At 69.6% G+C, this 57,671-nt stretch carries 46 protein-coding genes and 1 tRNA gene (1 of these 47 running past the window's edge); 26 read left to right on the top strand and 21 right to left on the bottom strand.

All coding sequences use genetic code 11. The features are described from left to right. On the top strand, nucleotides 1-245 hold the end of the coding sequence (locus tag Q0Q47_RS18375) for an invasion associated locus B family protein (RefSeq protein ID WP_293862999.1). 529 nt of this gene lie to the left of the window's left edge; only the last 245 of its 774 coding nucleotides appear in the window; the start codon falls outside the window, past its left edge; it ends in the stop codon at nucleotides 243-245. 210 nt (nucleotides 246-455) lie between these two features. Here the strand turns inward: Q0Q47_RS18375 and hspQ are convergent, their stop codons facing one another. The 3 genes from hspQ to Q0Q47_RS18360 form a co-directional block, all read right to left on the bottom strand. Then, nucleotides 456-785 carry a heat shock protein HspQ gene (gene hspQ / locus Q0Q47_RS18370; RefSeq protein WP_293862997.1) on the bottom strand — a complete coding sequence of 110 codons (330 nt, stop codon included), beginning with the start codon at nucleotides 783-785 and terminating at the stop codon, nucleotides 456-458. Between the two features lie 85 nt (nucleotides 786-870). Continuing rightward, nucleotides 871-1,911, bottom strand: coding sequence for a CoA ester lyase (locus Q0Q47_RS18365; protein ID WP_293863060.1), 1,041 nt, complete (start codon nucleotides 1,909-1,911; stop codon nucleotides 871-873). 90 nt (nucleotides 1,912-2,001) lie between these two features. Next, complete coding sequence (locus tag Q0Q47_RS18360; protein ID WP_293862995.1) at nucleotides 2,002-2,919, bottom strand: lysophospholipid acyltransferase family protein; 918 nt, start codon at nucleotides 2,917-2,919, stop codon at nucleotides 2,002-2,004. A 138-nt stretch (nucleotides 2,920-3,057) separates the two neighbouring features. Here Q0Q47_RS18360 and Q0Q47_RS18355 point away from each other — a divergent pair, with 138 nt between their 5' ends. Further along, nucleotides 3,058-4,020, top strand: a complete 963-nt coding sequence (locus Q0Q47_RS18355; protein WP_293862993.1) for an AEC family transporter — start codon at nucleotides 3,058-3,060, stop codon at nucleotides 4,018-4,020. Nucleotides 4,021-4,027: 7 nt separating this feature from the next. Here Q0Q47_RS18355 and Q0Q47_RS18350 read toward each other — a convergent pair whose 3' ends face one another. Then, complete coding sequence (locus Q0Q47_RS18350) at nucleotides 4,028-5,185, bottom strand: UbiH/UbiF family hydroxylase (RefSeq protein ID WP_293862991.1); 1,158 nt, start codon at nucleotides 5,183-5,185, stop codon at nucleotides 4,028-4,030. A gap of 179 nt (nucleotides 5,186-5,364) precedes the next feature. Between Q0Q47_RS18350 and Q0Q47_RS18345 the strand changes: the two genes are divergently transcribed. Further along, nucleotides 5,365-6,207, top strand: coding sequence for a DUF2182 domain-containing protein (locus Q0Q47_RS18345; protein ID WP_293862989.1), 843 nt, complete (start codon nucleotides 5,365-5,367; stop codon nucleotides 6,205-6,207). Between the two features lie 102 nt (nucleotides 6,208-6,309). Continuing rightward, complete coding sequence (locus Q0Q47_RS18340; protein ID WP_293862987.1) at nucleotides 6,310-7,041, top strand: CDP-alcohol phosphatidyltransferase family protein; 732 nt, start codon at nucleotides 6,310-6,312, stop codon at nucleotides 7,039-7,041. Between the two features lie 155 nt (nucleotides 7,042-7,196). Here Q0Q47_RS18340 and Q0Q47_RS18335 read toward each other — a convergent pair whose 3' ends face one another. Then, entirely contained in the window at nucleotides 7,197-8,915 is a 1,719-nt protein-coding gene (locus Q0Q47_RS18335; RefSeq protein ID WP_293862985.1) for a SulP family inorganic anion transporter, read from the bottom strand. Between the two features lie 146 nt (nucleotides 8,916-9,061). On the opposite strand from Q0Q47_RS18335, the gene Q0Q47_RS18330 reads away from it, so the two are divergent. From Q0Q47_RS18330 to Q0Q47_RS18310, 5 genes are all read left to right on the top strand, one after another. After that, on the top strand, nucleotides 9,062-10,030 hold the full coding sequence (locus tag Q0Q47_RS18330; RefSeq protein ID WP_293862983.1) for a quinone oxidoreductase: 969 nt from the start codon (nucleotides 9,062-9,064) through the stop codon (nucleotides 10,028-10,030). Next, on the top strand, nucleotides 10,027-11,538 hold the full coding sequence (locus Q0Q47_RS18325; protein WP_293862981.1) for an ABC transporter ATP-binding protein: 1,512 nt from the start codon (nucleotides 10,027-10,029) through the stop codon (nucleotides 11,536-11,538). Before Q0Q47_RS18330 ends, Q0Q47_RS18325 begins: the two co-directional genes overlap by 4 nt. Beyond that, nucleotides 11,528-12,592 (top strand): ABC transporter permease, encoded by a 1,065-nt coding sequence (locus Q0Q47_RS18320; RefSeq protein WP_293862979.1) that lies wholly within the window; start codon nucleotides 11,528-11,530, stop codon nucleotides 12,590-12,592. Before Q0Q47_RS18325 ends, Q0Q47_RS18320 begins: the two co-directional genes overlap by 11 nt. A 1-nt stretch (nucleotide 12,593) precedes the next feature. After that, complete coding sequence (locus Q0Q47_RS18315) at nucleotides 12,594-13,505, top strand: ABC transporter permease (RefSeq protein WP_293862977.1); 912 nt, start codon at nucleotides 12,594-12,596, stop codon at nucleotides 13,503-13,505. A 77-nt stretch (nucleotides 13,506-13,582) separates the two neighbouring features. Next, the gene (locus tag Q0Q47_RS18310; protein WP_293862975.1) at nucleotides 13,583-14,665 is read left to right on the top strand and encodes a BMP family ABC transporter substrate-binding protein; all 1,083 of its coding nucleotides are present in this window, start codon (nucleotides 13,583-13,585) and stop codon (nucleotides 14,663-14,665) included. 49 nt (nucleotides 14,666-14,714) lie between these two features. On the opposite strand, the gene Q0Q47_RS18305 is transcribed toward Q0Q47_RS18310, so the two are convergent. Together Q0Q47_RS18305 and rimO are read right to left on the bottom strand one after the other, a co-directional pair. Then, the gene (locus tag Q0Q47_RS18305; RefSeq protein WP_293862973.1) at nucleotides 14,715-16,085 is read right to left on the bottom strand and encodes a cytochrome P450; all 1,371 of its coding nucleotides are present in this window, start codon (nucleotides 16,083-16,085) and stop codon (nucleotides 14,715-14,717) included. A gap of 194 nt (nucleotides 16,086-16,279) precedes the next feature. Next, a complete protein-coding gene (gene rimO, locus Q0Q47_RS18300) occupies nucleotides 16,280-17,629 on the bottom strand; it encodes a 30S ribosomal protein S12 methylthiotransferase RimO (protein WP_293862971.1) in 1,350 nt (449 codons plus the stop codon). A gap of 103 nt (nucleotides 17,630-17,732) precedes the next feature. Between rimO and Q0Q47_RS18295 the strand changes: the two genes are divergently transcribed. From Q0Q47_RS18295 to Q0Q47_RS18285, 3 genes are all read left to right on the top strand, one after another. Continuing rightward, a complete protein-coding gene (locus Q0Q47_RS18295) occupies nucleotides 17,733-19,301 on the top strand; it encodes a glucan biosynthesis protein (RefSeq protein ID WP_293862969.1) in 1,569 nt (522 codons plus the stop codon). Between the two features lie 197 nt (nucleotides 19,302-19,498). Continuing rightward, nucleotides 19,499-21,031 carry an ABC transporter substrate-binding protein gene (locus tag Q0Q47_RS18290; RefSeq protein WP_293862967.1) on the top strand — a complete coding sequence of 511 codons (1,533 nt, stop codon included), beginning with the start codon at nucleotides 19,499-19,501 and terminating at the stop codon, nucleotides 21,029-21,031. Nucleotides 21,032-21,082: 51 nt separating this feature from the next. Next, nucleotides 21,083-22,057: a hypothetical protein gene (locus Q0Q47_RS18285; protein WP_293862965.1), complete on the top strand. Its 975-nt coding sequence runs from the start codon at nucleotides 21,083-21,085 to the stop codon at nucleotides 22,055-22,057. Nucleotides 22,058-22,060: 3 nt separating this feature from the next. Here Q0Q47_RS18285 and Q0Q47_RS18280 read toward each other — a convergent pair whose 3' ends face one another. Further along, nucleotides 22,061-23,380: an LLM class flavin-dependent oxidoreductase gene (locus Q0Q47_RS18280; RefSeq protein WP_293862963.1), complete on the bottom strand. Its 1,320-nt coding sequence runs from the start codon at nucleotides 23,378-23,380 to the stop codon at nucleotides 22,061-22,063. A 244-nt stretch (nucleotides 23,381-23,624) separates the two neighbouring features. Beyond that, a complete protein-coding gene (locus Q0Q47_RS18275; RefSeq protein WP_293862961.1) occupies nucleotides 23,625-24,518 on the bottom strand; it encodes a LysR family transcriptional regulator in 894 nt (297 codons plus the stop codon). Nucleotides 24,519-24,661: 143 nt separating this feature from the next. On the opposite strand from Q0Q47_RS18275, the gene Q0Q47_RS18270 reads away from it, so the two are divergent. The 9 genes from Q0Q47_RS18270 to Q0Q47_RS18230 are packed head-to-tail and all read left to right on the top strand — an operon-like array spanning nucleotide 24,662 to nucleotide 35,427. After that, on the top strand, nucleotides 24,662-26,119 hold the full coding sequence (locus tag Q0Q47_RS18270; protein WP_293862959.1) for an amidohydrolase family protein: 1,458 nt from the start codon (nucleotides 24,662-24,664) through the stop codon (nucleotides 26,117-26,119). Continuing rightward, a complete protein-coding gene (locus Q0Q47_RS18265; RefSeq protein WP_293862957.1) occupies nucleotides 26,116-28,179 on the top strand; it encodes an alpha-amylase family protein in 2,064 nt (687 codons plus the stop codon). The genes Q0Q47_RS18270 and Q0Q47_RS18265 overlap by 4 nt, the downstream gene beginning before the upstream one ends. Beyond that, a complete protein-coding gene (locus Q0Q47_RS18260; protein ID WP_293862955.1) occupies nucleotides 28,176-29,093 on the top strand; it encodes an ABC transporter permease in 918 nt (305 codons plus the stop codon). Before Q0Q47_RS18265 ends, Q0Q47_RS18260 begins: the two co-directional genes overlap by 4 nt. Beyond that, a complete protein-coding gene (locus Q0Q47_RS18255; protein ID WP_293862953.1) occupies nucleotides 29,093-29,947 on the top strand; it encodes an ABC transporter permease in 855 nt (284 codons plus the stop codon). The genes Q0Q47_RS18260 and Q0Q47_RS18255 overlap by 1 nt, the downstream gene beginning before the upstream one ends. Nucleotide 29,948: 1 nt before the next feature. Beyond that, entirely contained in the window at nucleotides 29,949-31,265 is a 1,317-nt protein-coding gene (locus Q0Q47_RS18250) for an FAD-dependent oxidoreductase (protein ID WP_293862951.1), read from the top strand. A gap of 8 nt (nucleotides 31,266-31,273) precedes the next feature. Next, complete coding sequence (locus Q0Q47_RS18245; protein ID WP_293862949.1) at nucleotides 31,274-32,251, top strand: ABC transporter ATP-binding protein; 978 nt, start codon at nucleotides 31,274-31,276, stop codon at nucleotides 32,249-32,251. After that, the gene (locus Q0Q47_RS18240; protein WP_293862947.1) at nucleotides 32,248-33,279 is read left to right on the top strand and encodes an ABC transporter ATP-binding protein; all 1,032 of its coding nucleotides are present in this window, start codon (nucleotides 32,248-32,250) and stop codon (nucleotides 33,277-33,279) included. Before Q0Q47_RS18245 ends, Q0Q47_RS18240 begins: the two co-directional genes overlap by 4 nt. A 3-nt stretch (nucleotides 33,280-33,282) precedes the next feature. Continuing rightward, nucleotides 33,283-34,581 (top strand): amidohydrolase, encoded by a 1,299-nt coding sequence (locus Q0Q47_RS18235; RefSeq protein ID WP_293862945.1) that lies wholly within the window; start codon nucleotides 33,283-33,285, stop codon nucleotides 34,579-34,581. Nucleotides 34,582-34,599: 18 nt separating this feature from the next. Next, complete coding sequence (locus Q0Q47_RS18230; protein ID WP_293862943.1) at nucleotides 34,600-35,427, top strand: MTAP family purine nucleoside phosphorylase; 828 nt, start codon at nucleotides 34,600-34,602, stop codon at nucleotides 35,425-35,427. 52 nt (nucleotides 35,428-35,479) lie between these two features. Here Q0Q47_RS18230 and Q0Q47_RS18225 read toward each other — a convergent pair whose 3' ends face one another. The 3 genes from Q0Q47_RS18225 to Q0Q47_RS18215 form a co-directional block, all read right to left on the bottom strand. Then, the gene (locus Q0Q47_RS18225) at nucleotides 35,480-37,672 is read right to left on the bottom strand and encodes a CHASE2 domain-containing protein (RefSeq protein ID WP_293862941.1); all 2,193 of its coding nucleotides are present in this window, start codon (nucleotides 37,670-37,672) and stop codon (nucleotides 35,480-35,482) included. A gap of 21 nt (nucleotides 37,673-37,693) precedes the next feature. Continuing rightward, nucleotides 37,694-39,412 carry a FecR domain-containing protein gene (locus Q0Q47_RS18220; protein ID WP_293862939.1) on the bottom strand — a complete coding sequence of 573 codons (1,719 nt, stop codon included), beginning with the start codon at nucleotides 39,410-39,412 and terminating at the stop codon, nucleotides 37,694-37,696. Nucleotides 39,413-39,716: 304 nt separating this feature from the next. Beyond that, nucleotides 39,717-40,352, bottom strand: a complete 636-nt coding sequence (locus Q0Q47_RS18215) for an SOS response-associated peptidase (RefSeq protein ID WP_293862937.1) — start codon at nucleotides 40,350-40,352, stop codon at nucleotides 39,717-39,719. A 471-nt stretch (nucleotides 40,353-40,823) separates the two neighbouring features. Between Q0Q47_RS18215 and Q0Q47_RS18210 the strand changes: the two genes are divergently transcribed. Further along, nucleotides 40,824-41,504, top strand: a complete 681-nt coding sequence (locus Q0Q47_RS18210) for a vWA domain-containing protein (RefSeq protein WP_293862935.1) — start codon at nucleotides 40,824-40,826, stop codon at nucleotides 41,502-41,504. A gap of 105 nt (nucleotides 41,505-41,609) precedes the next feature. Here the strand turns inward: Q0Q47_RS18210 and Q0Q47_RS18205 are convergent, their stop codons facing one another. The 9 genes from Q0Q47_RS18205 to Q0Q47_RS18165 form a co-directional block, all read right to left on the bottom strand. Next, nucleotides 41,610-42,422, bottom strand: a complete 813-nt coding sequence (locus Q0Q47_RS18205; protein ID WP_293862933.1) for an MBL fold metallo-hydrolase — start codon at nucleotides 42,420-42,422, stop codon at nucleotides 41,610-41,612. Then, nucleotides 42,419-43,240 carry a TatD family hydrolase gene (locus Q0Q47_RS18200; RefSeq protein WP_293862931.1) on the bottom strand — a complete coding sequence of 274 codons (822 nt, stop codon included), beginning with the start codon at nucleotides 43,238-43,240 and terminating at the stop codon, nucleotides 42,419-42,421. The genes Q0Q47_RS18205 and Q0Q47_RS18200 overlap by 4 nt, the downstream gene beginning before the upstream one ends. Before the next feature lie 14 nt (nucleotides 43,241-43,254). Next, entirely contained in the window at nucleotides 43,255-44,817 is a 1,563-nt protein-coding gene (metG, locus tag Q0Q47_RS18195; protein ID WP_293862929.1) for a methionine--tRNA ligase, read from the bottom strand. Between the two features lie 27 nt (nucleotides 44,818-44,844). Further along, the gene (locus Q0Q47_RS18190; RefSeq protein WP_293862927.1) at nucleotides 44,845-45,921 is read right to left on the bottom strand and encodes a DNA polymerase III subunit delta'; all 1,077 of its coding nucleotides are present in this window, start codon (nucleotides 45,919-45,921) and stop codon (nucleotides 44,845-44,847) included. After that, nucleotides 45,914-46,582: a dTMP kinase gene (gene tmk / locus Q0Q47_RS18185; protein ID WP_293862925.1), complete on the bottom strand. Its 669-nt coding sequence runs from the start codon at nucleotides 46,580-46,582 to the stop codon at nucleotides 45,914-45,916. The genes Q0Q47_RS18190 and tmk overlap by 8 nt, the downstream gene beginning before the upstream one ends. Further along, nucleotides 46,579-47,775, bottom strand: a complete 1,197-nt coding sequence (locus tag Q0Q47_RS18180) for a D-alanyl-D-alanine carboxypeptidase family protein (RefSeq protein WP_293862923.1) — start codon at nucleotides 47,773-47,775, stop codon at nucleotides 46,579-46,581. The genes tmk and Q0Q47_RS18180 overlap by 4 nt, the downstream gene beginning before the upstream one ends. A gap of 118 nt (nucleotides 47,776-47,893) precedes the next feature. Next, the gene (locus Q0Q47_RS31175; RefSeq protein ID WP_367278267.1) at nucleotides 47,894-48,898 is read right to left on the bottom strand and encodes a septal ring lytic transglycosylase RlpA family protein; all 1,005 of its coding nucleotides are present in this window, start codon (nucleotides 48,896-48,898) and stop codon (nucleotides 47,894-47,896) included. Nucleotides 48,899-49,300: 402 nt separating this feature from the next. Further along, entirely contained in the window at nucleotides 49,301-49,693 is a 393-nt protein-coding gene (locus Q0Q47_RS18170; RefSeq protein WP_293862921.1) for a hypothetical protein, read from the bottom strand. Nucleotides 49,694-49,810: 117 nt separating this feature from the next. After that, on the bottom strand, nucleotides 49,811-50,125 hold the full coding sequence (locus Q0Q47_RS18165; RefSeq protein WP_293862919.1) for a hypothetical protein: 315 nt from the start codon (nucleotides 50,123-50,125) through the stop codon (nucleotides 49,811-49,813). A gap of 289 nt (nucleotides 50,126-50,414) precedes the next feature. On the opposite strand from Q0Q47_RS18165, the gene Q0Q47_RS18160 reads away from it, so the two are divergent. The 4 genes from Q0Q47_RS18160 to Q0Q47_RS18145 all read left to right on the top strand — a co-directional run. After that, nucleotides 50,415-50,852, top strand: coding sequence for a hypothetical protein (locus Q0Q47_RS18160; RefSeq protein WP_293862917.1), 438 nt, complete (start codon nucleotides 50,415-50,417; stop codon nucleotides 50,850-50,852). 350 nt (nucleotides 50,853-51,202) lie between these two features. Further along, nucleotides 51,203-51,292: transfer RNA gene (locus tag Q0Q47_RS18155), tRNA-Ser, on the top strand. A 462-nt stretch (nucleotides 51,293-51,754) separates the two neighbouring features. Then, nucleotides 51,755-52,174: a hypothetical protein gene (locus tag Q0Q47_RS18150; protein WP_293862915.1), complete on the top strand. Its 420-nt coding sequence runs from the start codon at nucleotides 51,755-51,757 to the stop codon at nucleotides 52,172-52,174. Nucleotides 52,175-53,133: 959 nt separating this feature from the next. Then, on the top strand, nucleotides 53,134-57,671 hold a 4,538-nt coding region (locus tag Q0Q47_RS18145; RefSeq protein WP_293862913.1), incomplete at its 3' end, for an S-layer family protein.

Below are 57,671 nucleotides of genomic sequence, written 5' to 3'. Positions count from 1 at the left end.
TCAACATCAGCGTGCAGAACCAGTTCGCTCGCGAAGTCACCTTCCAGGTGCCGCTCGCCGGCTTCGGCAAGGCCTTCGACGGCCCGCCGATCGACCCGGCCGTCCTCGAGCAGCAGCAGAAGCAGCTCCAGGAGCAGATGCAGAAGCAGGCCGAGGAGATGCGCAAGAAGCTCGAGGCCGGCGGCGGCGCCCCCGGCGCGGCTCCCGCTCCCGGCGCAGCCCCGGCGCCCGCGCCGAAGCCCTGATCGGGCGACAGGATACGAATGCAAGACGGGCGCCTCGCGGCGCCCGTTTTCGTTTGAAGGACAGATCTTTCCGCAGTGCCCGACCACCCCTCCGCCGTCCTGCCCGGGCTTGGCCAGGACGCGGTGAGAGGGGGGCAGACCGGACCGGCCCACACTTCACAAGCTCTCCGGGCGAGGAGATTTGAGCGAATTGGACGATCCCGCGGCCGCTCAGTTGAGCAGGTCGCCGCGCGCCTTGTAGGCCCCGTCGGGAGTGCGCTTGAAGATTTCCTTCACCTGCGGATGGCGCACCGGCTCGCCGGACTCGTCGGGCAGCAGGTTCTGCTCGGAGACGTAGGCGATGTACTCGGTGTCCGCGTTCTCGGCGAGGAGATGATAGAAGGGCTGGTCCTTGGACGGCCGAACGTCCTCGGGAATGGAGTTGTACCACTCGTCGGTGTTCGAAAACGTCGGATCGACGTCGAACACCACGCCCCTGAACGGGTAGAAGCGGTGCTTGACGACCTGCCCGAGAGAGAATTTGGCGCGACGGTCCTTCATCGCTCCAATCGTTAAGTCCGAGCCCGCTGTGAAGTCAATGCGGGGATTGACGCATCGCTCAATCCCTTAGGCGCCCTCGTTGCTCCTACAGGCCATAGGCCGCCGCGAGATCGGGATCCCGCGCCGCCACCGTCCGGGCAAGGTCGACGATGACCTTGGCCTGCTTCCAGGTGGCGTCGTCCTGCATCTTTCCGTCGATCATGACCGCGCCGCTGCCGTCGGGCATGGCGTCCAGGATCCTCCTGGCGAAGGCCACCTCGGCGGCATCGGGGCTGAAGACCGCCTTGGCGATGCCGATCTGCGAGGGATGCAGGGTCCAGGCGCCGGCGCAGCCCAGGAGGAAGGCGTTGCGGAACTGGGCCTCGCAGGCCTGCGGGTCGGAGAAGTCTCCGAACGGGCCGTAGAAGGCCTTCAGGCCGTTGGCGGCGCAAGCGTCCACCATCTTGGCGATCGTGTAGTGCCACAGGTCCTGCTGCGCCACGGCGCGCGGCTGGCCCTCCAGCGGGTCCGAGAGCACCTTGTAGTCCGGATGCCCACCGCCGACGCGGGTCGTCTTCATGGCCCGCGACGCCGCGAGATCGGCCGGGCCCAGGCTCATGCCGTGCATGCGCGGCGACGACTCGGCGATGGCGTCGACGTTCTTCACGCCTTCGGCGGTCTCGAGGATCGCGTGGATCAGGATCGGCTTCTGGACCTTGTAGCGCGCTTCGAGCTGGGCGAGCAACTGGTCGAGGTAGTGGATGTCCCAGGGACCCTCGACCTTGGGCAGCATGACCACGTCGAGCTTGTGGCCCACTTCGGCCACGATGCGGGTGAGATCGTCGAGCACCCAGGGGCTGTTCAGCGCGTTGATGCGCGTCCACAGGCCCGTTCCGCCGAACTCGGTCGCCTTGGCCATGGCGATGAACCCCTCGCGGGCCGCCTCCTTGGCCTCCACCGGGATGGCGTCCTCGAGATTGCCGAGCACCACGTCGACCTGCCTGGCCAGTTCCGGCACCTTGGCGCGCACCTTCTCCAGGTGCGGCGGCACGAAGTGGATCATCCGCTCCAGCCGCACGGGCAGTTCGCGGTAGGGCGCGGGCGCCCCGATGGCGAGCGGCTTGAACACGTTGCGGGCGAGCTTCATGCGGTTCTCCAGATCCTCGTGCACGGCAGTCATGCTGCGCTGCACTATGCGGGCGGCGCCGCATCCGGCGCAATCGGCCATCCGGCGGGGTCAGCCCCAGCGCCGGTGACCCCACATCCACTGGCCCGGGTGCTGCCGGATCCAGCGCTCGAACAGCGCGTGGAGGTTCGCCGTGGCGGCCGCCACGTCCGCCTCGCGGTCGCCGGTCTGCGGCACCTCGACGATCTCGCCCCGCACCACGAAGTTGGCCCCCTGCGTGCGCAGCACGTAGCCGGCGACGAGCGGGACCTTCTGGCTGCGGGCGAGGATCGCGGGGAACGGGTTCGACGGCGCGGGCCGGCCGAAGAACGGCACGGAGATGCCCCGGTGCTCGCGCTGGTCGGCCAGGATCGCGACGGACTTGCCCGCGCGCACCACCCGCATCAGCTTGAACACCGTGTCATGGCCCTTGCTGAACAGCCCCGCCTTGTAGAGCGGGCCGCGCATGGCCGTCACGTAGTCGTCGACGATGGGGTTCTTGAGCGACTGGTACACGCCGGCCGCGTCGAGGCCATAGGGCGCGAGCGAGGTGACCGCGATCTCCCAGTTTCCCAGGTGGAGCGAGACCAGCACCACGCCGCCCTTGCGGAACAGCTGCTCGAGCTCGGGCGACAGGTCGATCGCCACCCGGTCGCGCGCCGCCGCGAGCTCCGGCAGGTGAAAGGCCTCGCCGAAGGTGCGCCCCAGATTCTCCCACATGTCGAGTAGGATGGCCTCACGGCGTTCCGGCGACAGTTCGGGGAGGGAGGCGGCGATGTTGGCCCGCGCACGGACGTGCCGGCGCAGCTTCGGCGCCACGAAACGCCAGATGCGCCCCGACACGGCCGAGGCGACGTCGAGCGGCAGGGCCGATGCCACCGCGGCGACGACGCGGAAACCGGCATACTCGATCCATTGCAGGATGCCCGCCTGCGCCCGGCGCGAGCCCGCCGGAGCTTGAGTGCCCCTGTCCGTACCGCGTTCGTCCAACCTGCTGCTCCGATCCTCGCGCCCCCGCTAACACGGCGCGCCCGCGACCGGAAGGCCCCCGCTTGTGGTTGACGCGGCGCAGCAAGGGCCTTAGGCCGCCGCCCAGCGCACGCTCCGTCCCGAAAGACATCCCGCACCTTGCTCGCCGTCGCCGCCCTCGCCATGCCGTTCTTCGGCCTGATCTTCCTGGGCTTCGCCTGCGGGAAGATCATGCGCTATCCGGAGGCCGGCCTGCAGTGGATGAACTTCTTCATCGTCTACCTCGCGCTGCCGGCCCTGTTCATCAAGCTGATCGCGCCGACCCCCCTCGAGGAGCTCGCCAACTGGGCGTTCGTTCTATCGACGACGGCGTGCACCTTCGTCGTGTTCGCGCTGTCCTTCGTGCTGGGCCGGATCATCACGGGCGAGGGCGTGCGCACGGCCACCATGCAGGCCGTGGCCGGCGCCTATTCCAACATCGGCTACATGGGGCCGGGCCTGACGCTCGCGGCGCTCGGCCAGAATGCGATCATCCCGACCGCGCTCATCTTCGTCTTCGACTCGATCCTGCTGTTCACGCTGGTGCCGCTGCTCATGGCCTTCGGCAGCCCGCAGAAGACGAGCCTGCCCTCGACGCTGCTGCAGATCGTCCGGCGCATCGTCACGCACCCGTTCAACATCGCCACCGCGGTCGCGGTGGTCATGGCCTATTTCCGCTTCGTGCCGCCGGGCCCGATCGACACCATGATCACGTTCCTGAAGAACGCCGCCGCCCCGTGCGCGCTGTTCACCATGGGCGTCACCGTGGCGCTCCGCCCGCTGCGCAGCATGCCTGCCGACCTGCCCGCGCTGCTGGCGGTGAAGATGGTCCTGCACCCGGTGCTGGTCTGGCTCGTCCTGTCGACCGTCGGCGGCTTCCAGCGCGAATGGATCTTCACCGCGGTGCTGATGGCGGCCCTGCCGCCGGCGCTGAACGTCTTCGTGCTCGCCAACCAGTACAAGGTGTTCGTCGAGCGCGCCTCCACGGCGATCCTCGCCGGCACGCTCATCTCGGTCTTCACCGTGACGGGCCTGCTTTACCTCATCGCCAACGACCTGATCCCGTTCGACCCGCTCCACTGAGCGGTCGTCAGGCGCCGAGCCCCTGCTTCATCACGGCCCGTCGCAGGGGCTTGATGGACGAAACCGCGATGAGCCCGGCGCCGCGCAGCGCATCGACGGGCAGCCAGCCCGCCAGCAGCGACCGGTTCATGGCGTCGACGACGAAGGTCCGCGAGCGCACGTCGGCGCGCCGGCTCCGGTCATAGGCGGCGAGGCGGTCGGCGGAGCCCGGATCGCCGCCGGGCGAGCCCAGGCAGTCGCCCAGCGCGGCGACGTCGCGTAGGCCGAGGTTGAGCCCCTGGGCCCCGATCGGCGGAAATACGTGGGCCGCCTCGCCGACGAGCGCGCAGCGTGCCGCCGCGAAGCTCTCCACGGAAAGGCCGCCCATGGGCACGCAGCCGCGCGGCCCGTCGAGCCGCATGGCGCCGAGCATGGAATGGGCCTGGCGCTCGACCGTCCGTGCGAACGCCTCGGGCGGCAGCGCCACCAGGCGCTCCGCCTCGCGCGGGGTGGTCAGCCACACCAGGCTCGAACGCCGCCCCGCCATGGGGACGAGCGTGAAAGGGCCGGTGCGCGTGTGGAACTCGGTCGACGTGTCCTTGTGCGGGCGGTCATGGGCCAGGATGGCCGTGACGGCGGACTGGTCGTAGCGCCAGTCGCGGGTGGCGATGCCGGCCGCCTCGCGCACCTTCGACGTCCTGCCGTCGGCACCGACCGCGAGCCTGCAGCGCAGCACGCCCCCGCCGGCGAGCCGCAGCGAGACGCCTTCGGCGTCGGGCTCGACCGCGGCGACGAGGTCGTGCACCCGGCGGATGGCGGGAAGCGTCGCCGCCACCTGCTCCAGGCCGGCGACGAGCTGGGCGCTCTCGACGTTCTCACCGAACGCGTCGAGGTCGAGTTCGGAGGCGTCGAAGGTCACCGGCGGAGCGCGGAACAGCCCGCCCGTGTCGTCGATGATCGCCAACCGGACGAGCGGCGACGCGACGGGCGCCAGCGCATCCCAGGCGCCGATCTCCTTGAGGAATGAGACGCTGCCATGCATCAGGGCCACGGTCCGGCCGTCCGGCCGCTGCCCGGAAGGCGCGACGAGGGTCGGCGCCCAGCCGGCGCGCGCCAGGGCGATCGCGGCCGCCAGGCCCGCGGCGCCTCCGCCGATGATCGCGATGTCCGTCGTCTTGTCCGTCATGGCCCGATCCGTCCCGTCTGCCGGCGTGTCGTGGATAGCCCAAGACGGCCGTCCGGGCGAGCGACAGGATGCCCCGGAGGCAGAATGACGCCGCGTCCGGCATGGAGCGTCCATCCGGGTTCTGCCGCATTGCGCCACCGCAAAGCCGATGGTTACGTGCCCGCCAGAGCAACGCATCCATGTCCTCGCCCCCGATTTCGGTTGCCGCTCCCGCGGCCCATGCCCGCCTGACCGCAGAACGCTCGGCCGTGGCGGCCGTCGCGATCCTGTGCCTGGCCGCCTGGGGCGGGCTCGTCGCGGAGGCGATCCGCAGCGCCCGCACCGACGACCTGTTCAACGTGCTCTGCGGTCCGTCGGCGCTGGGGGCCACCTCCACCGGCGTCCTGTCCCAGCTTCCCGCCGTCTTCGTGCTGTGGCTCGTCATGAACGTGGCGATGATGCTCCCCACGTCGGTCCCGATGGTGCTGGGTTTCGTCGACACGCTCGGCGAGCGGCGCCGGCCGGCGCCGGGCTGGTATCCGCTGGTGCTGATCGCCGGCTATGGTGCGGTCTGGACGGCGATGTCGGCCACGGCTGCTATGGTGCAGGCCGCCCTCACGTCGCTCGCCACGCTGGTGACCCTGCCGGCTCCCGCGGCGGCGGTGCTCACCGGCGCGGTCGTCGGCTTTGCCGGCCTCTACCAGTTCAGCGACGCGAAGGGACGGTTCCTCGGCGCCTGCCGCCACCCGGTCCAGGCATTGCCGGTGGGGCGCGACGGAGCGGCGGCCGTCTTCCGGCTCGGCATGGACCAGGCCGCGCGCTGTGTCGGCTGCTGTGCCGCGGTCATGGCCCTGATGCTCGTCGCGGGCATGATGAACCTCGCCTGGATGGGCCTGTTCGCCCTGGTCATGACCATCGAGCGCCTCTCGTCCGGGGCCCTCGCCAGCCGTCTCATCGGTATCGGGCTGATTGCAGCGGGCCTGCTCCTCGCCATCTCGGGCGTGGGCTTCGACCGCCTGGTGGCCGTGCTCCTGGCCCGCTGAGCGGTGGGCGAGCGCCGCCCGGGCGGCGAAAGCCTCTGGCTTTGGCGCCGCTGGTGATGTTTTATCCGACCGCATGAGACTTGAGCGATCGGCGGCGCCGCAGTGACAGATCCCGTAGAGCCGGGCCCGGCAAGGAGACCGTTCCTGGAACGGCTTCCGGCCTATCTGGTGCATTTCTTCACCGCGTCGGGCGGTGCGTTGGCGTTTCTGGCGCTGTTCGAGGCCATCGACCAGCGCCTGGCACCGGCCTTCGCCTGGCTGGGAATCGCGCTCATCGTGGACGGGATCGACGGCACCATCGCGCGCGCCCTGCACGTGCGCGACCGCGTGCCGAACCTGTCGGGCGACGTGCTCGACCTCGTCATCGACTTCACGACCTACGTGTTCGTGCCCGCGGCCATCCTGGTGTTCAGCGGCTTCTGGCCGCGCCCCCTGGCGATGGGCCTTGGCATCATCATCATCGTCTCGGCGGCGCTCTATTTCGCCGACCTGCGGATGAAGACGCCCGACAACTGGTTCGCCGGCTTCCCGGCGGTCTGGAACGTGATCGTGTTCTATCTGGTCGTGTTCAAGCCCTCGCCCTGGATCGCGACCGCGGTGATCGCCATCGCGGCGATTGGGCAGGCGACGCCCTTCGTGTTCGTGCACCCCTTCCGCGTCGCGCAGTTCAAGCCGGTCACGCTGGCCATGTGCGTGGTGTGGTCGGTGGCGGGCTTCGTGGCCATCGCCGAGAACCTCGAGCCCGGCATCGTGACGCAGGCCGTGCTGCTCGCCTGCGCCGTCTATTTCGGCGGCCTGGGCATCCTGCGCAAGCGGCCCGTCGCCAAGGGCTGAGCCCTTCTCCTGCCATCCCTCCACCGTCATGGCCGGGCTTGGCACGGCCATCCACGACTTTGCTTGGGCCGTCCTGATGTCGTGTGGGCCGCCGGGCCGAGCCCGGGGATGACGCACGGAGGGATGAACGCCCGCTGGAAAAGCAACGAAGCGCTTCAGCCGGCCATCTGACCCGCCGAGGCGTTGCGCGCCTCGTCCACGCTCACCGCGTACTCGACCAGGGGCGACGTGAGATGGTGGGACACCAGCACCCTGCGCACGCTGACGGGAGCCCCGGCGAGCCAGATGGCGGTGCCGTTCTTGCGGCATTTCTTCGCGAACGCGGCGAGGCTCTCGGCGGCGGTGGAATCGACCAGCGGCACCTCGGTCATGTCGAGGACGAACACCTTGGGCAACTGACCCATGCGGTCGAGGACGGCGGCGACCTCGGCGGTGGCGCCGAAGAAGAACGGCCCGCGCAGCGTGTAGACCACGACGTCGTCGTTGCCCGCCGGACCCGTGTAGGGCGTACGGTCTTGGCCGCTCGTGTCTGCAACGTCGCCCTCGAAGAGCCGTGTCTGCGACTGGACTTCCACGAGCTGCGCCATGCGGTGCATGAACAGGATCGAGCCCAGCACCACGCCCACGGCGATGCCCTCGGTCAGGTCGCGGAAGCAGGTGAGCAGGAAGGTCGAGAGAAGCACCGCCGAGTCGCCGGGCGACCGCTTCAGGATCGCGATGAACTCCGCCTTCTCGGCCATGTTCCAGGAGACCACGGCCAGCACCGCCGCCAGCGCGGCGAGCGGGATGTAGGAGCCCAGCGGCGCCGCCACGAGCATCAGGACGAGCAGCGTCACCGAGTGGATCATGCCCGAGATCGGGCTGCGGGCCCCCGAGCGCACGTTGGTGGCGGTACGGGCGATCGTGCCCGTGGCGCAGATGCCGCCGAAGAAGGCGCAGGCGATGTTGGCGATGCCCTGCGCGACGAGTTCGCAGTTCGACCGGTGCCGCCGGCCCGTCATGCCGTCCGCCACCACCGCCGACAGGAGCGACTCGATTCCGCCCAGGAACGCGATCGCCACGGCGTCGGGCAACACCGCCTGGATCTTGGCGAAGCTGAGCGGCGGGACGGTGGGCGAGGGCAGGGTGGACGGGATGCCCCCGAACTTGCTGCCGATGGTGGCGATGTCGAAGCCGAACTTGCTCAGCCCCACCGAGGCCAGCGAGGCCACGACGATGGCGACGAGGAAGCCCGGCCAATGCGGGCGCAGCCGCCGCAGCACGAGGATGAGCGCCAGCGACAGGGCCGCCACGATCACTGCGCCCGGCGACACCGTGTTCGCCGCGGCGGCCAGCGCCTCGATTTTCGGCACCAGGGCCGCGGGCTCGCGCCCCGCCAGGGTGAGACCGAACAGGTCACTGATCTGGCTGGAGAAAATGATGACCGCAATGCCGCTCGTGAAGCCGACCGTCACCGGATGCGGGATGTACTTGATGTAGGTGCCCAGCCGCAGGAAGCCGATCGCGGTGAGGATGATGCCGGCGATCAGCGTGGCGAGCAGGAACCCGTCGAAGCCGTGCCGCTCGATGCTGGCGGCCACCAGCACGATGAAGGCGCCGGCCGGTCCGCCGATCTGGAAGCGGCTGCCGCCCAGGAGCGAGATCAGGAAACCGCCGACGATTGCCGTGTACAGGCCGCGGTCCGGCGACGCGCCCGAGGCCTTGGCGATCGCCATCGACAGCGGAATGGCCACCATCGCGACCGTGATCCCGGCGACGAGGTCGGCCCGCAGCGCCGCCGCGCCGTAGCCCTCGCGCAGCACGGTGACGAGCTTGGGCGTGAAGAGCTCGGCGAAGCTCGGTTCGCGCCGCATCGGGGAGGAATTGTCGTTCATGTCAGGCGTCCGGAAACCGGCGGGGGAACGACGCGCCTGAATAACAGACAGCGTCTGTAGAATGCGGATCATGACACAAACGAAGGCCGTTGCCGAGAGCCGAAGGCACCGTAAGATGCCGGATATGACTCGTGTGGAGACGTGACGTGAAAGCGATCCGTGTGCATCAGACCGGCGGTCCGGAAGTCCTGAAGCTCGAGGACTTCGAACTCCCGCCGCCCGGACCGGGCGAGGTGCGCATGCGCAACCGCGCGGTGGGCCTCAACTTCATCGAGGTCTACCAGCGCACGGGTCTCTACCAGGTGCCGCTGCCCTACACGCCGGGTGGCGAGTCCGCAGGCGACGTGGTGGCCGTCGGGCCCGGGGTGACCGAGTTCAAGCCCGGCGACCGCGTCGCCACGCCCATGGGCTTCGGCGCCTATGCCGAGGAGCGCAACCTGGCGGCGGCCGTCCTGGTGAAGCTCCCCGACGCGATCTCCTACGAAACCGCCGCGGCGATGATGCTGAAGGGTCTCACGGTCCAGTACCTGCTGCGCAGCACCTATCGGGTGAACCCGGGCGACACCATCCTCTTCCACGCCGCTGCCGGCGGCGTCGGCCTGATTGCCTGCCAGTGGGCGCGCCACCTCGGCGCGACCGTGATCGGGACGGTGGGGGATCGCGAAAAGGCGAAACTCGCCGCGGAGGCCGGGGCGCACCACACCATCCTCTACCGCGAGGAGGACTTCGTGGCGCGCGTCGCCGAGATCACCGGCGGCAAGAAGTGCCACGTGGTCTACGACAGCGTCGGCAAGACCACCTATCCGGGCTCGCTGGACTGCCTGCGGCCGTTCGGCATGTTCGTCAGCTTCGGCAACGCGTCGGGCGCCATCGACAATTTCAACATTCTGCATCTGTCGCAGAAGGGCTCGCTCTACGCGACCCGCCCGACGCTGGGCACCCACGTCGCCGACCGCGCCAACTACCTCAAGATGTGCGAGGACCTGTTCTCGGTCGTGGCGTCCGGCGCGGTGAAGATCCCGGTTCACACCCGCCGGCCGCTCGCCGAGGCGGCCGAGGCGCATCGCGCGCTCGAAGCGAGGTCCACGACGGGCGCCACGGTCCTGCTTCCGTGACCGCGCTCGTCGCCCTGCGCGGCATCGTCAAGCGGTTCGGCACGCTCACCGCCAACGACCACGTCGACCTCGACGTCCAGCCGGGCGAGATCCACGCCCTCCTGGGCGAGAACGGCGCCGGCAAGTCGACGCTGGTGAAGATCCTGTTCGGCCTCCTGCAGCCGAACGAGGGCACCATCCGCTGGCAGGGCCGGGAGGTCATGCTGTCCGGCCCCGACGCCGCGGCGGCGCTCGGCATCGGCATGGTGTTCCAGCACTTCTCGCTGTTCGACAACCTGACCGTGGCCGAGAACATCGGCGTGGCCATGCCGAAGGGCGACGGCCTGGCCGACCTCGAGGCCCGCATCGCCGCCGTCGGCAAGCGCTACGGTCTGGCGCTCGATCCCTCCCGTCCGGTGTGGACGCTCTCGGCGGGCGAGCGCCAACGCATCGAGATCGTGCGGGCACTCCTGCGCGAGCCCAAGCTGCTCATTCTCGACGAACCGACCTCGGTCCTCACCCCCCAGGAGGCCGAGACGCTCTTTTCAACGCTGGACACGCTGGCCGCCGGCGGCTGCGGTCTCCTCTACATCACCCACCGCCTGGAGGAGGTCCGGCGGCTGTGCCACCGGGCCACGATCCTGCGCGCCGGCAAGGTCGTCGCGGCCTGCGACCCCCGCCAGGAAAGCGTCGCCGCGCTGGCGAGCCTGATGGTCGGCAGCGAGGTGGCGGAGGTTCGCCCCGCCGCGGCGCATGCGCTGGGTCCCGTGCGCTTTTCTCTGAACGGCCTCACGCTGCCGTCCTCCGACCTGCACGGCGTGGCCCTGAAGGCGGTGTCGCTCGAGGTTCGCGGCGGCGAGATCGTCGGCATCGCGGGCGTCGCCGGCAACGGCCAGGCGGAGCTCTTCGGCGCCATGTCCGGCGAGGACCTCGCGGCCAGCGCCGAGGCCGTCACCATCGACGGCAAGCCGGTCGGCCGCGACGGCATCGACGCGCGCCGCAAGCGAGCCGCCGCCTTCGTGCCCGAGGAGCGCAACGGCCATGCCGCCGCGCCGAGGATGACCCTGTCCGAGAACGTCGTCCTGTCGCGCCACGGCGACGGCATGGCCAGGGGCGGGCTCGTCGACCTGCGCGCGGCCAAGGACATGGCCCAGGCCATCATCAAGGCCTTCGACGTCCGCAAGGGCAAGGTGGATCCGCCGGCCGGGACGCTGTCGGGCGGCAACCTGCAGAAGTTCGTCGTCGGGCGGGAGATGCTGCGCAAGCCCGGCGTGCTCATCGTCAACCAGCCCACCTGGGGCGTCGACCCCGGCGCCACCGCGACGATCCGCCAGGCGCTCATCGACCTGGCGGCCTCCGGCGCCGCCGTCGTCGTCATCAGCCAGGATCTCGACGAGATCTACGCCATCGCCGACCGCATCGCGGTCATCCACGACGGGGAGCTGTCGAAGGCCTATCCGGCCCGCGAGATCGGCCGCGAGCAGATCGGCCTGCTGATGGCCGGTGCGGGGCACGCCCATGCGGCTTGAACTCGTCCCGCGCGGCGACGTCTCTCCCGTCGCCCGCGTGCTCTCACCGGTCGCCGCGGTGGCCGCCGCCATCCTCATCGGCGGCATCATCGTGGCCATCATGGGCCGCTCGCCGCTGCAGGCGCTGCAGGTCTACTTCGTCGAGCCGCTGACGCAGGGCTGGGCGCTGCAGGAGCTCGCCATCAAGGCGACGCCGCTGCTCATCATCGCTGTCGGCCTGTCCTTCTGCTTCCGCGCCAGCCTGTGGAACATCGGCGCCGAGGGCCAGTTCATCATCGGCGCGCTCACGGGCAGCATGGTGCCGCTGGCCCTGCACGGCTCGGGCGCGGGCCCCTGGGTGCTGGCTGCCGGCCTCGTGGCGGGCGCGCTGGGCGGGCTCCTCTACGCGCTGATCCCCGCCCTTCTGCGCGTCGCCTTCGGCGTCAGCGAGATCCTGACGAGCCTGATGCTGGTCTACGTGGCCGAGCTCACCCTCGACTACCTCGTGCGCGGCCCCTGGCGCGATCCCAAGGGGTTCAACTTTCCCCAGACCGTGACGTTCGACTGGACGCTGCCCTACATCGCCGAGGGCGACCGGCTGCATGCCGGCATCCTGATCGCGCCCCTCGTGGCGCTGGCGGCCTGGTTCGTCATGCGGCGCACGCTCTTCGGCTTCGGCATCCGGGTCGCGGGCGAGAGCCCGAAGGCGGCGCGCTTCGCCGGCTTCAGCGCCGACCGCATGGTGATCGCCGCCTTCTGCATCTCCGGCGCCTGCGCCGGGCTCGCCGGCATCGTCGAGGTCTTCGGCCAGATCCACCAGCTGAAGCCCGGCATCTCGCCGGGCTACGGCTTCACCGCGATCACCGTGGCCTTCCTCGGGCGCCTGCATCCGGCCGGCATGGTGTTCGGCGCGCTCGTCGTCGCGCTCACCGTCATCGGCGGCGAGAACGCTCAGATCGTCATGCAACTGCCGCTCGACCTCACGCGCGTCTTCCAGGGCGTGCTGCTGATGTGCGTTCTGGCGGCCGACGCGCTCGTGTCCTACCGCGTGCGCGTCGTCGGGGGAGGGCGCTGACATGGGTGTCTGGGAAGCCATCCTCATCACCGTGGTCACCGCCGCGACGCCGCTCCTCATCGCCGCGATGGGCGAACTCGTCGTCGAGCGCGCCGGCGTCCTCAACCTCGGCATCGAGGGCATGATGGCGGTGGGCGCGGCCTGCGGCTTCGCCGCCGCCATCCTGTCGGGATCCACCATCCTCGGCATCCTGGCGGCGATCGCGGCCGGGCTCGTGCTCTCGGGCCTCTTCGCGTTGCTCGTGCTGGGGCTCGCCACCAACCAGGTCGCCTCGGGCCTGGCGCTCACCATCCTGGGGCTGGGTCTTTCGGGCCTGATCGGCGCGGGCTTCGTCGGCACGCAGCGCGAGGCGATCCCGCCGGTGTACATCCCCGGGCTCACGGACCTGCCGGGCGGCCACGTGCTCTTCGGCGAGAACCCCTTCGTCTACTTCTCGCTGGCGCTGGCCTTCGCCACCCTGTGGTTCCTCGGCCGCAGCCGCGCCGGTCTCACCCTGCGCTCCATCGGCGAGAATCACGCCTCGGCCCATGCGCTGGGCCTGCCGGTGCTCAAGGTCCGGCTGGCGGCGATCCTGTTCGGAGGCGCCTGCGCCGGGCTCGCCGGGGCCTACCTGTCGCTCGTCTACACGCCGTTCTGGTCCCCCGGCATGACGGCGGGCCGCGGCTGGATCGCGCTGGCTTTGGTGGTGTTCGCGTCCTGGCGCCCGTTGCGACTGCTGTTCGGCGCCTACCTCTTCGGCGGGGCGACCGTCCTGCAGCTGCACGCCCAGGCCGCCTCGCTCGGCATCCCGTCGCAAGCGCTCTCGGCCTTTCCCTACGTGGCGACCATCGTCGCGCTCGTCGTCATGTCTGTGGGAAGGCGGTCCGCGACGGCCCCCGGATCGCTTGGTGCACCTTTCGTTCCCGACCGCTGATTTGGTATCATTTGTCGCAGCAGGCCGGCTCGGGCACGGTCGCGTCGAGACAAAACGACCCGGATTGGAGACAAGGGATGCGTCAGATGTTCAAGGCTGCCGCCGCGGCCGCGCTCGCGGCCGGGCTCGGCGCCGCGGCCGCGGGCTCCGCCTCGGCCCAGGAGAAGATGAAGGTCGGCTTCATCTATGTCGGTCCGGTCGGGGACTTCGGCTACAGCTACCAGCACAACCAGGGCCGCCTCGCCGTCGAGAAGGCGCTGGGCGACAAGGTCACCACGACCTTCCTGGAGAACGTGCCGGAGGCCGACAGCGAGCGCTCGATCGAGCAGCTGGCCCGCACCGGGCACAAGCTCATCTTCACCACCTCCTTCGGCTTCATGGACCCGACGGTGAAGGTCGCGAAGAAGTACCCGAACGTCTATTTCGAGCACGCCACGGGCTACAAGCGCGAGAAGAACCTCGCCACCTACTCGGCCAAGTTCCATGAAGGCCGCTACGTGATCGGGCAGATCGCCGGCAAGATGACGAAGTCGAACGTGATCGGCTACGTCGCGTCCTTCCCGATCCCCGAGGTCGTGTCCGGCATCAACGCCTTCATGCTGGGCGCGCAGTCGGTCAACCCGAACATCAAGGTCAAGATCGTCTGGGCCAACACGTGGTTCGACCCGGGCAAGGAAGCCGACGCCGCCAAGGCGCTGCTCGACCAGGGCGCCGACATCATCTCCCAGCACACCGACAGCCCGGCCCCGCTGCAGCAGGCCGAGGCCCGCGGCAAGTTCGCGTTCGGCCAGGCGTCCGACATGATCCGCTTCGCCCAGAAGGCGACGCTGACCTCCATTGTCGACAACTGGAACGACTACTACATCGCCCGCGTGAAGGCGGCGCTGGACGGCAGCTGGAAGTCCGAGGACACCTGGGGCGGCTTCGACGCCAACATGGTCAACATGGCCCCCTTCACCAACATGCCCGACGAAGTGAAGGCGATGGCCACCAAGACCACCGCCGACATCAAGTCCGGCGCGCTGAACCCCTTCAAGTGCCCGGTCTACGGCCAGGACGGCAAGGAGATCGAGTGCAAGGGCAAGGGCGCGCTCTCCGACGAGCAGGTGCTGGGCATGGCCTTCTACGTGAAGGGCATCGACGACCAGCTGCCGAAGTAAGGCAGGCAGCGAACCCACTGACGGAAGGGCGGCCGCGAGGCCGCCCTTTTCACATCCTGGCGTGCAGCCGGAACCGGGCCAGGTGGTCGGGACGCAGGGTCACGGTGCCGACCGGCATCACGGGCCGGTCGTCGGTCCTTTCCACCCGGAAGCGTTTCAGCCATTCGGCCAGCACGAGGACGAGCTCCGTGGTGGCGAAATGCGCGCCGATGCAGATGCGCGGACCAATGCCGAAGGGCAGGTAGACGAGGCGATCGATGGGCGGCGCGCCGGGCATGAAGCGCCGCGGGTCGAAGGCGTGGGGATCGGCCCACAGCCGCTCCTGCCGGTGGAGCAGCCAGGGCGAGACGTTGATCATGTCGCCCGGCGACACCGCGTGCGCCCCGATCCGGTCGGGCTTGGTGGCAACCCGGGTGACGAGGAAGGCCGGCGGATAGAGCCGCATGGCCTCGCTGGCCACGGCATGGATCACGGGAAGCTGCGCGGGCAGGGGCGTCCCGTCGTCCCCCGACCATGCGACCGCCTCGGCCGCCGCCTCCTCCTGGTGCCCAGGCGACAGCGACAGCAGCAGCAGCGTCCAGAACAGGGCGACTGCCGTGGTCTCGTGCCCGGCCAGGATCATCGTCGACACCTGGTCGCGCAGCATCTCCTTGTCGAAGGGCGAGCCGTCGCGCGGGTCCCGTGCCGCCAGGAGCAGGTCGCAGAGGTCGCGCGCCACGTCGGGCGCCGGTCCGGCCGCCGCGCGCTCCGCGATCATCTCCTCGATGAAGGCCTTGAAGCGGTTCGCCGCCATGCCCCGCCGCAGGTCGGTCGGGTTGGGCATGTTCGCAGGCAGGACGAGGTCGAACACGGAAGGGCCGACCCGCGCCGCATAGCCGTCGACCAGCGCCCTCATGCGCTCGGCCCGGTCCGTCATCTCCATGGAGAACATGGTCCGGCCGGCGATCTCGAGGGTGAGGCGCTGGGTCTGCTCGAAGAGGTCGATCGGCCGGCCGGTCCGGCGGGCCAGCTGGTCGAGCCGTTCCTGCGCGATCCGGGTCATCAGCGGCCGCAGCGGGTCCATCGCGCGCGGCGTGAAGGCGGGTGCCAGGGCCCGGCGCTGGTGGCGCCAGTCCTCGCCCTCGGCCAGGAACAGCCCGCGTCCCAGCATCGGCTTCAGCATGCGCCGCGTGATCGAGGTCCGGACATAGGCCTCGTGGTTGTCCACGAAGACGTGGCGGATGGCCTCGGGATCGTTCAGCGTGAAGCTCGTCACGCCGAAGAAGGGCGAGGACACGATCTCCCGCCTGTAGGATTCCTCGCCCCACACGGACAGGACGTTGCGTCCCAGCGTGAAGGCCATCTTCAACGGCGACAGGGGCGCCCGCGGCGGAACGGGCCGTGGCGGAACGAGTAGCGGCGCGGCGAGCGGAGCGGACATGGACAGAAGGTGTGCCTGACGGGGCGATCAGGCAAGGGCACCTATTGCCACCCCTCCACCGTCATCCCCGGTCTTGGCCCGGGGACCCAAGACTTCGCGACCACTCACGACTTCACGACCATTGCAAAGTCGTGGATGGCCGGGACAAGCTCGGCCAAGACGCCGAGGAGAAGATGGGGACGCAAGCCGGTGAACTACACCGCCACCCCATGCAGGTCGTAGGCGTCAGCCCGCTCGACCTTCACCGACACGATGTCGCCGATCCGCAGCGGGCGGCGGCTGGCGACGTAGACGTTGCCGTCGATCTCGGGCGCGTCCCATTGGGAGCGGCCCTTCGAGACGGTGGGGCCCGGCTCGTCGATGATCACCTTGATGCGCTTGCCGACGCGGGAGGCGAGGCGCTTGGCGCTGATTGCCTGCTGGGTGGCCATGAAGCGCTCCCAGCGCGACTGCTTCACCTCGTCCGGCACGGCCGGGAGGCCGAGGTCGTTGGCGGTCGCGCCGCGCACCGGCTCGTACTTGAAGCAGCCGACGCGCTCGAGCTTCGTCTCGCGCAGCCAGTCGAGCAGCTCCTCGAAGTCCTCGTCCGTCTCGCCGGGGAAGCCGACGATGAAGGTCGAGCGGATGGCGAGGTCCGGGCAGGTCTCGCGCCACTTGCGGATGCGCTCGGCCGTCTTCTCTGTGGCGGCTGGCCTGCGCATGGCCTTCAGCACCTTCGGCGAGGAATGCTGGAAGGGGATGTCGAGATAGGGCAGCACCACGCCGTCCGCCATCAGGCCGATGACCTCGTCCACGTGGGGGTAGGGATAGACGTAGTGGAGCCGCACCCAGGCACCCAGCGTGCCCAGCTCGCGCGAGAGGTCGAGGAACCGCGCCCGGACCTCGCGGTCCTGCCAGGTCGACGTCGCGTACTTGATGTCGACGCCGTAGGCGGAGGTGTCCTGCGACACCACGAGCAGTTCCTTCACGCCGGCGGCGACGAGCTTCTCGGCCTCGCGAAGCACGTCCGAGGCGGGGCGCGACACCAGGTCGCCGCGCAGCTTGGGGATGATGCAGAAGGTGCAGCGGTTGTTGCAGCCTTCCGAAATCTTCAGGTAGGCGTAGTGGCGCGGCGTGAGCTTCACGCCCTGCGGCGGCACGAGGTCGAGGAACGGGTCGTGCGCCGGCGGCACCGCCTCGTGCACCGCGCCCATCACGCTTTCGTAGGCCTGCGGACCGGTGATCGCCAGCACGTTGGGGAAGGCGTCCCGGATCTGCTCGGGCTCGGCGCCCATGCAGCCGGTCACGATCACCTTGCCGTTTTCGGCCAGCGCCTCGCCGATCGCCGACAGCGACTCCGCCTTGGCGCTGTCGAGGAACCCGCAGGTGTTGACGATGACGGCGTCGGCGCCCTGGTGCGACTTGACGAGCTCGTATCCCTCCGCCCGCAGGCGCGTGATGATCCGTTCGCTGTCGACGAGCGCCTTGGGGCAACCGAGGGACACGAAGGAGATCTTGGGCTGGGCGGTCATTGCGGGCGCTCGGACGAGGGAAGGCGTGCTCATAGCGCGCCGCCCTCTCCGCGTAAACGGCAGGGTCGTTGCGGATGGAACGGTGAGCGGGAGCGGCGCGTTGGCGAAAAGTTCCCTCAACCGTCGGAGACCTGGAATGGGCGAGCCCCTCACGCGACGAACCGTGCTCCTGGGAATGACGGGGGCGGCGGTGGCCGGCGCGGCGGCGGCGCAGACCCCGCCCGCCCCGCACGACGACATGCTGTCGGGTGGGCTCTTCACCTTCGACGCGCTGGCGGCGCTCGCCGAGCGCCGGTCGGGCGAGCCGGTGAAGCCCCCGGCCGCACGGATCCCCGATGCGCTCAAGGCCCTGGACTACGACGCCTGGCGCGACATCCGCTTCCGGCCCGACGCGGCGCTGCTCACCGGGCGCTTCCGCATGCAGCTCTTCCATCCGGGGTTCCTCTATCCCCGGCCCGTGACGGTGCTGGTGGTGCGCGAGGGGCGCGCCACGCCGGTCGCCTTCGAGAAGGAGATGTTCGACTACGGCCGCAACAAGATCGCAGACCCGCTGCCGCGCGAAATGGGCTTTGCCGGGCTGCGGCTGCATTTCGCGCTGAACGACCCCGGCATCCTCGACGAACTCGCGGTGTTTCTCGGCGCCAGCTATTTCCGCTTCCTGTCCCGCGACCAGCGCTACGGCCTGTCGGCCCGGGGCATCGCCGTCGGCTCGGGCCAGCCCGGCGAGGAGTTTCCGGCCTTCACCGCCTTCTGGGTGGAGGATCCGCCCATGGGCGAGGAGCGCATCACCCTCTATGCCCTGCTGGAGGGCGAGGCCCTGACGGGCGCCTACAAGTTCACGATCTGGCCTGGCGCCGCCACCGGGGTCGAGGTGGAGGCGCGGCTCTACCCGCGCCGGCCCATCGAGCGGCTCGGCATCGCGCCGCTCACCTCCATGTTCTACGTCAGCGAGAACGACCGGCGCATCGCCGACGAGTTCCGGCCCGAGGTCCACGACAGCGATGGGCTGCTCCTGCATTCGGGCACCGGCGAGTGGATCTGGCGCCCGCTGCGCAACCCGATCGCGCCCCGCATCACGAGCTTCGCGGGCAAGACCCCGCGCGGCTTCGGCCTCATGCAGCGCGACCGGAGCTTCACCCGCTACGAGGACCTGGAGGCCCGCTACGACCTGCGTCCGAGCTACTGGGTCGAGCCCACGGGCGACTGGGGGGAGGGCAGGGTCGAGCTCGTCGAACTGCCCGGGCCTGACGAGACGGGCGACAACATCGTCGCCTTCTGGACCCCGGCGAGCCTGCTGCCGCAGGCCAAGGAAACCCGCCTCGCCTACCGCATCCGCTCGATCGGCGACGGGGCGGACCTGCACACGGGTGGCCGCGTGCGCGCGACCTTCCAGGCCACGGCCCGCGCCTCCGGCGCCCGCGGACCGGGACGACCCGACATCCGTCGCTTCCTCGTGGACTTCGTGGGCGGGGACCTCGCCTATTTCCTGCGCGAACCCGACCGGGTGGAAGCCGTGCCCTCGCTGTCGGCCGGCAAGATCCTGCGCACCTCGCTGATGCCCAACGTCGTCACCGAGGGCTTCCGCGTCGCGCTCGACGTGCAGCTGGGCGAGGGCGAGACCAGCGACATTCGGCTCTACCTGCGGTCGGGCCAGCGCGCGCTGACGGAAACCTGGACATTCCCCTGGTCACGCGAGCGGCAATGATCCCTCCCGCAGACCGCGTCACGCGCCCTGGTGATGGGTTTGTCGTGTGTGGACAGAGGCTTGGCATGAAACCTGCTGACGGCGGTTGCGGCCGGCAAGCCACTTGCCTGCGGCGCGTCTGCAGCTAGGCTGGCGCGACGCGCTCCAGGCAGACCATGCCGGTTGCAGATGTTCTGGGCACGACGGAGGAACGAGACGTGACCGCAGTGACGCGACGTGGGTTCAATGCGCTGGCCATGGGCACGGCGATGCTTCCGATGGTGGGGCCTGCCTTCGGCCAGGCCGCGGCGCGCGGCAAGTCGATCATCGTGGCGCAGTCGAGCGACGCCTACACGATGGACCCGGCCAAGCACTCGAACTTCCAGACGGCCAACATCCTCGGGCACCTCTACGACTCGCTGGTGCACCTCAATCTCGACGGGACGTTCGGGCCGCGGCTCGCCCTCTCCTGGTCCAACCCCGACCCGATGACCTGGCGTTTCGTGCTGCGCCAGGGCGTCAAGTTCCACAACGGCGAGGAGTTCAACGCCGAGGCGGTGAAATTCACCTTCGACCGGGCGCTCGACCCGAAGTTCGCCGCGCCCTACCGCTCCCGCATCGCGGCGATCACGAAGGTCGAGGTGGTCGATCCGTTCACGGTCGACTTCAAGACGGCCGCGCCGTTCCCGACCATGCTGTACTCGCTCTACACGGCGTCGTTCGCCTCGCTCATCGTGCCGCCGAAATACGCGGCCGAGTCCAATGGCGAGGCGATCGCCAAGAAGGCCGTCGGCACCGGCCCCTTCCGGCTCGTCGAATGGGTGAAGGACGACCGCGTCGTGGTCGAGGCCAACCCGGACTACTGGGGCGGCAAGCCCAAGCTCGACAAGATCACGTTCCGCCCCATCAAGGAGCGCCGCACCGCCATCGCCGAGATCAAGAGCGAGGGCGTGGACCTCATCAGCGACGTGCCCCCCGAGGACGTGCCCGGCCTGAACCGCGGCGAGACGAAGACCATCGTCCAAGACTCCGACTTCTTCTTCTTCTTCTTCGCCTTCGACACGCTGAAAGCCACGCCGCTGCAGGACAAGCGCGTGCGCCAGGCCATCAACTACGCCGTCGACGTCGACACGATCCAGAAGACGATCCTCGGCGGCATGGGCAAGCGCATCGCCGTCACGCTGCCCACCTCCGCGCTGGGCTACGACCCCGACCTGAAGCCCTATCCGTATGATCCCGCCAAGGCGAAGGCGCTGCTGGCGGAGGCCGGGTTCCCGAACGGCTTCGAGATCCCGCTCACCTCGCGCCAGTTCTACTACCTGAAGGACAAGGAGATCATGGAGGCCACCATGGGCTACCTGGCCCGGGTCGGCATCAAGGTGAACCCCAACTTCCTGGAACCCGGCGTGTGGGCGCAGGTGTCTGAGAAGAAGGGCCGCGAGGGCCTCATCTATCCGGGCTGGAGCGGCAACGACCCGGACCTCATCTGGTACCCGATCCTGACGACCGGCATGTACCAGAGCTACTTCTCCAACAAGGAGCTCGACGAGCTGCTGGTGAAGGGCCGGTCCACCCTCGACCTGAACGAGCGCAAGGCGATCTACAAGAAGGCCGGCCAGCTCATCAAGGAGGAGGCGCCGCATCTGCCGCTCTTCCAGGCGCCGTCGATCTACGCGGTCAACAAGCGCCTCGTCTGGAAGCCGCGCTCCGACACCCTGCTCGACCTGCGCGAAGCGGAAGTGGCGGGCTGACGCCGATCGCCCGCGGCCGGCGCCGCGGGCGTCTCTCCGGGGAGGCCATCCATGCAGGTCCGGGCCTTGGGCGCGACGGGGCGGAGCGTGTCCGTCCTGGGGCTCGGCGGGCACGAGTTCCATGACGACGGCCGCATGCGCGGCCTGTCGGACAACCTGGCCGAGGCGGCGAAGCCCGGCTACCGCCGCGACGATTTCGGCGGGCCGGGACGACAGGCGCTGGTGGCGGCGGCCGTCGCGTCCGGCGCCACGCTCTTCGACGTCACGATCGATCCCGAAGTCGAGGCACTCGGGCGCAATCTCCGGGCGCGGCCGGGCGGCGCGGGCGACGCCCTGGTCCAGATGCGTCCCCAGGGCATGTGCTACTCCTACGAGGCCGGCAACGCGGGCCTGGCGGACGCCAGCCGGCTCACCGCCGAGGTCGATCGCCTGCGCGCCCTGTCCGGGCAGGACCGCATCGGCATCCTCAACATCGGCTTCGAATGGCCCGCGCTCGAAGCGCCCGGCTACCTCCAGCGCCTCGCCGACGCGCTGGCGGCGCTGAAGGCGAGCGGCCGCATCGCGTTGGCGGGCTGCGACGGCCTCTGGTGCGGCGAGCCGCTGTACCTGCGCGTGATCGAAGCCGGTTGCTTCGACGTCGTCTGGATCAACCTCAATCCGCTTTGCCCGGCGCCGTTGGAACGGGTCATCCCCGCCGCCCGGGCCGCGGGCATGGGCGTCATCGTGCGCGAAGCCTTCGCGAAAGGCCGGCTGCCCGCCATGGCGCGCGAGACCTTGGGCGCCGACGACGTCGGCGCGGCCTGTGCGGGCTCGCTGCGCTGGATCCTGCGGCAGGACGTCGACAGCCTCGTCATCGGCGCCCGCAGTGCGGCCGAATGGCAGGCCAACCTGGCCGTCGCGGCGGGGGAGGGCGACGGGGAAAGGGCGGACGAGACGCTCGCCCGCCTGCTGGCCACCGGCCCCGCGCGCGCCGCGGCGGCCGAGATGACGCTGCGCTTCGAGAAGGGCTCCGACTGGCGCCCGTAAGCCTCAGATCCGGGGCGTGAACGCCGGCAGGCCGAGGTTCTCGCGCATCGTCGTGCCTTCGTACTCGGTCCGGAACAGGCCGCGGCCCTGCAACTCCGGCACGATGTGCTCGACGAAATCGCGCACGTTCTCCGGCGAATGCGAGGGGCAGATGTTGAACCCGTCGCAGGCGCGCCCCTCGAACCAGGTCACGAGATCGTCGACGACTTCCGAGGGTGTACCGATGATCTGGCGAATGCCCGCCTTGCCGCCGATGCGCTGGTAGAGCTGTCGCACGGTCAGGCCTTCCGCCCGCGCCATGGCGATGGTCTTCTCGGCATTGCTGGTGCGCAGCGTCAGGGCCACGTCCGGAATCGGCCCGTCGGGATCGGCCTTGCTGAAGTCGCCGAGCAGGTTGCACAGCACGGAAATGCCGACCACGGGGTCGATGAGGCCCTGCAACTCCTCGAACTTGTCGCGCGCTTCCGCCCTGGTCGGCGCCGTGAAGATCTGGACGCCGGGCAGGATCTTGATGTCGTCCGGACTGCGGCCATGGGCGGGCAGGCGGCGCTTGATATCGGCGTAGAAGCCCTTGGCGTGCTCGATGTCGTAGTCGTTCGTGTAGAAGAGATCCGCATAGGCCGCGGCGATCTCGCGCCCCGGCTCCGACACGCCGGCATGCACCACGACGGGGCGGCCCTGGGGCGTGCGCGAGACCGAGAGCGGGCCGCGCACCTGGAAGTGCTTTCCCTTGTGGTTCAGCACGTTGAGCTTCGCGTCGTCGAAGAAGCGGCCCGTCGCCTTGTCGTGCAGGAAGGCATCGGCCTCCCAGCTGTTCCACAAGCCCAGCACCACCTGCACGAACTCGCGCGCCCGCTCGTAGCGTACGTCCTTGTCGAGGTGCTGCTCGCGGTTGAAGTTCAGCGCCTCCAGCTCCGACCAGGACGTCACGACGTTCCATCCGGCCCGCCCGCCGCTGAGGTGATCCAGCGACGCGTAGCGCCGCGCGATGTGGAAGGGCTCGTCATAGGTGGTCGACGCCGTGGCGATCAGGCCCACGTGCCGCGTCAGCGGCGCCAGCGCCGACAGCAGCGTGAGCGGCTCGAACTCGACGTTCTCGTTGGAATGGCTGAGGGAGCCCGGCGGAAAGTCGTGCGCGACGATGCCCAGCCCGTCCGCCAGGAAGATGAAGTCGAGCTTGCCCTGTTCGGCGAGCCTCGCGTTCTCGACGAAGAAGGCGAGGCTCTCCTGCCCCCCGGGGTTCACGCTGGGGTGGCGCCAGGCGGCGATGTGGTACCCCACACGCCGGGTCGACAGGCCGATCCTCATCTTGTCCGTGCGCATGGCGGTCCGCTCTCGATGTGCCCGATGCGATGGTGGCATGAGCAGGAAAGATCTCGCCAGTCACGAAGCGTCATGGCTGGATGGCGCCACGTTCGCTCTCCTCACCCCCTCCGCCGTCATGGCCGGGCCTGGCCCGGCCATCCACGACTCTGCCGGGCCAGACCGCCCTCCGGCAGAAAAGTCGTGGATGCCCGGGCCGAGCCCGGGCAGGACGCGGGAGAGAGCGAGTCGTTCGGTCGGGGCCTCACCCGCCTTCCTTCTGCTCCCGCGTGATCTCCACCAGAAAATCGATCACCGCCCGCACCCGCGCCGGCAGGCTACGGTCGGGCGGGAAGACGATCGTGATCGGATCGGCCTCCGTCTCGAACGCCTCCAGCACCGGCACCAGCGCGCCCCGCTCGATGTCCTGGCGAAACAGCCACCACGTCGCCTGGCAAAGCCCGATGCCGGCGACGGCGGCCTCGCGGAGCGCATCGCCGCTGTCGGTGGAGAGCGGTCCGCGCACCTGCACCGTCTCCGTCGCGCCGGACGGGGTGCGGAAGCTCCAGCTGTTGCCGAAGCGGCCCACCACGCACCTGTGCCGGGAGACGTCGTCGGGCGTGCGCGGCGTCCCGTGCCGGGCGAGATAGGCGGGCGATGCGACCGTCTTCTGCGGCCCGCGCACCAGCAGCCGGCCCGCGAGAGGCGTGTCGTGCAGCGTGCCGGATGCCACGGCGAGGTCGTAGCCGCCCTCGATCAAGTTCAGCGAGCGATGGCCGAAATGCAGGTCGAGATCGATGTCGGGATAGCGCTCGAAGAAGGCGGGGAGGGCGGGGATCACCGTCTGCCGGCCGAACGCGGGCGGCACCCACAGCCGAACGGACCCACGCGGGCTGGAGGCCTCGTTGCGGATGGCGTCCTCCGCGCCCGCGAGGTCGCGCAGGATCGCCTGGCACCGGTCATGGTAGGTCCGCCCCTGCGCCGTCACGCGGATGCGGCGGGTCGATCGCACGAGCAGCGCGATGCCGAGATCCTCCTCCAGCCGGGAGACGCTCTTGGTGATCGAGGAGACCGACACGCCGAGGCTCTTGGCCGCCGCGGTGAACGCGCCGAGCTCCACCACCCGGACGAAGGCGAGGATGTCCTGGAACCTGTTCACGCCCGCGCACTCCGCTGCCCGCTCGAAAAGTCTTTTTCCAACATCGGGTCTAGCAAGCATGGCCGCGGCAGGCCATCGTCCCTCAATCGCGTGGAAGCGGAGCGGTCGGCGTGGGGACACCCGCAACATGGGTCCGAGAGGGATTGTGCCTTCTTCCCGACGGCGCGGAACATGCCGCGCGGCGGACCACGATCGAGATCCGGGACGGCCGCATCGCGGGCCTGCATGAGCCCGACGCCGCGCCTGCCGCGGCCCCGGGCGACCGCGTCATCGACGGCCGTCGCCACCTCGTGGCATCGGGTTTCGTCAACTGCCACACCCATTCGCCCGACAACCTGATCCGCGGCTCCGCGCCCGACCTTCCGCTGGAGCTCTGGTCGCTGCACTCGGCCGCGGGCCGGGAGGAGCGCTCGCCGCGCGAGATCACGGTCGCCGCCCTGCTCGGCGCCATCGAGATGCTGCGAACCGGCACCACCACGGTGCTGGACCACATCCGCATGTCGCCGCATCCCACGCCCGAGGGGCTCGAGGCCGTGGCGCAGGCGTATGCCGCGATCGGCATCCGGGCCGTGATCGCTCCCATCGTCGCCGACAAGCCGATCGTCCAGACGCTTCCGCTCGATCCCGACGACATTCCTCCAAACGGTGGCGGCAGCTACGGCCGGGCGCCGCTGATGCCCTGGACGGAGCAGCTCGCCATCGTCGAGGCGTTCGTGCGCCGCTGGCACGGCGGGGAGGGGGGCCGCATCACGGCAGCCATCGGCCCCTCCGGCCCGCAGCGCTGCTCCGACCCGCTGCTGGCCGCCGCAGCCGAGCTCAGCGAGCGGCACGACATCGTCCTGCACGCGCACGTGCTGGAGACGCGCGCCCAGCGCGCCATGGGATTCCGCCTGTGGGGCAAGGGCATGGTCAGGAGCCTCGCCGAGCGCGGCATCCTTTCCCCGCGGGCCAACCTCGTGCATTTCATCTGGCTGGAGGACGGCGACCTCGACCTCGTCGCGCGGCACGGCGCCGCGGTCGTGCACAACCCCGTGTCGAACGCCAGGCTCGGCAGTGGCATCTGCCGCCTTCCCGAGATGCTGGCCCGCGGCCTGCGCATCGGCCTGGGCACGGACAGTGCATGCTGCAACGACAGCAACAACCTGCTCGAAACCGCCAAATGGGCCTCGATGGTGCACGCCAACACCACGCCCGACCATGCCGACTGGGTCGGCCCCTACCGCGCCCATGCGCTGGCCACCCGCGGCGGCGCGGACGTGCTGGGGCTGGGCTCTGTGACGGGCCGCATCGAGGCCGGCCTCGCGGCCGATCTCGTCCTCTATCGCCTGGATGCGCCGGCCTTCGTCCCGCTCATCGATCCGGTGCGCCAGCTCGTGCACGCCGAAAACGGCGCCTCGGTCGACACCGTGCTCGTCGCCGGCGAGGTGGTGCTCGAGAACGGCCGCTGCACCCGCCTCGACGAGGTCGCCCTCTGGCAGGAGGCCGAAGACCTCGCCCGGCGGCGGCTCGAGGCCAATCGCTCGATCTACGCGGCGGCCTCCGAACTCTCCGGCCCCGTCCAGCGCATGATCCGCCGGCTGCAGGGCGAGGACGCCCGATGAGCGCAGACATCGCTGCTGCGCCCTGGTGGCGCGGCCCCGTCCGCTTCTTCCAGCATCTCCTGCGCGAGACCGACGCCATCGGCTTCGACGCCGGCCGCGTGATCGACGAGGCTCGTCAGGCGAGCGCCACCGCCATCGTCGCCATGGGGGGCGGGTTCTCGGCCTGGTACCCGACCGCGCTGTCGAGCCAGGAACGCAACCCGCACATGACCGGCGACTGCCTCGGCGAGATGCTCGCGGCGGCCCGCGGGGCCGGCATGCGGGCCCTCGTGCGCATGGACATCAGCAAGGGTCGGGCCGCATGGCTCACGCGCGATCCGGACTGGTTCGTGCGCAAGCCCGACGGGTCGCCCTCGCTCGTCTGGACCATGCCCCAGATCTGCGCCACGGGTCCGTACTGGGAGCGCGAGGTCTTCTCGATCCTCGACGAGATCCTTAGCCGCTATCCCGTGGACGGGTTCTTCTTCAACTATTTCGGCGTGCCGCGCTGCTGGTGCCCGCGCTGCCGCGCCATCGTGCGTGCCGAGACTGGGCAGGACGTGCCCGCCCCGGGCGAGCGCCGGCCCGCCTACGAGCGCTGGCGCCAGCGCCGGATCGCGGACTACACGGCACGGCTGGTCGCCCATGTTCGCGCCCCCCAGCCGGACGCCATCGTGGTGCCCTACCATCACGTGCGCGACGGCTGGGACTACCGCGCCATGGCGGCGGCCGGCGATCTCGTCGCGCCGCAGGTGTCGAACCCGGTGGCCGTGAACCCCATCGACCCGCAGCCGCAATGGACGCACTGGGCTTCCGAGGAGGCGCTCATGGCGCTCTCGCAGCGACCGGACCGCGCGCCGCTGGTGCTGCAGACGGGCTCCGCCTTCTTCGCCAGCCGCCAGACCGCGATGCCCGCCGGCCGCCTCGTGCGCAACGTCATCCAGGCCGCCGCCCAAGGCTCCTCCACCTGTCCGGCCATCAACGGCTACCTCGACCAGGACGACCCGCGCGCCATTCCCGCCATCATCGAGGTGGGGCGCTACCTCGCCGCCGCGGCGCGCTGGTACGAGGGGCTGTCCTCGCTGGCCGCGATCGCCGTCGTGCGCTCGCCCGACAGCGTGGCCTGGGGGCCGGACCAGGGCTCGCTCGCCGGCCACCCGGCGCGGCCTGGCCACGTGAGCGAGTTCCGGGGCCTGTTCTCGGCGCTCTCCGACCTCGGCCATCCCTGCGACGTCCTCGTCGCGGGCGGGCTCGACCGGGAGACGCTCGGCCGCTATCGGCTCGTGGTGCTGCCCGCCGTGTCGTGCCTGTCGGATGCCGATGCCGCCGCCCTGGACGCCTATGTCGCGGCCGGCGGCACCGTGATCGCCACCGCGGATGCCGGCGCGTCCGACCAGGACGGGACGCCGCGGACGAGCCCGCCTCTCGCCTGCCTGCCGAGCCTGCCCGGCCCGCCGTCGACCGTGTTCGGCGCCTATCTGGTGCTGTCGCCGGGCGGTCTTCGCCGGACGCTGCCCGAGATCCCCCATGTCGGCGTCGACGGTGACTTCTGGCGGCCGCTCGGGGACGAGGCCCCCGGCGACCTGCGCCTCCTCGGTCCTTTCGCCAACAACGCTCCGGAATTCACGGTGCTGGAGGGCGGGGGAACGGCTCCCGGCCTGATCTGGGCGGTCCATGGGCACGGCAGCGCGGCCTGGCTGCCCTGGCGGCTCGGCGCCATGTACCAGGCCTACGGCCTCACCGACCACGCGCGGATCCTGGACGCCCTCGTGAGCGTGGTCGTCGGGGAGGCGCCCGTGGGAGGCCTGCCCGCCGGCGTCACGGCGATCCTGAAGCGCCACCCGGACGGCGAGGTGCTGCATCTGCTCAACGACGCCGCCCCGCAGGGCCGGCCGCAGCTCGACCCGCCGACCCTGGCCGGCTTCGACGTGACCGTGCGCAGCCCCGCCACGTGCGTCCACCGCATCGACACCGGCGACGAGCTGGCCGCGACGCGCCAGGGCGATCGCCTGAGCTTCACGGTGCCCGGCCTCGGCGTCTTCACGGCCTTCGCCCTGACGGGCGGGGAGGGCGCGCGATGATCCGCTACGTCCTCGGCCGCCTGCTCTACGCCGCCGCCGTCATCGTCGGCGTGTCGCTCGCCGTGTTCTTCCTCGTCCGGCTCGGCGGCGACCCGACGGCGCTGTTCCTGCCCCCCGAATCCTCGGCCCAGGAGATCGCCCGGGTGCGCAAGCTCATGGGCTTCGACAGGCCGCTGTGGGAGCAGTACCTGGACTTCGCCTGGAAGGCGCTGCACGGCGACTTCGGGCGGTCGCTGCGCTACCAGCAGCCAGCCATGCAGCTCGTGCTCGAGCGCATGCCCGCCACCCTGCAGCTCGCCGCCGCGGCGCTGGCCCTTTCGCTGCTCGTGTCCGTGCCACTCGCCATCCTCGCCGCCACGCACCGCGGCTCGATCCTGGACCGCACGGGCCTGCTCGTCTCGCTCGTCGGCCAGAGCTTCCCGACCTTCTGGCTCGCGATCATGCTGATCCTGATCTTCTCGGAGATCTGGGGCATCCTGCCGCCGTCGGGGCGCGGCACCTGGCGTCACCTCGTCATGCCGGCGGTGGCGCTGGCAGCCTATTCCACGGCCATCATCACGCGGCTCCTGCGCTCGAGCCTCATCGAGGTCCTGCAGCTCGACTACATCCGCACCGCCCGCGGCAAGGGCTTGTCCAGCTCCTCCGTCGTCTTCGGCCACGCGCTGCGCAACGCCGCGATCCCGACGCTCACCGTCGTCGGCCTGCAGGTCGGCGCGCTGCTCGGCGGCGCGGTGATCACGGAGGAGATCTTCGCCTATCCGGGCGTCGGGCGGCTTGCCATCCAGGCCATCGCCAACCGCGACTTCACGGTGGTGCAGGCCTTCGTCGTGTTCATGGCGGCGCTGATCGTGGCCATCAACCTCCTCGTCGACCTGGGCTACGCCCTGCTCGACCCGCGCCTGAGGAGCCGGTGATGCGCCGGTTCCTGCGGAAATTCCTGCGCAGCTGGCTCGCGGCCTTCGGGCTCGCCGTGGTGCTGCTCGTCGTGGTCGGCGCGCTGACCGCCACGTGGATCTCTCCCTTCGACCCGGCCGCCCAGGACATCCTGCGCCGGCTGCTGCCGCCGCTGTCGCGCAGCGAGGATGGCCTCCACCTTCTGGGCACTGACGCGCTGGGCCGGGATGTGCTGAGCCGCCTCATCGCCGGGTCGCGGGTCTCGCTGCTCGTCGGCGTCCTCTCCGTGGTCGTGTCCGGCGTCATCGGCGTCACGTTCGGCCTAATCGCGGGCTACGACGACAAGCGCGCCGGCCGCGTGCTGATGGCGATCACCGACGTGCAGCTCGCCATCCCGTTCCTCGTGCTGGCCATCGCCGTGGTCGCGGTGTTGGGCCCGAGCCTGTTCAACCTGGTCATGGTGCTGGGGCTGACCAACTGGGTCCAGTACGCCCGCATCGTCCGGGCCGAGGTGCTCGTGCTGCGCAACCGCGAATTCGTGCTGGCCGCCCGGGCGCTGGGCGCCTCGACGCCGCGCATCCTGCTCGTCCATCTGCTGCCCAATGTGACCTCCTCGATCATCGTTGTGAGCAGCCTGCAGGTGGCGAAGATGATCCTCTTCGAATCCTCGCTGAGCTTCCTGGGGCTCGGCGTGCCGTCCACCATCCCCACCTGGGGCAGCATGATCGCCGACGGGCGCGACTACGTCGCCCATGCCTGGTGGGTCGCCGCCATCCCGGGCCTCGCCATCTTCATCACGGTCGTCGCCATCAACCTCGTGGGCGACCGCCTGCGCGACATGCTCGACCCCCGGCTCAAGCAAGTGGAGAACTGAGGTGCCCATCCCGTTCCGCCCCGGATCGCCGATCGTCGAGCCGGCCCGGTCGCTCCCGGTCGCCCGCGAGGTCGACGTGCTCGTCGTCGGCGGCGGCACCTCGGGCTGCGCCGCCGCCGTCGCGGCGGCCCGCCGCGGCGCCAACGTGCTCCTGGTGGAGCGCTACGGGTTCCTGGGTGGCACCGCCACGGCCGCCATGGTGGGGTGCTTCTGCGGCGTCTACACCTGCGGGCCGGATTCCACCCACCAGCTGCTCGTCGGGGGCATCCCGCGCGAGGCCATGTCCAGGCTCGAGGCGGTCGGCGGCGGCTACAAGTACCGCCACCGCTTTCAGGTCGACCACGAGATCTTCAAGATCGTCCTCGACCAGTGGACCGCCGAGACCGGCGTCGGGATCCTGTTCCACGCCACGGTGGCGGAAGCGCTGGTCGCGGACGGCGCGATCCACGGCGTGGTCGTGGAGCACAAGGGCGGCCGCGAGGCGATCCTCGCCGCCCGCGTCATCGACGCCTCCGGGGACGGTGACGTCGCCGCGCTGGCCGGCGCGCCCTTCGAGATCGGCGACGAGCACGGCGACATGCAGGCGCCGACGCAGGTCTTCTACATGGGCCACGTCGACATCGAGCGCGCCATGGCCTTCCCGGAGAAGGAGATCCGCCGCCTGCTGATCGAGGTCACCGCCAGCGGCGAGTTCGATTTCCCGCGCGTCAGCGGGTCCTTCTCGCCGACGCCGCAGCCCGGCAAGGTGCACGTCAACATGAGCCGGGTGCCGGACGTGAACGGCATCGACCCCTGGAGCCTGACCCTGGGCACGCTGGAGGGCCGGCGCCAGGTGGAGGGCTTCGCGCGCTTCCTCGTGAAATACGTCCCCGGCTTCGAGAGCGCGCGGGTGGATGCCATCGCCCCGCAACTGGGCGTGCGCGAGACGCGCCGCGTCATGGGCCACCACGTGCTCACCCGCGAGGACGTGCTGGAAGCCCGCAAGTTCGACACCGCCATCTGCCGCAGCTCATGGCCGATCGAGGACCATGCCCGCGGGCGCGAGACCATCCGCCTGCACCTGCCGGGCGACGACTTCTACCAGGTGCCCTATGGCTGCCTCGTGCCGCACGAGATCGACAACCTGCTGTTGGCGGGCCGCTGCGTGTCGGCAACCCATGACGGCCAGGCCTCCGTGCGGGTGATGGGTCCCGGGATGGCCATGGGCCAGGCCTCGGGGACCGCGGCGGCGATGAGCCTGCGGGCCGGCGTGAGCCCGCGCAGGCTCGACCCCGCCGCCTTGCGCCGCGAGCTCGTCGCCGCCGGCGCGTTGATCTGAGGCCGGCGATGGGCGACGTGCTGCTCCAGGTTCGCGGTCTCCAGACCACCTTCGCCACCGAGCGCGGCGTCGTCCCGGCGGTCGAAGGCGTGGATTTCGACATCGCGGTCGGCGAGACGGTCGGCCTCGTCGGTGAATCCGGCAGCGGCAAGAGCGTCAGCGCGCTCTCCCTCATGCGCCTCCTGCCCGATCCCCCCGCCAAGATCAGCGGCGGCAGCGTGCTGTTCGAGGGGCGGGATCTCCTGGCGCTGCGCGAGCGCGACATGCAGCAGCTGCGCGGCAACCGCCTCGCGATGATCTACCAGGAGCCGATGACGTCCCTGAACCCCGTCCACACGGTCGGGGAGCAGATCGCCGAAGTGCTGCGCCTGCACCGCGGGATGTCCTCCGGCGAGGCCTGGACGGAGGCGGTCTCGCTGCTGACGCTCGTCGGGATCCCGCTGCCGGAGGACCGCGCCCGCGCCTGGCCGCACCAGCTATCGGGCGGCATGCGCCAGCGCGTGATGATCGCCATGGCGCTCGCCTGCCGGCCCAAGCTCCTCATCGCCGACGAGCCGACGACCGCGCTCGACGTGACCGTGCAGGCGCAGATCCTCGACCTGCTGCGCCGCCTCAAGCACGAGTTCGGCATGGGCCTGCTGCTCATCACCCACGACCTCGGCGTCGTGGCCGAGATGTGCGACCGGGTGCTGGTGATGTACGCGGGGAGGGTGGTCGAGGAGGCCGACGTCGTCTCGCTCTTCGACGCGCCGCTGCACCCCTACACTCAAGGCCTCATCGCCTCGGTGCCGCGCATGGACGGCGACGTCGAGGAGCTCGAGGCGATCCCCGGTGCCGTTCCCGATCCGCTGGCCCGCCCCCGCGGCTGCGCCTTCTCGACCCGCTGCCCCAAGGCCATCGCGCGCTGCGCCTCCGACCGCCCGGCACTGCTCCCGGCCGGCGCGGGACGAAAGGTCGCCTGCCATCTCGTGGAGACCGCGGCATGAGCGCCTCTCCCCAGTCCCGCTCGCCCGAACCGCTGCTCGAGGCGAGGGGGCTCGTGAAGCACTATCCCGTCGGCGGGGCGATGCCCTTCGGCGCGCAGCCCATGGTCCGCGCGGTCGACGGCGTGTCGTTCACGCTGGAGGCCGGCCGCACGCTGGGCCTTGTGGGGGAATCGGGCTGCGGAAAGTCCTCGCTCGCCCGGCTCGTCGTGCGGCTCGAGGAGGCCACCGCCGGCTCCCTCCTGTTCGGCGGACGTGACATCACCACTCTGTCGGGCGAGGCGATGCGAGCCGTCCGCCGGGAGATGCAGATCGTCTTTCAGGACCCCTATGCCTCGCTGAACCCGCGCATGACCGTGGCCCGCATCGTAGGGGAACCGTACGCCATCCACGGCGTCCCTCCGGGCGGCAACCGCGACCGGCTCGTCGCCGAGCTCCTGGACGCGGTCGGACTGCCGGCCACCTACGCCTCCCGCCACCCCCACGAGTTCTCGGGCGGCCAGCGCCAGCGGATTGGAATTGCCCGCGCGCTGGCGCTGCGCCCGAAGCTGATCGTCTGCGACGAGCCGGTGTCGGCGCTCGACGTGTCGATCCAGGCGCAGATCCTGAACCTGTTGAAGGACCTGCAGAAGCGCTACGGCCTGTCCTACCTGTTCATCGGCCACGGGCTGGCGGCGCTGCGCCACGTCTCCCACGACGTCGGGGTCATGTATCTCGGCAAGCTCGTCGAGAAGGCGCCGGTCCGCGAGCTCTTTGCCCGTCCGGCGCACCCCTACACGCAGGCGCTGCTCTCCGCGATCCCGGTGCCGGACCCGCGCGCGCCGCGCAACCGCATCGTCCTGCAGGGCGACGTGCCGTCGCCTGTGAACCCGCCGTCCGGCTGCCGCTTCCACACCCGCTGCCCCATGGCGGCGAAGGTGGGCGAACGCTGCCGGACGCAGGAGCCGCGCGCGGTGACCCTGTCTCCCGGACACACCGTGTCCTGCCACCTCTACGACGACGCGCCCGGCGCGGCGCGGCCGGAGACCTGAGCGATGTCGACCGTCTTCACCAACGCCTTCATCTATGCGGGCGGCCCGGCGCATCGCTGCATCCCCGACGGCGCCATCGTCATCGACGCCGGCCGGATCGCCTGGATGGGGCCGGCGGCCTCACGCGCGCCGCAGGCGGGGGAGGTGGTGCGCGACCTCGGCGGCAAGGTCGTCATGCCGGGCATGATCAACACCCACGCCCATGGCGGGCTCAGCCTGCACCGCGGCTGCGGCGACGAGGGCGACCTCTTCGAATGGGCGGCCTCGCTCGCGCCGTTCACGTCCACGATGACGGACGAGGACAACCTGCTCAGCACCTGGATGGCCGTCATGGAGATGGTCGCCCACGGCATCACGGCGGCCTGCGACTGCGCGCGCTATGGCGCGGGCCTGTTCTCCCAGGTGGCGTCCACGGTCGGCATGCGCTCGGTGAGCGGGGCGCTGGCCAACTCCCCGGAACTGCGTCCCAACGGCAAGCCGAATTGGCCCTCGGCCCTCGAGGAGACGAAGGACGCGATGGCGGCGCGGGCCGGCGACGGCCTCAGCCGCTTCTTCCTCGGGGCCCATTCGCCCTACAACTGCACGCCCGCCCTGCTGGTCGAGGTCAAGCAGGCGGCCGACGACCTCGGCCTGCCCTTCGCCATCCACGCCGCCGAAAGCCGCAAGGAGGTCCAGATCGTCCTGGAGCGGCACGGGCGGCGGCCCATCGAGCACCTGCATGCGCTCGGCGTCCTCGGCGAAGGCGCCATCCTGGCCCATTGCGTCTGGGTGCAGCCCCACGAGATCGCCATGCTGGCCGAGGCCGGCGCCGGGGTGGCCCACAACCCGGTCAGCAACGGCAAGCTCGCGAGCGGCATCGCCCCCATCCGGGACCTGCGCGCCGCCGGCGTACCGGTGGGTCTGGGCACCGACAGCACGCTCAGCAACAACAGCCTCAACCTGTTCCAGGAGATGAAGGTCGCGGTGCTGCTGCAGCGGACCGCGAGCCTCGACGGCTTCGCGTTGAAGGCGACCGACGCGCTCGCCATGGGCACCCATGAGGGGGCCAGGGTGCTCGGCTGGGACGACGAGATCGGCACGCTGGAGCCGGGCAAGGCGGCCGACTTCGTGGTGCTCGACATCGACCATCCGCTCGGGCTGACGCCCGGCCGTGTGATGTCGGACATCGTCTACGCCGCCGGCCCGCAGCACGTGCGCGAGGTGGTGATCGCCGGCCGCACGGTCTTCCGCGACGGCCGCTTCACGCAGTTCGACCAGGACGAGATCCGGGCGCGCATCAAGACGCGCTACGGACGCAACTGAGACACGGGAGTTGAGACCATGAGCGAACCCATCGGGCTCGTCACCAGCGCCGCATCGGAGAAGCTGCTCGTCGGGCGCCGCACCGAGCACGTGCCGACGCCGTGGGGCGACGCCCCGATCGAACTCGGCACCATCGGCGGCCGCGACGCGGCGGTGGTGCTGCGCTACGGCCAGAAGCTCACCACGCCGAGCCACAAGATCAACTACCGGGCCAATGCCTATGCGCTCAGGGCGCTGGGCGTGCGCCGGGTGATCTCGCAGAACGCGATCGGCTCGGTGAACCCCGCCATCCGCCCGGGCGACATCGTGGTCTCCCACGACGTCCTGGACCGCACGAAGTCCCGGCCGCTGTCGATGTTCGACGAGGAGGAGTGCTGGGTGCGCGTGGACATGACCCACCCGTTCTGCCCGGACGTCCGCCGTGTCCTGATCGACGCGGCCTGCGCCCACAGCGACCGTGTGATCGAGCGCGGCGTCTTCTGCTGCACCGAGGGCCCGCGCTTCGAGACGCCGGCGGAGATCCGCGCCCTGCAGATCGAGGGTGGCGACATCGTCGGCACGCCGCTGGTGCCCGAGGTGGTCTTCGCCCGCGAACTCGAGATGTGTTTCGCCTCGCTCGCCCCGGTCATCAACTTCGGCGCCGGCATGGCCCCGGCCGTGACCCATTTCGGCCCCGGCAGCATGAACGACCTCTACTACACCGGCGGCCTGCACGCCCTGATCGAGACGATCCTGGAACAGGCCTTCAAGGCCATGCCCGCCACCTTCGGGTGCGCCTGCGGCAAGGCGCTGGAGCATGGCTTCCACGGGACGCGGCCGGCCTGGCTGACCAGGATGGGCGGCTGATCGGGTCCGCGTCCTTCGGGACGGGCCGCCGCGCTGCCCGTTCCGCCCGCCCTCAATGCGCGTCGGCGGCTTCCTTGCGCTTGCCGCCGAGCTTGGGCTCGGGGGTCTTGTACAGCCCGAGCAGCATCGGGAAGTCGGCCTCCGCAATGGCGAGGCACCGGTCCCGCCCGCGCACCCAGCTGTCGCGATCGTCGGTCTGCCAGGCCGCCAGCAGGGCGTCGTGGGCCTGCTTCAGCGCGGCGAAGCGGTCGCTGCGGGCCACCTCCTCGTCACCGACGAGGCAGTAGATCTTCGTGCCGGCGGCCCGGCCGCGCAGCATCACCGAGCCGGCCTCGATCCAGGCGAACTGCGGGGCCCCCTCGACCACCGTCTCCGTGACCAGGATGTCGGCGCCCACGTCCTTGCACAGGCCCTCGACACGCGAGGCGACGTTCACCGCGTCGCCCAGGACCGAGTAGTTGAAGCGCGTCTGCGACCCGACATTGCCGACGCAGGCCATGCCGGTGTTCAGCCCGATGCCGATGCGCACCACGGCGGAGGCATGGCCGCGCGCCTTGAAGCCGAACGCGTCCGCGTCGTTGAGCGCCCGCATGCGCTCGCGCATCCGCAGGCAGGCGCGACACGCCCTGACCACGTGGTCCGGAACGGCCAGCGGCGCGTTCCAGAAGGCCATGATGCTGTCGCCGATGTACTTGTCGATCGTGCCGGCCTCGTCGACGATCTCGTCGCTGAGGTGGCTCAGCAGCACGTTGACGAACTCGACCAGGGCGCTGGGCGACATGGTTTCGCTGAGCGAGGTGAAGCTGCGCACGTCCAGGAACAGGATGGTGAGCTCGCGCTCCTCGCCGCCGAGCCGCAGGGCCTGGGGATTCTTCTCCAGCTCCGCCAGGACGGCCGGCGACACGTAGCGCCCGAAGGCCCGCCGAACGAACCGCTTGTCACGGTCCGTGACGAGGAAGCGGAAGCTGGTCAGCGCGAAATGCAGCGCGAGGCCGACCGCCGCCGGATAGAGCGGATCGAGCAGGATCCAGTACCGGTCGAAGGCGAACCACGACCCGGCGACCGAGGCGATCACGAGCACGAAGCCCGTGCTGAGCGCCACGGCGGGTCCGGCGAACAGGCCCAGCGCCGCGATCAGGAGGCCGAAGGCCACCGTCCACAGGATCTCGAGCGGCTCGACCCAGTCCGGGCGGCGCAGGTGCTCGCCGAGGATCATCTGTTCGATGGCCTGCGCGTGGATGCTGACGCCGGGCACGGTCTCGCCCAGCGCCGTCACGCGCACGTCGAGGAGGCCGACCGCGGACGTCCCGATGAGGACGATGTGGTTCTCCAGGAGCGGCCGCAGCGCCTCGTCCGGCGCGTCCGCCATGATCCGGTGCGCCGGGATGTAGCGCTCCGGCACGTCGTGGGTGAAACGGATCCGCAACTCGCCCGCCTGGGTCGTGGGCACCTCCACGTCGCCGACGCGGATGGACACGATTCCCGCCGGCGGATGGGGGGTCGAGCGCGCGAGGATGGCGGGCACCTGCTGCGCGGCGCGAAGCGATTCCAGCGCGAGCCCGGGAAAGATCTTCCGGCCGTCGGTCCACAGCAGCGGCACCTGGCGCACGATGCCCTGGTCGTCCTGCGGCGAGACGCTGATCGCCCCGATCCCGGCGGCGGCCTCGTCCAGCACCGGGATGTTCACGGCGTTGCCCTGGAATGTGTGCAGCGACGCCCGCGGGTCCTCGCCCGAATAGTTGACCCCGGCCTTGGGCACGGGGCGTCGGTCGTTCGCGCCCGGAACGATGCCGAAGCCCAGGACCACGTTGCGATCGGCCATGGACTTGGCGAACAGCGCGTCATTGTCGGGCAGGCGCGACACGATCGTCTGCGTCAGGTCGCCGCCCAGGGAGGACAGCACGTCGGAGCGGCGCCCAAGCGCTGCCGGTGACATGCGGTCGGACTCGGGAAACACGAAGTCGAAGGCGATCGCCGCCGCGCCGTACCCGGCCAGCCGGTCCACGAGCCTGGCGAGGTCGTTGCGCGGCCACGGCCACTGGCCGATGGCCGACAGCGACGCCTCGTCGATGTCGATGATGCGGACCGGCAGGTCCTGGTAGGGCCGGGGAGCGAGCTTCTGGTACTGGTCGAACAGCAGCTCGCGGGCGAGTTTCAACTGCGGCGGGTCTGCGATACGCAGCGCGCCGCAGGCCGCCACGAAGGCGAGCGCGAAGGCGAGGACGAGCCAGCGGGACCGGTTCATGCGCGGGAAACCGGACCGCGATCAGCGGTCTGAACCCCCGCGGTGTCCATCGCCACTCCAGCCCCCCTCGCGGCCACCGTCCCGTCCGCCGTCGCGGCCACCACCGTGCCCGCCGTCCCGGCCACCGCCGTCCCGGCCACCGCGTCCGCCGCCATCCCGTCCGCCGCCGTCACGCCCCGAACCGGTGGCGCCGCCACCCGACGCGCCGCCGCCCGAAACGCCACCCCCGGTCGCGCCGCCACCGGTACCGCCGGTGCCGCCCGTGCCGCCGGAGCCCGAGCAGCCGCAGCCCGTGGAACCGCCCGCATTCGACGATCCCGACGATCCACCATGCCCGCCGGCGGAGCCGCCGTCACCCGACCGTCCGGCCGAGGCATGCCCTCCGCCGTTCGTCGACCCGCCGTCGCCGCTGCGCATGCCGTCATGGCTGCCGCCGTTGCGGTCGTCGGACCTTCCGCGGCCATCCTTGCCGCCCTTGTCGTCACCGCGGCGACCGTCCGTCGAGGGAGGACCCGCCCAGTCGAAGCCGCCGCCGGCATGCCCACCGTAACCGCGGCCCGTGTCGTTGCGGTCGCGCCCGTCGTGGCCGCGATCGCGCCCGTCCTTCCCGGAGCGATCCTGCCCCGAGCGATCCTGGGCCTCGCGGCCGGTCCTGCCGTCCCGGGGGCCGCCGGACCAGTCGACACCGCCGCCGGCCTGCCGGCCGTAGCCGTGATCCTGCCCGCCGCGGTCGCCGGTTCTGTCCCGGCCATCCCGGTCGCGGCCATCGCGGTCCCTGCCGCCCCGTCCGCGATTGTCCGACCAGTCGATGCCACCGCCAGGCCGCCGGCCGAAACCACCGTGGTGGTGGCGATCGTCCTCGTCACGCTCCCAGTGATGGTGATGGTGGTGGTGATACTCCTTCGGCGGCGGCGCGGGAGGAGGGGGCGCCGGCGGCGGAACCACCGCCACGACCGTTGGTGGGGGAGCGGGCGTGGGCGGAGGCACCGCGTTGATCGGGATCGGCCGCTCGAGAGGCGAGGGGGTCGGGATCGGCGTCGGGGTGATCATGCCGCAGGCCCGCAGGTCGGCCTTGAAGTCCCAACGCAGAGTCGGGGTGTTCTCCCGCGCGTAAGGGAAAAGATCCCTGAGACGCGTGTTGCGGTCCGGGGCCGTGGCGATCCGCTGCGGCGCCTGGCCGCTGGGGATGCGCGCCATGCTGCAGCCGTCGTTGAGCGCGATGCAGTTGCCCGCGCCGCACACGTCGGCGGCCCCGGTGTAGACCACGACGTGCGTCTCGCCGTTGCGGCCGATCGCGACGTCCAGCTGGGTGCCGCGCACGCCGATGGTGGCGGTCGGCGTCTTGATCGAATAGGCCGACTTCGGGCTGTCGCCGGTGATGAACCGCATCGAGCCACGCAGCGCGTTGATGGCGAAGTTGCTGGCGACCGTGTTGCTCTGCAGCAGGTACTTCTCGACCTGGAGCGTGGAGGAAGGACCCACCACCACGCGGGTCTCGTCGCTGAACAGGAGCTGCGCCTCGCCCAGGGGACCCGTGTTCACCCGGTCGCCCATGTAGACCGGCTGGTCCGGCATCAGGATGCGCACCAGGGCCGCCTTGGCCGCCTCGGCCTGGGGCGTGACCTTGATGGCCTTGCCGCTGGGTTCCGGCGCCTGGGCGCGGGCGGGCAGGGCGAGGGCCAGGATCGAACAGGCCAAAGCGGCGCGCACGCCGAACGGAACGCAACGGGATACCGACATCGGACGCACACAAAATTTGGGTCAACAGATACCGATAAATTAACACAAAATTAACGCCTTACTCTACTGAAAGTTGCATCCTCCAATTGACATTCAGGATTTGGTTACCAAGACCGATTCGTGAGCAATGAAAGGCACATACCGGCTGGACTGCATACAATTCCACAGGCGGGTGTCTCTACGGGAGGTGCGACTGTTCAACCCGGATGTTCAAGCGGCCACGCTTGCGGAGACGGGCCACGGTTCAGCGGGGCAGGGGCCGGGCATCCGCCGTCCGACGCCTGGACGCCGTCCCGCTGGCCGTTCAGGCCGGGTCGTCCTTGCGCCCACGCGCGACCTCCACGAGGCTCCCGTCGGGAAGCGGGCATTGCAGCGTCGCGATCTCGGAGGCGGGCGCCTCCATCCAGCGATCCATCTCGTCTGGCGTCCGCAGGATCATCGGCATCGCCTTGGGGTGAACGGCGCCGACCTCGGCATTGGCGTCCGTCGTGAGGAACGAGAACACCACGTGCTCGCCAGGGTCCTCGGACGCCTTGCGCTTGCCGTACCAGCGCCGCCACACGCCGGCGAAGGCGAACAGCGGCCGGCTCTCGTCGAGGGCGAACCAGACCGGCGTCTTGCGGGGCTGCGTGTCGGCATACTCGCAGAAGCTGGTGGCCGGCACGAGGCACCGGAACTCGGGCTTCAGCCACGCGCGCCAGTGCGGCGAGCCGACGTTGCGGATGTTGGTCACCGGGCGCTCGCCGAAGGCCTTGGGTCCCGGCATGCCCCAGCGCATCATCGACAGCTCGCGCCCGCCGTCGCCGTGGCGCACCACCGGCGCCGCCTGGTCGGGAAAGATGTCCGGCAGGGGCGGCAGGTTGCCGGTGCGGTCGACCATCGCCCGGGCGAACTGGAGGATGGCTTGCTGGCCCTTGGTCAGCGCGTAGAGATTGCACACGGCTCGCCTCGCTCCGGACATCCATGAGTCGCATAAGACATATTATGGAACTTACGCGTGTAGGTGCCGCAGTCTAGCGAACCCGGTGCCGCGCTACAGCCCCGGTGTCTCAGAACCGCAGCCCCGCCAGGCGCCGTTCTCGATCACGATGGTCTTTGCCGGACGCACTGTCCCGAACCCTCGCGACGGCGACGACCACGGAGCCGACCGTGATGGCCAGGCACCCAGACAGGCTTGGATCTTCGTCCCAGGCCAGCACCGACGCGCGGCGGCCCGGGTGATTGGATCCACGTCAGGCGTCAGGCCTCGGGCGCCCGGCCCACCGTCCGCGGGTCCTGCGGCATCGCAGCAAAATTCCCGACAATTTTCAGGATCTTGCGAAATCAAATGCAGGCGTGATCCGAAGATCAAATTGCTCCGATCCGCCGCATGCTCAAGGGTAAGGGATGAAATCCTCAGCTGCGCTTCGACGTGGTGCGCAGCGCCCTGCTCGACGTCCTGGCCCGCGCCGGACAGCTGAACGGCCCGACGGACCAGGTGCGCGTGGCGGTCTACAAGTTCAGCAACCGACTCACCGTCGTGCAGGCCCCGACCACGAACCTCTCGGCGGCCACGACCGCCGTCCGCACGATGGAACTCGACGGCGCGGGCGGCTCGGGCACGAACTACGCGGCCGTCCTGAACGACATCCTGCCCCAGGTGAGCGCCGGCGGCGACGGCAGCTCCTCGGCGAGCCGGAAGGCCTATTTCATGCTGCTGACGGACGGCATCGCGGACGACGTGATGGAGACGGCGGACGCCAGCAGCTACGAATGGGGCAACTGGGTGCCAGACCCGCGATGGGTTCCGTTCCAGCCGTCGTTCCTGGCCGATGGCGAGAACCTCCAGGGCCTCGACGCCTCGCTCTGCAGCCCCATCAAGAACAAGAAGGTCACCGTCCTGACCCTGAACATCGACTACGTGATCCCGCCCAATCCCGACTGGCGCTTCCAGACCATCCGCGACAAGCTCAAGGGCTCGATCAACCAGAACATGAACGCCTGCGCCAGCGCCGCCAACCTGACCTTCAACGCCGGCGCTCCGGGCAGCATCAAGCAGGCGATCAACACGATGTTCGACGCCATCCTGGCGAGCGCGCGCCTGACGCGCTGAGCGCGCCGCAGGCCCTTGGCCCGGACGCATCCGCCGGGGCGTTCGCCGCTTCCGTTCGACGCCCCCGCCGGACAGGGTCGAGCCTCGTGCGGGCAGGGCTGCGCCTCACCCTCCCCCAGCGCCCTGCGCCGTCAGCTTCAGCCCGTCGAAGGCCGGGATGACGTTGGGCGGCAAGGCCTGGCGCAGGGTCTCGTAGTCCAGGTCCGTGTGCATGTTGGTGAGGACCGCGCGCCGCGGCTTCAGCCGCTCGATCCAGGCCAGCGCCTCCGGCAGCGACAGGTGGGTCGGATGCGGCGTGGGCCGCAGCGCGTCGATGATCCACAAATCGAGGTTCTCGAGAGCGGCCACGCTCTCGTCGGGAATCGCATTCAGATCAGGGGTATAGGCGATGTCGCCGAAGCGGAATCCGAGCGCGTCGCGGTTGCCGTGCACGAGCCGGATGGGCATGGCCGCGATGGCGCCGCCCGGACCCTCGACATGCACCGAATGCCCCAGCGTGATCCGGAACTCCCGGACGATCGGCGGATAGTCGCTGCCGGGCGGTGACACGAAGCAGTACGAGAACCGGCTCGTCAGGAATTCCGCAGTCGCCGCGTCCATGTAGACCGGAAGCACGCGCCGCATGTGGATCGCGAGGGGCCGCAGGTCGTCGATGCCATGGGTGTGGTCGGCGTGGTCGTGGGTGTAGAGCACGGCGTCCAGGCGATCGACGGCCGCATCGAGCAACTGGTCGCGCAGGTCCGGAGAGGTGTCGATGAGGGCCCGCGTGCGGCCGCCCTCCCCCTCGCGCTCGACCAGGATCGAGCAACGCCGGCGCCGGTTGCGCGGATCGGAGGGATTGCAGGCGCCCCAGCCGCTGCCCACCCGCGGTACGCCGCCGGAGGAACCGCACCCCAGGATCGTGATCGAGACCGTCATGCCGTCGCAGCTCCCGGCGCCGTCGGCCTGACGGCCTTGTCGAAGGTGCGGAAGAAATTGTCGGTCGTGAGGCGCGCCATCTCGGCGGCGGACACCCCCTTCACCTCGGCGAGAACCGCATTGGTGTGAACCACATAGGACGGCTCGTTGCGCTTGCCCCTGAAGGCCTGCGGCGCCAGGTAGGGAGCGTCGGTCTCCACCAGGAGCCGGTCCGCCGGCACGTCCGCGGCGATGGCCCGCAGCTCGTCCGACCGCTTGAACGTGAGGATCCCGGAAAACGAGATCATGAGCCCCAGGGCAACCCCGGCCTCGGCCAGGGCCCGGCCCGAGCTGAAGCAGTGGAGCACCGCCTTGAACCGGCCCTGCCGGGTCTCGTCCTCGAGGATGCGGATCATGTCGTCGTCGCAGTCGCGGCTGTGGATGACGAGCGGCAGGCCCGTCTCGCGCGCGGCCGCGATGTGCCGGCGGAACACGGCCTCGGCCACGTCGCGCGGGGCGCGGTCGTAGTGGTAGTCGAGACCCGCCTCCCCGATGCCCACGCAGCGCGGATGGCGCGCCAGGCCGACGAGATCCGCCACGCTCACGTCGGGCTCTTCGCCGGCGCTGTGGGGATGGGTGCCGACCGTGCAGAACACCTGCGGATAGGCCTCCGCGATGGCCCGGATCTCGTCGAAGCGGCGGACCCGGGTCGAGATGGTGACCATCGTGCCGACGCCCGCCTCGAGCGCCCGGGCCACGATCGCGTCGCGCTCGGCCGCGAAATCGGGAAAGTCGAGATGGCAGTGGCTGTCGACGACGAAGGGGCTGGCGGTCGGCATGAATTCCAGGGCGTTCAGGCGGTTGCTTCCGACTTTTCCGCTTCCACGTAGCGCGGGAAGACGGGCTGGGGCGCCGGCAGCATCGCGCCGGCGGCAAGCCGGTGTGCCGCGCCGACATGCTCCAGCATGCGCTGGTCCGCCGGCACGCCGAGGAGGTCGAGGAACTTGCCCGCCGACGTCGGCATCACGGCCTGCGCCACGATGGCGACCGCGCGGATGACCTCGGCCGTGACGTAGAGCACCGTGCCGAACCGCTCCGGATCGGTCTTGCGCTTCACCCACGGCTCCTCGCCCGCGAAATAGCGGTTGGCGTCCGCCACCACCTTCCAGACCTCGGCCAGCATGGTGTGGAGGGCGAGGCCCTCCATCGCCGCCCGCGCCTTCTGCGGAAGCGCGTCGGCCGCCGCCAGGATCGTCGCGTCGGCCTCGCTCAGGGCGCCCGGGGCGGGCACCCTGCCCTCCAGGTTCTTGGCCACCATCGACAGCGAGCGCTGCGCCAGGTTGCCGAGGTCGTTGGCGAGGTCCGCGTTGATGCGCGCCACGATCGCCTCGTGCGAATAGTTGCCGTCCTGGCCGAACGGCACCTCGCGCAGGAAGAAGTAGCGCAGCTGGTCCACGCCGTAGTGGTCGGCCAGCGTGAAGGGGTCGATGACGTTGCCGACCGACTTCGACATCTTCTCCCCGCGGTTGAACAGGAAGCCGTGCCCGAACACCTGCCGGGGCAGCGGGTAGCCCGCCGACATCAGGAAGGCCGGCCAGTAGACCGTGTGGAAGCGGACGATGTCCTTGCCGATGATGTGCACGTCCGCCGGCCAGAAGTGCGCCCGCGGCTGGGTCGTGTCGGGATAGCCCGTGGCGGTGACGTAGTTCGTCAGCGCGTCGACCCACACATACATCACATGCTTCGGGTTGCCGGGCACCGGAATGCCCCAGTCGAAGGCCGTGCGGCTGACCGACAGGTCCTTCAGCCCGGACCGCACGAACGACATGATCTCGTTGCGCCGCTCGTCCGGCTGGATGAACGTCGGCTGGCTCTCGTAGAGCGCCAGCAGCCTGTCCTGGTAGGCCGACAGGCGGAAGAAGTAGCTTTCCTCCTCGAGCCACTCGACGGGAGCCCCGGTCGGGCCCCGGCGCACGCCGTCGCCGCCCACCGTGGTCTCGTTCTCGGCGAAGAAGGCTTCGTCGCGCACCGAGTACCAGCCGGCATAGCTGTCGAGATAGATGTCGCCGTTGGCTTCCATCCGCCGCCAGATCTCCTGGCTCGCGGCGTGGTGGCGCGGCTCGGTCGTGCGAATGAAATCGTCGTTCGAGGCGTCGAGGGCCTGGCCCATCCGGCGGAACACGGCCGCGTTGCGGTCGGCCAGTTCCCGCGCCGTCATCCCTTCGCGCGCCGCGGTCTGCAGCATCTTCTGCCCGTGCTCGTCCGTGCCGGTCAGGAAGAACACCTCGTATCCGTCGAGCCGCTTGAAGCGGGCGATCGCGTCGGTGGCGATCAGCTCGTAGGCATGTCCGATGTGGGGCGTGCCGTTGGGATAGGAGATGGCCGTGGTGATGTAGAAGGTCTTCTTGTCGGCCATGCTGCCCTCGATGGGCCTCGGGGGACCTCAGGCCGCCCGCGATTGCCGCAAGGCGTCCGAAAGGTCGTGGAAAAGGGTCAAAACCAGCGCGCGGCGGTCGAGATTGTAGGCGTCCGTCTCCCGGATCGCGCGCGCGACCTTGTCCCATACCTCGGCCAGGGGTGCAAGGCGGCGGGCGGGCGCCCCCTGCCCCGCGGCGGCCTGGGTCTGCTCGGACAGCCACGCGAAGATGGTCTCGGCCGCCACCTCGAAGGCCGTGTCGTTGGCGCGTCCGGCCAGCCCCTCGGCGACGGCGTGCAGGTCCGCCCAGTCGATGGCGGGCAGCCGGTCCAGCGCCCCGCGGATGTGCTCGACGATGGCCAGCGTGCCCTCGTCCATCAGCTTGCAGGCCTGTCGGACGGATCCCCCCGCCAGTGCCGCCGCGCGCTGCACGGCCGCGTCCGCCGGGCCGGTCCCAAGAGCCGCGGCCGCCGCGGCCGCCACCTCCGCCGGCTCCAGATTCCGGAACCGGAGCATGCGGCAGCGCGAGCGGATGGTGGGCAGCAGGCGTCCGGGCATGTGCGAGACGATGAGGAACAGCGCCCGGTGGGGCGGCTCCTCCACGACCTTCAGGAGGGCGTTGGCACTCTGGACGTTCAGGTCGTCGGCGGCGTCCACGATGCAGACCCGCCAGCCCTCCCCGCCAGCGGTCGTCGCGAAGAAGCGGACGGCGTCGCGGGACTGTTCGGCGAGGATCTCGGTGCGGAAGGTCTTGCTCGTGGGGTTCCAGGCCCTGCGCACCACGAAGAGGCCGGGATGGGACCGCGCCACGATGCGCCGGGCGGCCGGCGCGTCGTCCGGCACGGAAAGGTCGTGGGCCCGCTGCACCTCCGCGGACCCGGGATCGGGGTGGCTGAGGACGAAGCGGGCCGCCCGATACGCGAACGTGGCCTTGCCCACCCCCTCATCGCCCGACAGGATCCAGGCGTGCGGAAAGCGGCCGCTGCGATAGGCCTCGAGGAAGGCAGCCTCCTCGCCATCGTGACCGACCAGCGTCGCGGTCTCGCGCGGGTGCGGCACATGGGCGAGCCGGTCGATCTCCGGAATTTCGGGAGCCTCAGCCATGCCCCCTCCCCGCGCCGTCGTCGAGCAGTCGGCTCCAGACGCAGGCCCAGACCGCCTGGCCGACGTCCTCGGGCGTGCCGGTGGCGTCGACCAGCACGCAGCGCCCGGGCTCGCGGGCGGCGATGGAGCGGAAGGCCTCGCGCAACGCCTTGTGGAACGCCAGCGGCTCGGACTCGAAGCGGTCGATGGCCGCCTCGCCGCGCCGCTGGTTCGCCCGGCGCAGGCCGATCTCGGCCGGAAGGTCCAACACCACGGTCAGGTCCGGCCGGGTGACCCCGACGACGAGGCGCTCCAGGGCGTTGATGACGCCCTCCTCGAGGCCGCCGGCGACGCCCTGGTAGGCGCGCGTGGAATCGGCGAACCGGTCGCAGATCACCCAGTCGCCGCGCGCCAGCGCGGGCCTGATGGTGGAGGCCAGGTGGTCGGCCCGCGCCGCTGCGAACAGCAGGGCTTCCGCCAGCGGCCCCAGGCGGGCCGCATGGCCCGACAGGATGACCTCCCGGATCTCCTCGGCCCGGGGCGAGCCGCCAGGCTCGCGGGTGGTGAGGGTGCGGATGCCGCGGGTCCCGAGGCGCTCGGCCAGCAGGCGCACCTGCGTGCTCTTGCCGGCCCCCTCCCCTCCTTCGAAGGTGATGAAGCGCCCGGGCGCGGAACTGGTCATGAACCGCTCTTGGTGAAGCGGCTGCGCACCGTGTCGATCACGAATTCCGTGGCGGCGTCGAAGGCGCGGCGCGTCAGCGTGCCCGTCGCCGCGTCGTCGGCCGCGTAGAGCGGCAGGTCGAGGACCTGCACGTCGCCGCGCTGGACCTTGAGCCTGGCGACCTGCGCCCCGGCCGCCACGGGCGGGCGCAGAGGCCCCTGGTAGACGATGCGGGCGACGAGCCGATCGCCGCTGCCACGCGGCACCAGCACCGCGACGGGTCCCTTGGCCACCAGGCCGATCGAGGACGGTTCCCCGCCGAACACCTTGGCGTCGCCGATCACGGTCCCCTTCGCGAAGACCTCCTTCACCTCGAAGGTGCGGAAGCCCCAGTTCAGGATCCGGCGCGCCTCTTCGGCGCGATCCTTGGCGGTCTTCAGCCCGTTGACCACGACGATCAGCCGCTGCCCGTTCTGGACCGCCGAGCCCACCACGCCGAAGCCGGAATCGCCGATGTTGCCGGTCTTCAGGCCGTCGGCGCCGATGTCCATCGTCAGCAGAGGATTGCGGTTCTGCTGCCGGATCTTGTTCCAGGTGAATTCCCTGAGCCCGAAATACTTGTAGAGGTCGGGGTAGGTCTTGACGATGTGGTTCGCCAGCAGTGCGAGCTCGCGCGCCGTGACCTTCTGGTCGGGGTCCGCCTGCCCGCTGGCATTGGCGAAGGTCGACTTCATGAGCCCGAGTTCGCGGGCCCGCGCCGTCATACGTGTGGCGAACGCGCCCTCGCTGCCGGCGAGCCCTTCCGCCACGGCGATGGCCGCGTCGTTGCCCGACATCACGGTGATGCCCTGGATGAGGTCGACCACCTTCACCTTGCTGTTGAGCACGGCGAACATGCTGGAGCCACCCGAGGGCCCTCCCCCGCGCCGCCACGCGCTCTCCGAGATCGGGAACTCGTCCTCGAGGCTGACCTTGCCCTTGGCGATCTCGTTGAACAGCAGCTCGAGCGTCATGAGCTTGGCCATGCTGGCCGGCACCATGAGCTCGTCCGCCGCCTTCTCGAACAGCACGGCGCCCGTGTCGGAATCCATCAGGATCGCGTAGGGCGCGATCGTCTGGAACGCCTGGGCCTGGGCGCGGGCGGCCACGGGAGCCAGCAGCGCAACGATGACGAAAGCCGCCCCGCCGAGGACGGCTTTGAAAATGCCGGACATAGACCGCATCAGACCCTTCCAGACTCCGAGTCGGAGGATGGGGGGCCGGCGGTCAGAAATCAACGCGGGAGAGTTGGGCCGGGCGGCAAAAGCGAGCCGCCCGGACGACGGCGCCGCCTCAGTTGCTGGCGACGCGCTGGCGCGGGGACACGGGAACGAAGGTCTGCTGGATCAGAGCGGCCATCGGATCCTGCTGGCGGAAGCCGGCGCTGGCCTGCGGCTCGGCCGCGGCGAACACGAGGTTTCCGCCGTTGGCTGCCGTGCGGGCCCGCTGGGCCGACGCGGCCTTGCCGGCGGCGCCTGCCGCCGAGCCGAGGTCGAACGGCCGGTCGGGAGGCAGCGGCACGCCCGGCGCGGGACGCCCGACGGCTACCACGGGGACCAGCGCCGGCGCGGGCGCCTGCCTCTCGGCGACGGTCGGGGTCGGGACCGGCGGCGCCTTTTCCACGACGCTGGCCTGAGCCGGCTGCGGACGCGACTGGAAGATGCGTGCCACGGGGGAGACGGTCTCCTCCTCGTCGGCGCTCGCCACCATGGTCGGCGAGCCGTTGAGTCGCGCCGGGTATCCGTCCGTGCGCAGCGTGGCATAGAGCTTCTGGTCGTCGCTTCCGGCCGTGGAGGCGCGGCCGACATAATCGACTTTCACGCGCGCCGTGCCCGCGTTCTTGAACGCCAGGGCCTCGGCCACACGCTGCGACACGTCGATCAGGCGGCCACCGTGATACGGGCCGCGGTCATTGACGCGCGCGATGATCGAATAGCCGTTGTTGACGTTCGTGACCCGGATGTAGCTGGGCAACGGCATCGTGGGATGCGCGGCGGAGATGGACAACCGGTCGAAGACTTCGCCATTGGCCGTCATGCGGCCGTGGAACGACGGGCCGTACCAGGACGCGGTGCCAGTGGCCGAATAGGTCGTCGACATCTCGCGCGGCGTGTAGAGACGGCCCGCGACGACATAGGGCTTGCCGACGATTTCCCGTCCACCACCCTTCGGCACGGGATCACCGTCGGCGACCACCTTGGGGCTCGCGGACACACCGTATTTCGGGTCGATGCCGCCTTGCTTGGACATCTTGGAGGTGGTCGAGCCGCAATTGGCGACCACGAGACCCGTGGCCACGGCGGCGGCTATGCGCAGTCCGGAACGAAGGGTGGGACCATTCCAAGGCGTGACGACGGCCGAATCGAGGTCACGCGCAGCCACCGGGCCCGAACCACACCGCATGCTGACTTCCCCTACGCCCACTCTACCGCGGCGCTCACGGCTTGCACCTCGAGGGTGCAGTGTTGTCTGCCGAGCGCAGCTCACCAGTTACGGCCGGCAGGATGAAGGGAAGGTAAACGAGCCGAGGACGCATACAAACCCAGCGCCGCCGTGACCCGCGATGTCCCCCTTCGCCCGGCTTGGCCGGAACCGTCTTGACTCGACGTTGCGCGCAGAAGGCCGTCAGATCAAGGCTGAAATGTGGCCCGCCGCCACATTGCCGCTATGCCCTGCCATGCGTCCGCAGGGCTCGCCGGGTCAATCCCCGATGCGGGCGACGCCCTTTTCGCCGTCGTCGCGCATCCACGCGACCTTGTCGCGTCCGGCCGGGGCCAACGTGAAGCAGAACACGCGGCCGTCGTACCAGGTGCGCCATTTTTGGCACAGGCGGTTGCCGTCGATCCACCAGCGCCCGGAATCGGTCGGCTTCAGGAACCGGCCGAGGCCCGCCGCCTCGCCGCTTCCGTCGACCTGGCCGTCCTTGCGGTAGTAGAGCGGCAGTTCGCCTCCCAGAGGGACCGACAGGTAGATTCGCTTCCCCGAGATGAGGTCGCGCACGCTCTTGCCATCGAGCGGAACGTCCGCCCGGGCCGCCTGCCCGGTCAGGACCGCCATGCCCAGAACCAGTGCAAAACGCAACGATGCCGTCATGTCACGTGCCTCCTGAGCCCACCGGTGGGGCATCGGGAGCGAGTACGCGGCAGGCGGCGCTTCGGATGTGCGGCCGGGCGAAGTGTCGCGCCCGGCGCGCCGCGCCGCGAAGCCCGCTCAGTAGTCGTTCATGGGCCAGAGGTCCTGAACGGGCACGCAGGTGAAGCCGACCGGACACTGCGCCGTGTCGCGCGTGCGGATCCAGGCCGGACGCGTTCCTTCCGTGATCGGACAGAATCGCTGGTCGCTGACATAGCGGTCATAGATGTGCGGCCCGGTCCCGATCACGGCCGCGCCCCGCGAGCGCAGGAAGGCCCGCGCCTGATCGCAACTCATGGACAGACTGTCCGGCCGGCTCTGGGCCGCGGCCGGCAGCACGGACGCCATCAGGCCGATCCCCGCCGCCACGGCGGCACACATGGAAATTCGCATCGACGCACCTCTTCGATGAAGGCCAGACTGCGTCCGGCATGTCCCGCTGACAAGTCGCGATGCCGTGTCCCGGTTCGCCCTAGACCGCAAGGGCTCACGTGTTTCTGACCTGACGCCGCCGTCACGCGGGCCAGCTCCGCTCACGTCCGGCCGCGCCGCCCGTGCGCCGCCCCATGTCACCGCGGGCCAGTAGCCATGGCAAAAAAAGTGCGAAGGCCATGCAACGATTTCGACGATTGGGGCGTTTCGGGTGTCGCAGCGAGGGGGCCTCGGCGACATGCACGGACACGTGGATACCGATTTCGCACCGGTCGGCGTTGGCGCGAGCGCGCCCATCGTCCGTCCGGACGCCCTGCGGCGTGCCTCCGCGCGGATCCGGCGGCTGAGGGCGGTCGCCTTGCTGCAGCTTTCGGGCCGCCGCCCGCGCGCCCGCCTCCTGCTGCCCCTGACGACGGCAGCGCTCCCCGCCCTCGCCGTCTCGGCGGGCGTCGTGCGCGCCTGTGACCTCGCGGTGCGCGAGATCGTCTATCGGCATGTCGTGGTCCTGCCGCTGGACTATCGCACGACCGGCGAGGCGAGCCGCTCCGTGGACCCGCTCGAGGCCTCGCCCATTGGCCGATGGCTGGCGCGCATCCCCCACTACCGGACCCGGACAGACCTTCGATTCGCCTGTCCCGGCCAGGCCGAGTACTGCGCCTCCCAGCTCGCCGGCTCGTTCCGCCTCTAGTTCCGGCGACAGGCTGAGCGCCGGCCCGGTCGCCAGACTCACCGGGCACCCGGAACGAACGCTTTTGCATCCGATTGACAGGTGCCGCGCGTATCGCGGCGGCCCACACCTGGGCCCGCCTGCCTCCGGGGCGGGCCCCTTTTTTGCCCCGCCCTCGCGCCATCATGCGCCCCCTGCCCCGCTCCCGGCCTGCCGCCTCGCCCCGCGGCGGAGCCTCGACGAAGCCGCCGGCGATGGTGTAGTGAAGGCCCACACCGCAGAACGCCACGGGGACCCGCGCAGGGGCGACCCGAGACCGGTTTCCGGCATGGGTTCGCGGCACGGAAGGACGCCAGGTCCCGCAAAGGCTTGGAAGGGTGGCCGAGTGGTTTAAGGCAGCGGTCTTGAAAACCGCCGTGGGTGCAAGCCCACCGTGGGTTCGAATCCCACCCCTTCCGCCAATTTCGATTGATTTTACTGTGGTAATTCGCCGTTTTTGCCCACAGCCCCCACGATGGTACCCAAACCAGAATTGGGAACGCACATTTGGAGTGCGCGCATTGCATACGGGCCGGAAGAGCTATACCGTTTCGTGACTCACGCGCAACGGATGGCCTTTATGACTATTACGTTTTGGCAAAAGGGTTTTGCGCCGGTAAAGCGTGCGTTGCCTTCCGTTTTTTTGGTCTCCATTACGAGCTTTAGCTACCGGCATTATAACTCCTGTAAGATTTAGCCTGCGCAGCGGCCACTGGCGAAGCAGTTTAAAGCGGTCCGCATGTGCGTCCGACGGCTCGCCAATTCCTTGGTACACATACCCAGCTATCAATTTCCTCAGCCAAAGGACTTTCGAAGGCAGGGATATATTGGAGTTTGGAGGCGGACAGTCGACGCTATGGTGGTCGAATAGAGCACATTATGTCGTGACGATAGAAGAAAACGAAGATTGGTATTCGGAGATGCTTCCGAAACTTAGCGATAATGTAAAGATGCATTTTGTACCAGTAGATCATAATACACGTTCACTTTCATCGGCTCGCGAAGCAATTGACAGTGGTAAAATTAAAAAATTCGACATTATCATTATCGACGGACATTTGCGCAAAGAAGCGACGGCTCTTGCGTTCGAGTACCTCAAGCCTGACGGCGCAATCATTCTCGATAACGCTGAGGGTTACGGATTTTATGAGGAAACTTTCAATCGAGAGTGTCGGCGGATAGACTTCTTCGGGTTTGCGCCTGGCGTCTCACTTCGCCACTGTACATCTCTGATATTCGTGGGTGATTGCTTCCTGTTGCGGCCAGATATCCCAATACCAGTTCTAGAACTGCCAACCCAGTGATGCGTCTGAATTTGATGTTCTACCGCTCTGGCGAGCGCGCATTTGGCGGGCGATATGTTGTTGATGCAGCACAAGCATAGAGCACTGTATCCTCCCTTTTTGACTATTCGCTTTCGCTCATACGCATCAATCGGCGACATTGACCCGAGCAGCCACGGCTACTTTCGTGCAACGCCCGTTACGATAAGCGCCGTTTCTTAGCCCGCTTGGCGCACCTCCACCGGCCCCATGGTGTTTACACACGCGCCATCCTGCTGCTGCCTGCGCCTTGCACCGGTCGCGCGTTCGCTTCGAAGTCGCAGCGCATCGTTGCTCGGTTCCGGTTCGTGTGGTTCGATCATGGGGTTGTCTCGCTTTTTGCTGTTACTGCCCTACCTGCGCCGCGAAGGACGTCGCCGACGATGGCCTGTCCACTGTCGGCGGCCGTGACGTGTTGATGCAGGACGGTGACGGTCTGCGCCCCCGTCACGCGGCACAGACTCAACGCCGTCAACTGCGCCGAATTGGATTGTGGCGGACACCCCTTCCGCCAGCGGCGCAAGTTTTCCCAGCGCTTTAGCCCAAGCTCAATATGTGAGCTCAATTTCACCATCCTAGCCGAAGCTCAATCTGCTCAGCAGTTAACTCCAAAGGCGTGCATCCTTCCGGGAGCCTTACTTCGGAAGTCGGACCGATTTGCAGGAAGATAGGGCCTAAATAGGCGGAAAGTCCTAGAATGATCGGTCGATTAGGAGTTCACGCAGAAAATTAAGCCTATTACCAATGTGTTAACATAAAGCTGGATCGTTGCCTTAACTTATGCCAAATAAACCACTGGGCAGGACCGTGAGCGCAACCGTTAGGTACGCGCGCCGAGCCGGCCCGGGTGGCTTCGGCCGCTCCTCCATTTTCGTCAAGAAGTGCCGCGGCCGGCGCGCGTTGCTGCCGGACCGTGGCGTGCTGCTGGAGCAAGCGTCCCGATGGCGAATCAGACCCCCACCCTCATCGCAGGTTCCACCAGCACCATCACGCTCACGGAAATCGCGGGCGCGAGGAACTCGGGCACGCTGGACACCGGCAGCGGTGCCATCCTGTTCGCGGATCTGGACACGGCCGACACGCACACGGTCTCGGCGGCCTTCTCCTCCGCGAGCCTCTCGACCGGGTCGCTCACGCCCACGCAGCAATCGGCCATCCTCGCCGCGAGCACGCTCAACCTCGCCCTGGTCGACTCGACCAACAAGCCCAACAACCAGGGCTCGGTCACCTGGACCTACCGCGCCACGGACCGGACCTTCGATTTCCTCGCCGACGGCCAGACCCTGACGCTCACCTACATCGTCTCGATCAACGATCGGAACGGCGGGATCCTGCAGCAGCCGGTCACCATCACCATCGTCGGCACCAACGATGCGGCAGTCATTTCCGGTACGAAAACCGGCACCGTGACCGAGGCCAGCGGGGTCCTCAACGGCACGCCCGGCACGCCCGTCGCGTCGGGCCAGCTGACCAGCACCGACGTGGACGGGCCGGCCAACACCTTCACGGAGGCGAGCGGAACGACGGCGTTCGGCAGCTTCACCATGGCCGCCAACGGCGTGTGGAGCTACGCGGTCGCCAACGGCAACGCGCAGGTCCAGGCCCTGAACGCCGGCCAGACGCTCATCGACACCTTCACGGTCTTCGCCGCCGACGGCACGTCGCAGGTCATTTCAGTACGCATCAACGGCGCCAACGACGCCGCCACCGTCACGGGCCAGAGCACCGGCGAGGTGACCGAGGCGGGCGGGGTCGCGAACGGCACGCTCAACACCCCCTCGGTCAGCGGCAAGCTCGTGGCGAGCGACGTCGACTCGGCCACCACCTTCCAGGCCGTCAACACCGCCACCTCCAGCGCCGCCGGGTACGGCACCTTCACCATGACCTCCGCCGGCGTGTGGACCTACACGCTGCGCAACACGAACGCGGCCGTGCAGGCCCTCAACGACGGCCAGAGTCTGGCCGACACCTTCACCGTGCGCACCGCCGACGGCACGACGCAGGTCATCTCCGTCATCATCAACGGCGCCAACGACGCCGCCGTCGTGGGCGGCACCCGCGCGGGCACGGTGACCGAGGCGAGCGGCGTGGGCAACGCCATCGCCGGTACGCCCGTGGTGTCCGGCCAGCTCACGGCCAGTGACGTCGACAACGCCGCCAACACGTTCCAGGCCGGCAGCGGCACCACCCTGTATGGCAGCTTCGCCGTGGGCCCCAACGGCCTGTGGACCTACACGCTCGACAACACCAACGGCACCGTGCAGGGGCTGAACGCCGGTTCCACGCTCACCGACAGCTTCGTCGTCCGCACGCAGGACGGCACGAGCCAGGTCATCGCGATCCGCATCAACGGCGCCAACGACGCGGCCGTGATCGGCGGCGACAGGCAGGGCAACGTCGTCGAGGCCGGCGGCGTCGCCAATGCGGTCCTGGGCACCCCCCAGGCGAGCGGCCAGCTCACCGTGGCCGACCCGGACAGCGCTGCCGGCTTCACCTCCTCCAGCGGCAACGCGACCTATGGCAGCTTCGCCTTCACGAGCGCCGGCCTGTGGACCTACACGCTCAACAACGCCAACGCCACGGTGCAGGCCCTGAGCGCGACGCAGTCGCTCGCAGACAGCTTCACGGTGCGCTCGGCCGACGGCACGACGCAGGTCATCTCCGTCATCATCAGCGGGACCAACGACGCGGCCGTCGTGGGTGGCACCCGCACCGGCTCCGTGACCGAGGCGGGCGGCGTGGCGAACGGCGTCGCCGGTACGCCCGTGGTGTCCGGCCAGCTCACGGCCAGCGACGTCGACAGCCCGGCCAACACCTTCACGCCCGGCGGCACGACCACGCTCTACGGGTCGTTCTCCGTGACCGCCGGGGGGCTCTGGACCTACACCCTCGACAACGCCAACGGCGCCGTGCAGGCGCTGAACACCGGAGCGACGCTCACCGACAGCTTCACCGTCACCACGGGCGACGGCACGAGCCAGGTCATCACGGTGCGCATCAACGGCGCGAACGACGCCGCAGTGATCGACGGCGATAAGACCGGCAACGTGGTCGAGGCCGGCGGCGTCGCCAATGCGGCCCTGGGCACCCCGCAGGCCAGCGGGCAGCTCACCGTGAGCGATCCCGACAGCGCTGCCGGCTTCACCGCCTCCAGCGGCAACGCGACCTATGGCAGCTTCGTCTTCACGAGCACCGGCGTGTGGACCTACACGCTCAACAACGCCAACGCCTCGGTCCAGGCTCTCAGCCCGGCGCAGTCCCTCACGGACAGCTTCACCGTGCGCTCGGCCGACGGCACCACGCAGGTGATTTCCGTCGTCATCGCCGGCGCCAACGACGCCGCCACGGTCGCCGGCATCCGGACCGGCACGGTCACCGAAGCGAGCGGCGTGGCGAACGCCATCGCCGGCACGCCCACCGTCTCGGGCCAGCTCACCGCGACCGACGTCGACAATCCGGCGAACACCTTCACCGCCTCGAGCGGCACCTCGGCCTTCGGCACCTATGCCATGGCCGCTAATGGCGTGTGGAGCTACACGCTCGACAATGCCAATGCCGCCGTCGAGAAGCTGAACACCAACGCCACCCTCACCGACACCTTCACGGTGACGACGGTGGACGGCACCAGCCAGGTCATCACCATCCGCATCAACGGCGCCAACGACGCCGCCGTGTTCGGCGGTGCGCTGACCGCCGCCATCACCGAGAGCGACGCGGCCCAGACCATTTCCGGCCAGCTCTCGGTTACCGACATCGACAACACGGTCAACCCGAACAGCCTCGTCGGCGCGCGCTCGAACGTGCCCGGCTCCGGTGGCTACGGCCGGTTCACCGTGACCGCCGACGGCCTGTGGACCTACGCCATGCAGGGCGCCCACGACGAGTTCGTGGCCGGCCAGACTTATGTCGACAGCGTCACGGTGACCGCCGGCGACGGCACCACGCGTGTGATCTCCGTCACGCTGACAGGCACCAACGATGCCGCCGTGATCACCGGCACCGACACGGGGGCGACGGTCGAGGCGGGCGGGGTCGCCAATGCCCTAGGCGTCACGCCGACCGCCGGCGGCACCCTGTTCGCCGCCGACGTCGACAACACGCCGAACGCGTTCACAGCGGTCACCTCCCCGACGGCCAGCCTCGGCGGCCTCGGCACCTTCACGATCACCGCGGGCGGCGTCTGGAGCTATGCGCTCGACAACGGCAATGCCCAGGTCCAGGCCCTCAATGCCGGCGAGACGCTGACCGACACCTTCACGGTCGCGTCCATCGACGGCACCTCCAAGACCGTTACGGTCACCGTCACGGGCACCAACGACACCGCCACCATCACCGGCACGGCGACGGGCGACGTCACGGAGGCCGGAGGCGCGGTCGCCGGCTCGCCCACGGCCACGGGCACGCTGAAGGCGGCCGACGTCGACAACACGCCCGACACGTTCGCGGCGGTGACGAGCCCGACAAAGACCGTCGCCGGCTACGGCTCCTACACGATCACGGCCGACGGCACCTGGACCTACACGCTCGACGACGACAACGCCGCCGTCCAGGCCCTCAACACGGGCGACAGTCTGCAGGACACCTTCACGGTGGCCTCCGCCGACGGCACCACCAGGACCGTCACCGTCACCATCAACGGCTCCACCGACGCCATCACCATCGGCGGCGTGGTCGACGGAGACGTCACCGAAGCGGGCGGCCTCGCCAATGCCACGGCCGGCATACCCTCGGCCACCGGCGCCCTGACGGCCACCAACGCCGTCAACCCGGCCACTGCCTTCGCCTCGGTCGCCGCCGGCACCGCCAGCCTCGGCGGCCACGGCACCTACCAGGTCTCCGCCGCCGGCGTCTGGACCTACCTGCTGGACAACGACGACCTGACCGTCGAAGCCCTCCCCGACGGCGCGACGCTCACCGACACCTTCGTCGTGTACTCCCAGGACGGCTCCGCCTCGCAGACGGTGACCGTGACGATCACGGGGGCGAACGACACGGCCGTGATCGACGGCACCGCCATCGGCGGTGTGACCGAGGATGCCACGGCCACCGCAACCGGTACGCTCTCAGTCTCCGACACCGACGCTGGCCAGAAGTCCTTCCAGTCGATCGCGACCGAAGATCTCAAGGGCCAGTACGGCACCTTCACGTTCAATGCCGGCACCGGCGTGTGGACCTACGCCGCCGACAACGCCCTCGCTAGCGTGCAGGAGCTGGGCGCTGGCGCCTCGCTCACCGACACGCTCGTGGTGAAGTCGCTGGATGGTTCGGCCAGCCAGACCATCACCGTCACCATCAACGGCACCAACGACGGCGCGCAGATCTCCGGCGACGTCGAAGGCTCTGTGACCGAAGACGCCACGGCCACCGCCACCGGTACGCTCTCTGTCACCGACACCGACGCGGGCCAGACGTCCTTCCAGTCGATCGCGACCGAAAACCTCAAGGGCCAGTACGGCACCTTCACGTTCAACGCTGGCAC

It is taken from the genome of uncultured Alsobacter sp. (assembly GCF_945952055.1).
Lineage (GTDB): Bacteria > Pseudomonadota > Alphaproteobacteria > Rhizobiales > Beijerinckiaceae > Alsobacter.
The sequence above is the reverse complement of the archived record's forward strand: the minus strand, read 5'-3'. Positions and strand labels throughout refer to the sequence as shown.

What these genes read in the sequence shown, in the direction of transcription:
- Q0Q47_RS18320 (WP_293862979.1), top strand. Translation starts at nt 11,528, where the DNA reads ATGCGGCTTGAACTCGTCCCGCGCGGCGACGTCTCTCCCGTCGCCCGC.
- Q0Q47_RS18315 (WP_293862977.1), top strand. Translation starts at nt 12,594, where the DNA reads ATGGGTGTCTGGGAAGCCATCCTCATCACCGTGGTCACCGCCGCGACG.
- Q0Q47_RS18295 (WP_293862969.1), top strand. Translation starts at nt 17,733, where the DNA reads ATGGGCGAGCCCCTCACGCGACGAACCGTGCTCCTGGGAATGACGGGG.
- Q0Q47_RS18230 (WP_293862943.1), top strand. Translation starts at nt 34,600, where the DNA reads ATGAGCGAACCCATCGGGCTCGTCACCAGCGCCGCATCGGAGAAGCTG.
- rimO (WP_293862971.1), bottom strand. Translation starts at nt 17,629, where the DNA reads ATGAGCACGCCTTCCCTCGTCCGAGCGCCCGCAATGACCGCCCAGCCC.
- Q0Q47_RS18345 (WP_293862989.1), top strand. Translation starts at nt 5,365, where the DNA reads ATGTCCTCGCCCCCGATTTCGGTTGCCGCTCCCGCGGCCCATGCCCGC.
- Q0Q47_RS18265 (WP_293862957.1), top strand. Translation starts at nt 26,116, where the DNA reads ATGAGCGCAGACATCGCTGCTGCGCCCTGGTGGCGCGGCCCCGTCCGC.
- Q0Q47_RS18165 (WP_293862919.1), bottom strand. Translation starts at nt 50,125, where the DNA reads ATGCGAATTTCCATGTGTGCCGCCGTGGCGGCGGGGATCGGCCTGATG.
- Q0Q47_RS18240 (WP_293862947.1), top strand. Translation starts at nt 32,248, where the DNA reads ATGAGCGCCTCTCCCCAGTCCCGCTCGCCCGAACCGCTGCTCGAGGCG.
- tmk (WP_293862925.1), bottom strand. Translation starts at nt 46,582, where the DNA reads ATGACCAGTTCCGCGCCCGGGCGCTTCATCACCTTCGAAGGAGGGGAG.
- metG (WP_293862929.1), bottom strand. Translation starts at nt 44,817, where the DNA reads ATGGCCGACAAGAAGACCTTCTACATCACCACGGCCATCTCCTATCCC.
- Q0Q47_RS18310 (WP_293862975.1), top strand. Translation starts at nt 13,583, where the DNA reads ATGCGTCAGATGTTCAAGGCTGCCGCCGCGGCCGCGCTCGCGGCCGGG.
- Q0Q47_RS18220 (WP_293862939.1), bottom strand. Translation starts at nt 39,412, where the DNA reads ATGTCGGTATCCCGTTGCGTTCCGTTCGGCGTGCGCGCCGCTTTGGCC.
- Q0Q47_RS18205 (WP_293862933.1), bottom strand. Translation starts at nt 42,422, where the DNA reads ATGACGGTCTCGATCACGATCCTGGGGTGCGGTTCCTCCGGCGGCGTA.
- Q0Q47_RS18350 (WP_293862991.1), bottom strand. Translation starts at nt 5,185, where the DNA reads ATGACGGACAAGACGACGGACATCGCGATCATCGGCGGAGGCGCCGCG.
- hspQ (WP_293862997.1), bottom strand. Translation starts at nt 785, where the DNA reads ATGAAGGACCGTCGCGCCAAATTCTCTCTCGGGCAGGTCGTCAAGCAC.
- Q0Q47_RS18180 (WP_293862923.1), bottom strand. Translation starts at nt 47,775, where the DNA reads ATGTCCGGCATTTTCAAAGCCGTCCTCGGCGGGGCGGCTTTCGTCATC.
- Q0Q47_RS18235 (WP_293862945.1), top strand. Translation starts at nt 33,283, where the DNA reads ATGTCGACCGTCTTCACCAACGCCTTCATCTATGCGGGCGGCCCGGCG.
- Q0Q47_RS18200 (WP_293862931.1), bottom strand. Translation starts at nt 43,240, where the DNA reads ATGCCGACCGCCAGCCCCTTCGTCGTCGACAGCCACTGCCATCTCGAC.
- Q0Q47_RS18365 (WP_293863060.1), bottom strand. Translation starts at nt 1,911, where the DNA reads ATGAAGCTCGCCCGCAACGTGTTCAAGCCGCTCGCCATCGGGGCGCCC.
- Q0Q47_RS18260 (WP_293862955.1), top strand. Translation starts at nt 28,176, where the DNA reads ATGATCCGCTACGTCCTCGGCCGCCTGCTCTACGCCGCCGCCGTCATC.
- Q0Q47_RS18305 (WP_293862973.1), bottom strand. Translation starts at nt 16,085, where the DNA reads ATGTCCGCTCCGCTCGCCGCGCCGCTACTCGTTCCGCCACGGCCCGTT.
- Q0Q47_RS18170 (WP_293862921.1), bottom strand. Translation starts at nt 49,693, where the DNA reads ATGACGGCATCGTTGCGTTTTGCACTGGTTCTGGGCATGGCGGTCCTG.
- Q0Q47_RS18285 (WP_293862965.1), top strand. Translation starts at nt 21,083, where the DNA reads ATGCAGGTCCGGGCCTTGGGCGCGACGGGGCGGAGCGTGTCCGTCCTG.
- Q0Q47_RS18245 (WP_293862949.1), top strand. Translation starts at nt 31,274, where the DNA reads ATGGGCGACGTGCTGCTCCAGGTTCGCGGTCTCCAGACCACCTTCGCC.
- Q0Q47_RS18255 (WP_293862953.1), top strand. Translation starts at nt 29,093, where the DNA reads ATGCGCCGGTTCCTGCGGAAATTCCTGCGCAGCTGGCTCGCGGCCTTC.
- Q0Q47_RS18335 (WP_293862985.1), bottom strand. Translation starts at nt 8,915, where the DNA reads ATGAACGACAATTCCTCCCCGATGCGGCGCGAACCGAGCTTCGCCGAG.
- Q0Q47_RS18225 (WP_293862941.1), bottom strand. Translation starts at nt 37,672, where the DNA reads ATGAACCGGTCCCGCTGGCTCGTCCTCGCCTTCGCGCTCGCCTTCGTG.
- Q0Q47_RS18190 (WP_293862927.1), bottom strand. Translation starts at nt 45,921, where the DNA reads ATGGCTGAGGCTCCCGAAATTCCGGAGATCGACCGGCTCGCCCATGTG.
- Q0Q47_RS18280 (WP_293862963.1), bottom strand. Translation starts at nt 23,380, where the DNA reads ATGCGCACGGACAAGATGAGGATCGGCCTGTCGACCCGGCGTGTGGGG.